The sequence below is a fragment of the Dactylosporangium sp. NPDC005572 genome (assembly GCF_040605515.1).
Taxonomy (GTDB): Bacteria; Actinomycetota; Actinomycetes; order Mycobacteriales; family Micromonosporaceae; genus Dactylosporangium.
The window spans coordinates 55,580-110,534 of sequence record NZ_JBEXCY010000013.1; the positions used below are offsets into that span (position 1 = coordinate 55,580).

At 71.3% G+C, this 54,955-nt stretch carries 60 protein-coding genes (2 of these 60 cut by a window edge); 29 read left to right on the top strand and 31 right to left on the bottom strand.

Annotation, left to right across the window (positions count from 1 at the left end; translation table 11 throughout):
* From ABZS66_RS09920 to ABZS66_RS09935, 4 genes are all read left to right on the top strand, one after another.
* Window positions 1–184: the 3' portion of a helix-turn-helix transcriptional regulator gene (locus ABZS66_RS09920; RefSeq protein WP_354756717.1), read on the top strand. 41 nt of this gene lie to the left of the window's left edge; the window shows 184 of its 225 coding nt (coding positions 42–225); its start codon lies beyond the left edge, outside the window; its stop codon occupies window positions 182–184.
* Between the two features lie 76 nt (window positions 185–260).
* Window positions 261–971 (top strand): DUF4386 domain-containing protein, encoded by a 711-nt coding sequence (locus ABZS66_RS09925; RefSeq protein ID WP_354756718.1) that lies wholly within the window; start codon window positions 261–263, stop codon window positions 969–971.
* A 12-nt stretch (window positions 972–983) separates the two neighbouring features.
* The gene (locus ABZS66_RS09930) at window positions 984–1,577 is read left to right on the top strand and encodes an SMI1/KNR4 family protein (RefSeq protein ID WP_354756780.1); all 594 of its coding nucleotides are present in this window, start codon (window positions 984–986) and stop codon (window positions 1,575–1,577) included.
* 105 nt (window positions 1,578–1,682) lie between these two features.
* Window positions 1,683–2,987, top strand: a complete 1,305-nt coding sequence (locus ABZS66_RS09935; RefSeq protein WP_354756719.1) for a hypothetical protein — start codon at window positions 1,683–1,685, stop codon at window positions 2,985–2,987.
* 62 nt (window positions 2,988–3,049) lie between these two features.
* Here the strand turns inward: ABZS66_RS09935 and ABZS66_RS09940 are convergent, their stop codons facing one another.
* Window positions 3,050–3,178 (bottom strand): hypothetical protein, encoded by a 129-nt coding sequence (locus ABZS66_RS09940; protein ID WP_354756720.1) that lies wholly within the window; start codon window positions 3,176–3,178, stop codon window positions 3,050–3,052.
* Between the two features lie 250 nt (window positions 3,179–3,428).
* Window positions 3,429–3,767, bottom strand: a complete 339-nt coding sequence (locus ABZS66_RS09945) for an Imm51 family immunity protein (RefSeq protein ID WP_354756721.1) — start codon at window positions 3,765–3,767, stop codon at window positions 3,429–3,431.
* Window positions 3,768–3,838: 71 nt separating this feature from the next.
* On the opposite strand from ABZS66_RS09945, the gene ABZS66_RS09950 reads away from it, so the two are divergent.
* On the top strand, window positions 3,839–5,041 hold the full coding sequence (locus tag ABZS66_RS09950; protein WP_354756722.1) for a hypothetical protein: 1,203 nt from the start codon (window positions 3,839–3,841) through the stop codon (window positions 5,039–5,041).
* 52 nt (window positions 5,042–5,093) lie between these two features.
* Here ABZS66_RS09950 and ABZS66_RS09955 read toward each other — a convergent pair whose 3' ends face one another.
* From ABZS66_RS09955 to ABZS66_RS09975, 5 genes are all read right to left on the bottom strand, one after another.
* Window positions 5,094–5,540 (bottom strand): SRPBCC family protein, encoded by a 447-nt coding sequence (locus tag ABZS66_RS09955; protein WP_354756723.1) that lies wholly within the window; start codon window positions 5,538–5,540, stop codon window positions 5,094–5,096.
* A 376-nt stretch (window positions 5,541–5,916) separates the two neighbouring features.
* Window positions 5,917–6,729: an arginase family protein gene (locus ABZS66_RS09960; protein ID WP_354756724.1), complete on the bottom strand. Its 813-nt coding sequence runs from the start codon at window positions 6,727–6,729 to the stop codon at window positions 5,917–5,919.
* Window positions 6,722–7,429, bottom strand: coding sequence for a GntR family transcriptional regulator (locus ABZS66_RS09965; RefSeq protein ID WP_354756725.1), 708 nt, complete (start codon window positions 7,427–7,429; stop codon window positions 6,722–6,724). The genes ABZS66_RS09960 and ABZS66_RS09965 overlap by 8 nt, the downstream gene beginning before the upstream one ends.
* Window positions 7,430–7,605: 176 nt before the next feature.
* Window positions 7,606–8,457 (bottom strand): hypothetical protein, encoded by an 852-nt coding sequence (locus tag ABZS66_RS09970; RefSeq protein WP_354756726.1) that lies wholly within the window; start codon window positions 8,455–8,457, stop codon window positions 7,606–7,608.
* Complete coding sequence (locus ABZS66_RS09975) at window positions 8,454–8,768, bottom strand: PadR family transcriptional regulator (protein ID WP_354756727.1); 315 nt, start codon at window positions 8,766–8,768, stop codon at window positions 8,454–8,456. The genes ABZS66_RS09970 and ABZS66_RS09975 overlap by 4 nt, the downstream gene beginning before the upstream one ends.
* Window positions 8,769–8,920: 152 nt before the next feature.
* Between ABZS66_RS09975 and ABZS66_RS09980 the strand changes: the two genes are divergently transcribed.
* Complete coding sequence (locus ABZS66_RS09980; protein WP_354756728.1) at window positions 8,921–9,496, top strand: hypothetical protein; 576 nt, start codon at window positions 8,921–8,923, stop codon at window positions 9,494–9,496.
* 18 nt (window positions 9,497–9,514) lie between these two features.
* Here the strand turns inward: ABZS66_RS09980 and ABZS66_RS09985 are convergent, their stop codons facing one another.
* The gene (locus ABZS66_RS09985) at window positions 9,515–10,804 is read right to left on the bottom strand and encodes an amidohydrolase family protein (protein WP_354756729.1); all 1,290 of its coding nucleotides are present in this window, start codon (window positions 10,802–10,804) and stop codon (window positions 9,515–9,517) included.
* 215 nt (window positions 10,805–11,019) lie between these two features.
* On the opposite strand from ABZS66_RS09985, the gene ABZS66_RS09990 reads away from it, so the two are divergent.
* The gene (locus ABZS66_RS09990; RefSeq protein ID WP_354756730.1) at window positions 11,020–11,379 is read left to right on the top strand and encodes a YciI family protein; all 360 of its coding nucleotides are present in this window, start codon (window positions 11,020–11,022) and stop codon (window positions 11,377–11,379) included.
* 20 nt (window positions 11,380–11,399) lie between these two features.
* Here ABZS66_RS09990 and ABZS66_RS09995 read toward each other — a convergent pair whose 3' ends face one another.
* Both ABZS66_RS09995 and ABZS66_RS10000 read right to left on the bottom strand, forming a co-directional pair.
* A complete protein-coding gene (locus ABZS66_RS09995; RefSeq protein ID WP_354756731.1) occupies window positions 11,400–12,599 on the bottom strand; it encodes a DUF6596 domain-containing protein in 1,200 nt (399 codons plus the stop codon).
* 92 nt (window positions 12,600–12,691) lie between these two features.
* Window positions 12,692–13,177 (bottom strand): MarR family transcriptional regulator, encoded by a 486-nt coding sequence (locus ABZS66_RS10000; RefSeq protein WP_354756732.1) that lies wholly within the window; start codon window positions 13,175–13,177, stop codon window positions 12,692–12,694.
* A gap of 50 nt (window positions 13,178–13,227) precedes the next feature.
* Between ABZS66_RS10000 and ABZS66_RS10005 the strand changes: the two genes are divergently transcribed.
* Complete coding sequence (locus ABZS66_RS10005) at window positions 13,228–13,668, top strand: SRPBCC family protein (RefSeq protein WP_354756733.1); 441 nt, start codon at window positions 13,228–13,230, stop codon at window positions 13,666–13,668.
* Between the two features lie 82 nt (window positions 13,669–13,750).
* Here ABZS66_RS10005 and ABZS66_RS10010 read toward each other — a convergent pair whose 3' ends face one another.
* A complete protein-coding gene (locus ABZS66_RS10010; protein WP_354756734.1) occupies window positions 13,751–14,314 on the bottom strand; it encodes a hypothetical protein in 564 nt (187 codons plus the stop codon).
* 165 nt (window positions 14,315–14,479) lie between these two features.
* Between ABZS66_RS10010 and soxR the strand changes: the two genes are divergently transcribed.
* Complete coding sequence (soxR, locus tag ABZS66_RS10015) at window positions 14,480–14,962, top strand: redox-sensitive transcriptional activator SoxR (protein ID WP_354756735.1); 483 nt, start codon at window positions 14,480–14,482, stop codon at window positions 14,960–14,962.
* 1 nt (window position 14,963) lies between these two features.
* On the opposite strand, the gene fdxA is transcribed toward soxR, so the two are convergent.
* The 3 genes from fdxA to ABZS66_RS10030 form a co-directional block, all read right to left on the bottom strand.
* Entirely contained in the window at window positions 14,964–15,299 is a 336-nt protein-coding gene (gene fdxA / locus ABZS66_RS10020; protein WP_354756736.1) for a ferredoxin, read from the bottom strand.
* A 68-nt stretch (window positions 15,300–15,367) separates the two neighbouring features.
* Window positions 15,368–16,480 carry a hypothetical protein gene (locus ABZS66_RS10025; protein WP_354756737.1) on the bottom strand — a complete coding sequence of 371 codons (1,113 nt, stop codon included), beginning with the start codon at window positions 16,478–16,480 and terminating at the stop codon, window positions 15,368–15,370.
* Between the two features lie 83 nt (window positions 16,481–16,563).
* Window positions 16,564–17,073, bottom strand: coding sequence for a flavodoxin domain-containing protein (locus ABZS66_RS10030; RefSeq protein WP_354756738.1), 510 nt, complete (start codon window positions 17,071–17,073; stop codon window positions 16,564–16,566).
* Between the two features lie 226 nt (window positions 17,074–17,299).
* Here ABZS66_RS10030 and ABZS66_RS10035 point away from each other — a divergent pair, with 226 nt between their 5' ends.
* Entirely contained in the window at window positions 17,300–17,518 is a 219-nt protein-coding gene (locus ABZS66_RS10035) for a hypothetical protein (RefSeq protein WP_354756739.1), read from the top strand.
* A gap of 22 nt (window positions 17,519–17,540) precedes the next feature.
* Here ABZS66_RS10035 and ABZS66_RS10040 read toward each other — a convergent pair whose 3' ends face one another.
* Entirely contained in the window at window positions 17,541–18,578 is a 1,038-nt protein-coding gene (locus ABZS66_RS10040) for a glycosyl hydrolase family 5 (RefSeq protein WP_354756740.1), read from the bottom strand.
* A gap of 192 nt (window positions 18,579–18,770) precedes the next feature.
* Entirely contained in the window at window positions 18,771–19,553 is a 783-nt protein-coding gene (locus ABZS66_RS10045; protein ID WP_354756741.1) for a TetR/AcrR family transcriptional regulator, read from the bottom strand.
* 84 nt (window positions 19,554–19,637) lie between these two features.
* On the opposite strand from ABZS66_RS10045, the gene ABZS66_RS10050 reads away from it, so the two are divergent.
* The gene (locus ABZS66_RS10050) at window positions 19,638–21,167 is read left to right on the top strand and encodes an MDR family MFS transporter (RefSeq protein WP_354756742.1); all 1,530 of its coding nucleotides are present in this window, start codon (window positions 19,638–19,640) and stop codon (window positions 21,165–21,167) included.
* Window positions 21,160–21,747, top strand: a complete 588-nt coding sequence (locus tag ABZS66_RS10055; RefSeq protein WP_354756743.1) for an NAD(P)H-dependent oxidoreductase — start codon at window positions 21,160–21,162, stop codon at window positions 21,745–21,747. The genes ABZS66_RS10050 and ABZS66_RS10055 overlap by 8 nt, the downstream gene beginning before the upstream one ends.
* Before the next feature lie 20 nt (window positions 21,748–21,767).
* Here the strand turns inward: ABZS66_RS10055 and ABZS66_RS10060 are convergent, their stop codons facing one another.
* The 5 genes from ABZS66_RS10060 to ABZS66_RS10080 all read right to left on the bottom strand — a co-directional run bounded on the left by ABZS66_RS10060 (window position 21,768) and on the right by ABZS66_RS10080 (window position 27,562).
* Window positions 21,768–22,664, bottom strand: a complete 897-nt coding sequence (locus ABZS66_RS10060; RefSeq protein WP_354756744.1) for a dioxygenase — start codon at window positions 22,662–22,664, stop codon at window positions 21,768–21,770.
* A complete protein-coding gene (locus ABZS66_RS10065) occupies window positions 22,661–23,722 on the bottom strand; it encodes a maleylacetate reductase (protein ID WP_354756745.1) in 1,062 nt (353 codons plus the stop codon). Before ABZS66_RS10065 ends, ABZS66_RS10060 begins: the two co-directional genes overlap by 4 nt.
* Entirely contained in the window at window positions 23,719–25,521 is a 1,803-nt protein-coding gene (locus tag ABZS66_RS10070) for an FAD-dependent monooxygenase (RefSeq protein ID WP_354756746.1), read from the bottom strand. Before ABZS66_RS10070 ends, ABZS66_RS10065 begins: the two co-directional genes overlap by 4 nt.
* A gap of 145 nt (window positions 25,522–25,666) precedes the next feature.
* Complete coding sequence (locus tag ABZS66_RS10075) at window positions 25,667–26,635, bottom strand: helix-turn-helix domain-containing protein (RefSeq protein ID WP_354756747.1); 969 nt, start codon at window positions 26,633–26,635, stop codon at window positions 25,667–25,669.
* A gap of 9 nt (window positions 26,636–26,644) precedes the next feature.
* Window positions 26,645–27,562 (bottom strand): LysR family transcriptional regulator, encoded by a 918-nt coding sequence (locus ABZS66_RS10080; RefSeq protein WP_354756748.1) that lies wholly within the window; start codon window positions 27,560–27,562, stop codon window positions 26,645–26,647.
* Between the two features lie 70 nt (window positions 27,563–27,632).
* On the opposite strand from ABZS66_RS10080, the gene ABZS66_RS10085 reads away from it, so the two are divergent.
* Genes ABZS66_RS10085 through ABZS66_RS10095 form a run of 3 tightly spaced genes read left to right on the top strand, consistent with a single transcriptional unit; the run spans window position 27,633 to window position 30,162 of the window.
* On the top strand, window positions 27,633–28,835 hold the full coding sequence (locus ABZS66_RS10085) for a thiolase family protein (RefSeq protein ID WP_354756749.1): 1,203 nt from the start codon (window positions 27,633–27,635) through the stop codon (window positions 28,833–28,835).
* On the top strand, window positions 28,832–29,491 hold the full coding sequence (locus ABZS66_RS10090; protein WP_354756750.1) for a 3-oxoacid CoA-transferase subunit A: 660 nt from the start codon (window positions 28,832–28,834) through the stop codon (window positions 29,489–29,491). Before ABZS66_RS10085 ends, ABZS66_RS10090 begins: the two co-directional genes overlap by 4 nt.
* Window positions 29,488–30,162, top strand: coding sequence for a 3-oxoacid CoA-transferase subunit B (locus ABZS66_RS10095; RefSeq protein WP_354756751.1), 675 nt, complete (start codon window positions 29,488–29,490; stop codon window positions 30,160–30,162). The genes ABZS66_RS10090 and ABZS66_RS10095 overlap by 4 nt, the downstream gene beginning before the upstream one ends.
* On the opposite strand, the gene ABZS66_RS10100 is transcribed toward ABZS66_RS10095, so the two are convergent.
* Window positions 30,131–30,817, bottom strand: a complete 687-nt coding sequence (locus ABZS66_RS10100) for an SDR family NAD(P)-dependent oxidoreductase (RefSeq protein WP_354756752.1) — start codon at window positions 30,815–30,817, stop codon at window positions 30,131–30,133. The genes ABZS66_RS10095 and ABZS66_RS10100 overlap by 32 nt on opposite strands.
* Before the next feature lie 122 nt (window positions 30,818–30,939).
* Here ABZS66_RS10100 and ABZS66_RS10105 point away from each other — a divergent pair, with 122 nt between their 5' ends.
* On the top strand, window positions 30,940–31,548 hold the full coding sequence (locus ABZS66_RS10105; RefSeq protein WP_354756753.1) for a helix-turn-helix domain-containing protein: 609 nt from the start codon (window positions 30,940–30,942) through the stop codon (window positions 31,546–31,548).
* A 55-nt stretch (window positions 31,549–31,603) separates the two neighbouring features.
* The gene (locus ABZS66_RS10110; RefSeq protein WP_354756754.1) at window positions 31,604–32,095 is read left to right on the top strand and encodes a hypothetical protein; all 492 of its coding nucleotides are present in this window, start codon (window positions 31,604–31,606) and stop codon (window positions 32,093–32,095) included.
* Between the two features lie 4 nt (window positions 32,096–32,099).
* Here ABZS66_RS10110 and ABZS66_RS10115 read toward each other — a convergent pair whose 3' ends face one another.
* A complete protein-coding gene (locus ABZS66_RS10115) occupies window positions 32,100–33,284 on the bottom strand; it encodes a helix-turn-helix domain-containing protein (RefSeq protein ID WP_354756755.1) in 1,185 nt (394 codons plus the stop codon).
* A gap of 307 nt (window positions 33,285–33,591) precedes the next feature.
* Between ABZS66_RS10115 and ABZS66_RS10120 the strand changes: the two genes are divergently transcribed.
* A complete protein-coding gene (locus ABZS66_RS10120; RefSeq protein ID WP_354756756.1) occupies window positions 33,592–33,855 on the top strand; it encodes a hypothetical protein in 264 nt (87 codons plus the stop codon).
* A gap of 44 nt (window positions 33,856–33,899) precedes the next feature.
* Here ABZS66_RS10120 and ABZS66_RS10125 read toward each other — a convergent pair whose 3' ends face one another.
* The 3 genes from ABZS66_RS10125 to ABZS66_RS10135 all read right to left on the bottom strand — a co-directional run bounded on the left by ABZS66_RS10125 (window position 33,900) and on the right by ABZS66_RS10135 (window position 38,425).
* The gene (locus ABZS66_RS10125) at window positions 33,900–34,217 is read right to left on the bottom strand and encodes a TraR/DksA family transcriptional regulator (protein ID WP_354756757.1); all 318 of its coding nucleotides are present in this window, start codon (window positions 34,215–34,217) and stop codon (window positions 33,900–33,902) included.
* Window positions 34,218–34,268: 51 nt separating this feature from the next.
* Entirely contained in the window at window positions 34,269–35,111 is an 843-nt protein-coding gene (locus tag ABZS66_RS10130) for a cell shape-determining protein MreB (RefSeq protein WP_354756758.1), read from the bottom strand.
* Between the two features lie 503 nt (window positions 35,112–35,614).
* Entirely contained in the window at window positions 35,615–38,425 is a 2,811-nt protein-coding gene (locus ABZS66_RS10135; protein WP_354756759.1) for a YfhO family protein, read from the bottom strand.
* Window positions 38,426–38,846: 421 nt separating this feature from the next.
* On the opposite strand from ABZS66_RS10135, the gene ABZS66_RS10140 reads away from it, so the two are divergent.
* A complete protein-coding gene (locus ABZS66_RS10140) occupies window positions 38,847–39,665 on the top strand; it encodes an ion transporter (RefSeq protein ID WP_354756760.1) in 819 nt (272 codons plus the stop codon).
* Between the two features lie 64 nt (window positions 39,666–39,729).
* Window positions 39,730–40,392: a tetratricopeptide repeat protein gene (locus tag ABZS66_RS10145; protein WP_354756761.1), complete on the top strand. Its 663-nt coding sequence runs from the start codon at window positions 39,730–39,732 to the stop codon at window positions 40,390–40,392.
* Window positions 40,393–40,467: 75 nt separating this feature from the next.
* Here ABZS66_RS10145 and ABZS66_RS10150 read toward each other — a convergent pair whose 3' ends face one another.
* Window positions 40,468–41,433 (bottom strand): hypothetical protein, encoded by a 966-nt coding sequence (locus ABZS66_RS10150; RefSeq protein ID WP_354756762.1) that lies wholly within the window; start codon window positions 41,431–41,433, stop codon window positions 40,468–40,470.
* Window positions 41,434–41,570: 137 nt separating this feature from the next.
* Here ABZS66_RS10150 and ABZS66_RS10155 point away from each other — a divergent pair, with 137 nt between their 5' ends.
* Window positions 41,571–42,515, top strand: coding sequence for an alpha/beta hydrolase (locus tag ABZS66_RS10155; protein WP_354756763.1), 945 nt, complete (start codon window positions 41,571–41,573; stop codon window positions 42,513–42,515).
* Here ABZS66_RS10155 and ABZS66_RS10160 read toward each other — a convergent pair whose 3' ends face one another.
* The 3 genes from ABZS66_RS10160 to ABZS66_RS10170 form a co-directional block, all read right to left on the bottom strand.
* Entirely contained in the window at window positions 42,516–43,160 is a 645-nt protein-coding gene (locus tag ABZS66_RS10160; RefSeq protein ID WP_354756764.1) for a maleylpyruvate isomerase family mycothiol-dependent enzyme, read from the bottom strand.
* A 37-nt stretch (window positions 43,161–43,197) separates the two neighbouring features.
* On the bottom strand, window positions 43,198–44,778 hold the full coding sequence (locus tag ABZS66_RS10165) for an AMP-binding protein (protein WP_354756765.1): 1,581 nt from the start codon (window positions 44,776–44,778) through the stop codon (window positions 43,198–43,200).
* A gap of 151 nt (window positions 44,779–44,929) precedes the next feature.
* Window positions 44,930–45,712: an SDR family oxidoreductase gene (locus tag ABZS66_RS10170; protein ID WP_354756766.1), complete on the bottom strand. Its 783-nt coding sequence runs from the start codon at window positions 45,710–45,712 to the stop codon at window positions 44,930–44,932.
* An 85-nt stretch (window positions 45,713–45,797) separates the two neighbouring features.
* On the opposite strand from ABZS66_RS10170, the gene ABZS66_RS10175 reads away from it, so the two are divergent.
* Together ABZS66_RS10175 and ABZS66_RS10180 are read left to right on the top strand one after the other, a co-directional pair.
* Complete coding sequence (locus ABZS66_RS10175; RefSeq protein WP_354756767.1) at window positions 45,798–46,682, top strand: helix-turn-helix transcriptional regulator; 885 nt, start codon at window positions 45,798–45,800, stop codon at window positions 46,680–46,682.
* Between the two features lie 7 nt (window positions 46,683–46,689).
* Entirely contained in the window at window positions 46,690–47,703 is a 1,014-nt protein-coding gene (locus ABZS66_RS10180) for a serine/threonine protein phosphatase (protein WP_354756768.1), read from the top strand.
* A gap of 26 nt (window positions 47,704–47,729) precedes the next feature.
* On the opposite strand, the gene ABZS66_RS10185 is transcribed toward ABZS66_RS10180, so the two are convergent.
* Window positions 47,730–48,380, bottom strand: coding sequence for a hypothetical protein (locus ABZS66_RS10185; RefSeq protein WP_354756769.1), 651 nt, complete (start codon window positions 48,378–48,380; stop codon window positions 47,730–47,732).
* A 62-nt stretch (window positions 48,381–48,442) separates the two neighbouring features.
* Between ABZS66_RS10185 and ABZS66_RS10190 the strand changes: the two genes are divergently transcribed.
* The 6 genes from ABZS66_RS10190 to ABZS66_RS10215 all read left to right on the top strand — a co-directional run.
* Window positions 48,443–51,040 carry an AAA family ATPase gene (locus ABZS66_RS10190; RefSeq protein WP_354756770.1) on the top strand — a complete coding sequence of 866 codons (2,598 nt, stop codon included), beginning with the start codon at window positions 48,443–48,445 and terminating at the stop codon, window positions 51,038–51,040.
* A 50-nt stretch (window positions 51,041–51,090) separates the two neighbouring features.
* Window positions 51,091–51,897 carry a class I SAM-dependent methyltransferase gene (locus ABZS66_RS10195; RefSeq protein ID WP_354756771.1) on the top strand — a complete coding sequence of 269 codons (807 nt, stop codon included), beginning with the start codon at window positions 51,091–51,093 and terminating at the stop codon, window positions 51,895–51,897.
* Between the two features lie 12 nt (window positions 51,898–51,909).
* A complete protein-coding gene (locus ABZS66_RS10200) occupies window positions 51,910–52,899 on the top strand; it encodes a carbon-nitrogen hydrolase family protein (protein ID WP_354756772.1) in 990 nt (329 codons plus the stop codon).
* 200 nt (window positions 52,900–53,099) lie between these two features.
* Window positions 53,100–53,420, top strand: coding sequence for a hypothetical protein (locus ABZS66_RS10205; protein ID WP_354756773.1), 321 nt, complete (start codon window positions 53,100–53,102; stop codon window positions 53,418–53,420).
* Window positions 53,421–53,546: 126 nt separating this feature from the next.
* Complete coding sequence (locus tag ABZS66_RS10210) at window positions 53,547–53,930, top strand: hypothetical protein (protein WP_354756774.1); 384 nt, start codon at window positions 53,547–53,549, stop codon at window positions 53,928–53,930.
* A gap of 2 nt (window positions 53,931–53,932) precedes the next feature.
* Window positions 53,933–54,955 carry the 5' portion of a caspase family protein gene (locus ABZS66_RS10215; protein WP_354756775.1) on the top strand. It continues 525 nt past the right edge of the window, so only the first 1,023 of its 1,548 coding nucleotides appear in the window; its start codon is at window positions 53,933–53,935; the stop codon falls past the right edge of the window.

Consider the following 54,955-nt stretch of genomic DNA (forward strand, 5'->3'; position numbering starts at 1 on the left):
GCGCTTCGCCCACGGGGAGATGACCCAGGCGGAGCTGGCCGACCACCTCGGGGTGACCCGCCAGACCATTATCGCGATCGAACAGGGTCGCTACTCGCCGTCGCTGGAGGTGGCCTTCCAGATCGCGCGGGTATTCCGGGTGCGACTCGACGACGTCTTCGGGTACCCCGACATCCACGAGTAGACCCCACAACGTGACACGGCGCGCGAGGCAACCGCCGCGCGGCCCGGTTCCACGCACCCGAAATCAGGGAGGGATCATGCCAACCCACGCGCTGACGCGTACCGCCCGCATGACCGGGCTGTTCTACCTCGGCAATGCCATCACCGGCGTACTCGGGTTCCTCATTGTCCGCCCGCAGCTCTTCGCGGCCGACGACCCCAATGCGACGCTGGCCAACCTGGTTGCGCACGAGTCGCTCGCCCGCGCCGGCGTTGCCTTGGAGCTGGGTATGGTCGTCACCCAGACGCTCGCCGCCGTCTGGTTCCATCGCCTGTTCCGCACCGCGGACCCCGTGGCTGCGAGCGGCATCGCCGCCTTCGGACTGGTCAACGCGATCGTGGGCCTCGTGAGCGCGGCACTGTTGGCCACGGCGGTCGGGGTATCGGTCGACCCGGTCGGTGACGCGGCGGCCAACGTCCAGGTCCTGTATCTGGTCAGCGACAACCTGTGGGGCGTGGGAGCACTGTTCTTCGGCCTGTGGCTCGTCCCCATGGGCTGGTGCGTGCTGCGCTCGGGCTGGATGCCGCGCGTCCTGGGATGGGTGCTCGTCGCCGGCGGTGCCGGGTACGTGCTCAGCGCGTTCATCAGGTACCTCGCCCCCGACGCACAAGTCGTCGCCGAGGCGCTTGCGTATCCGGCGTCCGTGGGCGAGTTCTGGATGGTCGGCTACCTGCTCATCCGGGGCGTGCGCCGGCACGTGCGGGACGAAGCGTCAACCGTTCACCAGCCGACGCCGGTGGCGAGCTGAGGTGTTGCTGTGATGCACAACGGCGTGACCGACGAGGAGATCTTCGAGGCGATCCGACGCCGGGTCGAGCAGGGCCGCCCGACGGATCTGGACCACACGGTTCCACTGCGGGCGCCGGCGTCGGAGGAAGACGTCCGGCGGGCCGAGGCGGTGATCGGATATCCGTTGCCGCCCCTGGTCCGGCGGATCTACCTGGAGCTCGCCGACGGCGGGATCGGCCCATTCGGCGGGATCGAGGGCATCACCGAAGGCGACTCCCCGCTCGTGGAGCAGACGGACGGGCGGGAGGGTCCACATGACGATCCGGACGAACCGCCCGGGCCGCCGCGCGGGGTCGTGTTCTTCTGCGACTTCGGGTGCGCCATGTGTGTGCTGCTGGACTGCCGGCACCCCCAGGGGCAGATGTGGTGGTGGTCCGAGGGCGAACGGCACAAGCTGCACCTGACGCTGCCCGAGTGGTTCGCCTGCTGGCTGGCCGGGCAATCGCACGGCGTGTGGGCACGGGAGGCGCTGTGGCTCGGACCCGAGTCCTGGACCCGCGAACAGGCCGAGGAGCGCCGACTGTGCCAGATCGCCGTGGCACCGGGCCAGCTGCCTCTGTGGTGACGCCACAGGATCGTCCAGGCACTGTGGGCATCGCCGTACCGACGCCCACAGCGCTGTCGGCCATCGCAACGAAAATGTCAGAGGGCGGCGGTAGCGTGCCGGCTCGTGGACGATGATGCATGCGTTCCGTACGGCGTCGTACGGCTGCTCTTGGAGCGTGACCGCCTCGACGTGCTGCGGGCCGAGGCCGCCAAGGGCGACTGGAGATGCGGCGAGGCGCTCGGGAAAGAACTGGTCCGCCGTGGTGAGGTGGACGCTGCACTGGAGGTCTACGGCGGCTTCGTCGGGCCGGATCGTTGGAGCGCCGCGGCCAGTAGGATGATCGCCATCCTGGAGGCCTCCTTGGGTGCGGAGGCGGCGGTCGCGTTCGTGCGGCCTTACGCCGATGCCGGTGACCGGAACGCGGTGCACTACCTGGCTTCCCTGCTCGGCCGGCTCGGCCGGGTCGACGAGGTGCTCACCTTGCTGCGCCCGCGGCTCGGTGAATGGTGGATGGCGCAGGCTCTGGTCGAGGCGACCGCCGGCCAGGGGCGTGACGAGGACGTCGTCGCTGAACTGGAGACGCTGGTGGCCGCCGTGGAGCGGCATCCCGACAAGTGGCGGGCCGAGCCGTGGAACGCGGCAGAGTTGCTGGCGACCGTGCTGGACCGGCAAGGCCGGGTGGACCAGGCGATCGCCCTGTTGCGGAGGGTCCGGCGAACGTCGGTCAACCAGCTTGAATACCTGGCCGACCTGCTAGGCAAAGCGGGTCGGGAGTCCGAGCTGCGAGAACTGGTGGCGGGGGAGGGGCGGGAGCACGCTGCCTACCGCCTGGCGGAGCTGCTGGAGGGGCAGCAGCGGGTGGCGGAGGCGGTGGACACCCTGCGCATCTTCGCCGACGTGGGCAACATCAACGCGGCATCAGCTCTGGCCAGGCTGCTCCACCGGCATGGCCGCATCGACGAGGCCGTCGACGTGCTGTACGCGGCTGTCCGGGCGGAACAGGTCACACACGGGTGCACCACCACCCAGCTGTGGATGTTCCTGATCGAGGAGGGACGTCCCCAGGACGCGCTGGCCTACATCGAGGAGCTGGAGCGCGAGTTCGGCTCCGGTGATCTGTTCCGCGATCGGATCTGGCTGCTCCAGGAGTGCGGGCGAAGCGAGGAGGCCCTCGCCCTGGTGCGGGCGCATCCGGAAGCCGGAGGGGATTCCATGTTGCAGTCGGCGGCCTACATCCTGGGTGACCTGGGCCGGACCGACGAGGCGATCGTGCTGCTCCGGCCGCATGCCACGTCGCATTTCATCGGGGGCATCCTGGCCGAGATGCTGCTTCGCCAGGGTGAGGCCGACGAAGCCATGGCGGTGGTCCACGGACGGGAGCCGGTAGAACTGTGGCCGGACCCGTGGGCGTACGTCTCTACTGATTGATAAAGGTGAACTAATGCGATTGCCTGCCGCCCGAAGATCCTGGCGCAATGCACGTCCGTTGGTCACCACTCTCGGACGTCTTCGACGCCGGCCGCGAGGTGCCGGCGGGCGGTGTTGAAGGTGCGCCCGTGCATGGCCTCGGCGTGGTCGACGATGGCGTCGAGTGCCTCGAAGAGTTCCTCTCGTTCCACGGTCTCGATGAACGTGCCGGTCGTGCCGTCGAGTCGGTTGAAAAGGCCTCGCCGACGTGTCCATGGTGGGTCAGGGGGAGCGGTGCGAGCTCGTCGAGATCGTCCAGCGAGGAGGGTTCAGGTCCGGACCAGTCCAGCTCGAGCAGGCCAGCAGGGCGCCATGCCGGTTGGTTTCCGGCGTCCGCCTATCGGAGCCGTGCGACGCGCACTCGATCTCGACCACAGGGCGTTCCGGTGATCTCGTGAGTGATCAGTCGTCGAACTCGAACCCTGTGGCGGTCGCCAGGTCGACGAGTTGCCGCAGCCGGGTCTCCTCCGTCGCGGCCTTGTGGAGTCGAGCGACCAGGTCCTCCAGCGCGGCCCGGTCGTCGCTGTAGGCGCAGAATGCTCCCGCCTCAGGGTCAGGCGAGAATCGCCCCTTCAGGCTTGGCACCTCGGATGCCACGAGCAGGTCGGCGATGCCTGCCCAGAAGTGGCCGTTCGGCTCGTGACCGAGTTCGCGGATCACCTCGTCGACGCCGGTCGTGCCTGCTTCGAGCCAAAGGCTGTACCTGCCCGACTCCGTCGTCTCAATCTCAATCGGGTCCACCGATCGATCTTGACACATCCGCTCAGCCGTCCTGGCCGCAGGCGTTCGCTGCCAGCCGGTAGGTTGATCATGTGGATCGGGACGTGTTCAATGCGAGGTTCGCCGCGGCGGCTCAGGGCGCGTGGGTCCTCGGGCGGGAGTTCGTTGTCGAGGAACTGCCGTCGCAGCTCAGGTTCCGGGTACGGCTCAACCAGTCGTACGACGGGCACCCACCACAAGCCGGCGAGGTCAGGTATCCGCAGGACAGCGCCCACCGCCGGGCCGCGGCGCTCAACAAGGTGGACGCGGAGACGGTCGTGGCCGAGTTGTGGCGCAACGGCCGCGTGCCCGAGTGGGTCAATCTCTCGGTGGTCGGCGAGACGGGTGCCGCGACCGTGATCGAGGTCGTGTGCTGCGGCCGCTTCACCGACGACGACACGCGGCTCTACCATGCCGGAGAAGGCACGCCGCCGTTCCACGTCCTCAGCCCGGCGCTGCCGCCCCAGCACGACGGCGCACGGTTCAGCATTCACCGCCGCGCCGAGTGCTGGGACCGGTCCGACGCCCTGCACCTGGCGACCGCCGCCGACAACGTCTGGTCGTTCGACCTCAGGACCGACGCGTTCGATGATCACCTGCTCGCCGAACTGCCGCCGATGCGGAACGTCGAGATCTTCGAACACCGCGTCTGTACGCTGGCCGGCAATGGCATGTCGGCGTTCGCCCGCTTCCCGAAGCTGCGGACGCTGCGGCTGCACCTGACCGCCCCCGACGACTTCCGGGTCGACGCCGGCGGCTCGCCGCTGCACGACCTCACCGACCTGACGATCACCAACCTGCCGTCACGTCCCTGGGGGTACGGCACGCTCGCAGCCGTCGCGCCGGCCGTGACCACGATCAATTTCAGCGCCGCGGAAAGCCTGTGGCTGGACGGTACCGCCGGCCCGGCGGTACGGAACATGACCCTCACAGCCGCCAGGCTCGGCGACCCCACGCGGCTGCCGGCCAGTCTCGACCGCCTCGACATCCACCTCACGCGCGGCACCGATCACGAGGTGGCGACGCTGCTCAGCAGCGTGACGAGCGTGCGATCGCTGAGCCTGCGCGGAACCCCGGTGACCGATGCGATCATTCCGCTGCTTGAGCGGTACAACCTCGGCCGGCTCGACCTCGTTGACACAGCAACAACGCCACCGGGACTGGCCCTCTTCCGCGACAACCATCCCGAGATCGAGGTGTACCCCCGCACGCCGCCCCGCCGAGCCGCCGCCGAGCCACCATACGACCAGCTCTGACGTCCGCACACGCCGCTGCCGCACTCCTTCGACGCCGAGGACCAGGTGCGGATCAGTCGCGATGCTCCTGGGCGTACCGGTCCAGGGTGGTGGCATACATTCGGGACACCAGCCGGCCCATGGGGCCGAGATGCAGCAGGAACAGCAGGGGCCGCTGCAGCCCGCGCGCGTTGGTGCTGGTCCACTCGACGTGGAGCCGGCTGCCTCCGTCGGACCCCGGCGTGATCCGTACGAATCCGTCGCCGTCGCCCCCGTAGCTGCTCTCCACGACCGTCCAGCTGATGACCGCGGGGTCCGACCAGTCGTAGCGGGCGACCACCCAGAACGGCGAGCCGGGAGTGCTCTCCCGCGCGACCGCCCACGTGTCGCCCTGCTCGCGCAGCTCGTACTTCTTCGGATCGAGGGTGCGGCTCCAGATCTGCGCCCGGCGCTCGCTGAAGTCCGTGAAGGCCCGGCGCACCTGCTCCGGTGAGGCCTTCGTGTCGACATCGAACCGCATCCCTCCATCGGAGCACACGCGTTCCGGGGCGTCCAGAGACAGGGAGGGAGCGGACCCCGAGCCAGCGGCCCTCCGCCGGACCCTCACGGGACACACCGCCGATCCGGGGTATGGCACCCTCATCGATCATGAACAGGCTTGTCCTCGGTGTCGCGATCGCCGCCCTGCTGGCCGTCGGCGGCTGCGCGCAGGATCCGGCTACCGCCGCGGACCCGACGGCGCAACCGCCAAGGGCACCGCCGACGAGCAGCGCACCGTCGACGCGATGGTGGCCACGGTCCGCGAGGTGCTGGCGATGTGCGCCGAAGCCGACCTCATCCCGAAGTAGCCGGAGCGGCGTTCGGCTCGCGAGGGCGGCCAGCGCCTGGCTGGACGGTCAGCTGTCGCCGGGCTCGTGCCAGGTCAGGCCGGCACCGAGTGCTGCGGTGAGGCGGGTGATTGTCCGGCGGCTGGTGTGGTCGCCGGCGTGCTCGGGGAGCCAGGCGCAGGCGATGTAGGCGGCGGCGATGTCGGCGGTGGCGCAGGCGGCGGCCAGGCATTCCTCGATCTGGGCGAGGGAGGGGCCGGGGCCGGAGGGAAAGCGCGCGCCGGGCAGTTGGGCGCCGTCGATGACGTCGATGTCGAGGTGGAGGTAGACGGGGGCGGGACCGAGCCGGTCGAGGGCAGCGGTGATCGCGGCGGGTTCGGCGGGCACGCGGTGGACGTGACTGGTGGTGAGGGCGTCGCGTTCGGCGGGGTCGAGATCGCGGGCGTCAGCGAGCACGACGCTGGTATCGGGGATGGGTCGCAGGCCGAGCGTGTCGTCGAACAGGCCGGGTGTGCGGCCGGTCAGCATGGCCAGCGCCATGCCGCCGAGGTAGCCGCTGGTCGATATGGCGGGGGTGTTGAAGTCGCCGTGGGCGTCCAGCCACAGCACGGCCAGGTCGCGATGGCGGTGCTGCAGCCCGGCTACCGTCGCGAGGGCGGTGGGGCAGTCGCCGGAGAGCACCAGGGGCCTGGCGGCCCGCGTCACCGCGTCGGTGGCGGCCCGGTGCAGCAGGCCCATGCGGGCGGGGACGGGGCCGGCGGGGAGGTCCGGGCGGACGACCTGGGTCTCCGTGGCGGGGATCGGGAAGGCCGGGATGTACTCGTCGAGGTGCCAGGGCGTGACGATCAGATCCCACGCGCCGTCGGTGCTGTGGTCAGCCACGAGGTGTCCCTCTTTCCTTCCGGCGGGCGAGTAGGTCGAGGAGCCGTTGCAGCTCGGCGGCGCCTGCTTGCAGGTGCGCGGTGAGCTCCGCCCTGGCCTGCTGCGGGCTGCCGTGCAGCGCGTCCAGGAGCTGGCGGTGGTCGTCCGCGGTGCGGCCGAGCTCACGGTGGGAGCGCTCGGACAGCGCCAGCGCGAGGCGCTGCTCCTGCTGGAGCTGTCCGTAGAAGCGGCGCAGCCGGGGACTGCCGGTGGCCGCGACCAGGGTGGCGTGGAAGCGCCGGTCACCGTCGAGCACGGCGGCGGTGTCGCCCTGGCCGAAGGCGCGTTCTATCTGGTCGACCAGGTCGGCGAGGCTCGCGTAGATCGCCGGGTCCCGGTGCCCGGTGAGGGCGTCGACCGCGGCCAGCTCCACGGCGGCGCGGGCAGCGTAGATGTCGGCGACATCCGGCCCGCTGAGGTCGGTTACGACGATGCCGCGGTTCATCTTGTAGCTGACCAGGCCCTCGCTTTCGAGGATCCGCGCGGCCTCGCGGAGGGTACTGCGGGAGATGCCGAGCTCGGCGGCGAGGGCGGCTTCACGCAGCGGCGTGCCCGGCAGCAGCCGGCCGGACAGGATGGCCTGCCGGACGGCGTCGGTGGCCTGCTCGGTGGTGCTCTGCCGCTGGATGCCCGCACCCAGGCCGGTGATCGGGCTCGTCACGCTCGCCGGCCTCCCGGTCGCCCCGCCATGCTGACCGGACGCCTGACGTCACCGCTGCCCAGGACCACCACGCAGCCCCCTCCCTGAAACCGGGCCCGATGCACGCTAGATTGCCATATTGTCCGGCAATCCGGCAATGCGTGACGCCGTGGAGTGGGGGCAGGCACGGGTACGCCTCAGGCCGCTCCCCGCTGCGTGGCGACGGTCGTCCGGCCACCGGTCTGCCTGGTGGTCGCCAGCCCGAGGGCGTAGGCGGTGCAGCTGGTGAGCAGCGCGGGCAGGATCGTCATCGCGTCGGCCACCCGGCCGGTCGGGTCGCCCATCAACCCCGGATCGATGCCGAGCGAGGTCACCGGGTAGGCGGCGACGGCCACGCCCACCGAGCCGAACACCGACAGGCCGTACACGGCGATTGCCAGCTCGCACGCCAGGATGCCACCGAACGCCATCGTGAGCACCGCGCGGCTCCGACGTCCCCGGCGAACCAGTGCGACGGCCACTGTGGACAGTGCTCCGGTCGTCACCCCCCAGGCGCCGACGGCGGCGGCCACGGGCCATCGACCGACATCGGTGACGAGCAGCATCACCGTCAGCGCGCCGACGGTGAGCCCGGCCGGCGCGAGCGCCGAGGTGAACGGCAGCCGCGCGCGTCCCGCCAGCCAGATCGCCCCGGCGGCGACCGGCAGGGCCGCTGCCGCCGGCACGATGCGCGCGGACCCGGCGGTGACCGATGCGCCGGCTGCGGCGGCGACGGCGGCGAACGTCCACGCGCAGAGGGTGTAGAGCATGAGGTAGGCGCCGGCGAAGGCCACCGGTGCGGCGATCAGGCCGGTGGTCGCGTTGACGTGGGGACGCAGCCGCGCGTACGTGAGCGCCTGCACTCGTTCGGCGAGCGCGCAACGAGCCACGTCGGCCAGGTCACGCAGCGGCCGCCGCGAGTGGCTGAGCAGGTCGGCGATCTCCGGGCCGTACCGGTCCCGGACGTGCCGCGGGTACAGCGCGATGACCAGTCGGACCGCGCGGTTCACGACAGGGCCAACCGGCGCAGGCCGGTGCCGGCGACGGCCCGCATGCGCGACAGCTCCGCCTGCAGGGCCGCCCGGCCGCCGGCGGTGAGCTGGTACGGCTTGCGGCGCTCCCGCTCCTGCAGGGCCTCGATGAGCCCCAGTTCCTCGAGGCGGCGGATCGCCCCGTACAGCGTGCCGGGGCCGGGGCGCTCCCCGGTGAGGGCGGCGATGTCGTCCTGCATCGCGTACCCGTGCTTGGGACCCTCGGCAAGGCTGACGAGAACGAGCAACGCCGGCTCCGAGAACCGGCCGAACGCGGTGAGTCCGGACATGCCACCTCCACTACTACGTCGAGCGTAGCATCGCAGGACGTAGTACGGCGCATCGGTGACGCGTGGTCGACCGGCGGACCTCACCACCTTGGGAACCTGGGGCACCGCCGCGCCGTCTCAGCCACGATGGACACGATGACGAGGTGGTGCGCGTGTTGAGACGGGTGGCGGCCGTGGTGCTGGTCGGGTTGCTCGCAGTGCTGGCCGGGCCGGCTCCGTCGGCGTGCGCGTGCTCCTGTGCGCCCTTGACCGAGCAGGAGCACCTCGAGCGGGCCGCGTTCGTGTTCGACGGCGACGTGCGCTCGATCGCCACGCTCGAGCCGGAGGCGCGCGGTGACTTCCCGCTGTCGGTGCGGCTCGTGGTCCGAACCGTGCACAAAGGGGATCTGGTCGGGGCGGGCGGGCACATCCTCGTGGGCAACTCCGGCAACGAGGCGTCCTGCGGCTACACGTTCGAGCCCGGCAAGCGCTACCGGGTCTATGTGACGCAGCAGGGCCCGCGGTACGTCACGAGCCTGTGCGCCGGCAACCAGGAGCTCGGCCCCGCCACGACCGGCGATCCCGCGTGGTTGGAGGAGCCCGCGTCGCCGGCCGTCGGCACCCTGCCGCGCGACGATCGAACCTCGGCGATCACGCTGACGCTGCTCGTGGCGGGCGCGGCCGGGGTTGTCGCGGTCGTGATCGGTGGACTGCGGCGCCGCCGGTCGGCGCGGGCCGGCGGCGGGTGAGCCCAGAGGATCCCACGTTCAGGGGGCCCTCCTCGGGTCGAAGGTGGACCGGCGTTCGCGCACGGCGGCCACGGCCTTGGCGACCTGGGCGTCGAAAGCGTCAAGCTGCTCAGCCTCGGCAGCGCTCGCGACGAAGGCGCGTCGATCGCAGGCTGCGCCCGCGCGCCAGATCCGCTCGATCGCGCGGGTTGCGGTGATGTCCGTCAACGGGTCACCGGACACGAGGACCAGGTCCGCGCGCTGCCCGGCCGCGACGCGTCCCCGGTCGGCGAGGCCGAACACTCGTGCCGGTTCGGTGGTGGCGGCGGCCAGGGCCTGCGCCGGGCTGATGCCGCACCGGACCAGGAGCTCCAGCTCCCGGTGCAGGCTTGCGCCGAACACGGTCCCCGGGTTCGGGGCGTCGGTGCCCGCCAGCAGCGTGACCCCCGCATCGGCCAGTCGCCGCACGTTGTCCTCGGCCCGCGAGTAGGGCGGCATCGCCCGGCCGGGCCATGCGGAGGTACCCGAGGTCAATCGGCGTGACCAGGCTTCCCCGAGCGCCGCAGCGAGCCGCGGGTCCCCCACCACTGCTGCGCCACCCGGTTCACCGAGGGTGTTCTCGATGGTGGCGAGCGTCGGACCGACCGCGATGCCGGCCTCGGCGATGCGTTCGACCAGGGCCTCGTCCAGCTCGGCGTCCGCGGGGACGTGGGCCACCACGTCGACACCGGCGGACACGACCTCCTCGAGACCGGCCGTCGAGCTCACATGACCGACGACGACCAGGCCGCGGGCGTGCGCGGCACTGACCAGTGCCTTGATGGTGTCGGAGTCCAGCGCCGGCCACAGCCCCCCGGTACCAGAGAAGATCTTCAGATAGTCCGAGCCCTCCGCGATCCGTTCCGCGACGAACTGCTCGGCCTGGCCGGCGGCGGTCAACGTCGGGAACGGGGCGTACATCAGCGACGGGTGCCCGCCGGGCGCGGTGGCGCCGACACCCGAGGAACGCACGTCGGCCACGTCCGGACGGAAGCCGGCCTGCTCCTTGGCCCCGGCCACCAGGTCGGGTTTGCTGAACATGTCGAGAACGGTGGTGACGCCGAAGGTCAGCGACTGCGCGAGGGCTCCGGGAACGAGGTGCACGTGCGCGTCGATCAGGCCGGGAAGCACAGTCCCGCCCGCCGCGTCGATCACCTCGTCGCCTTCCTGGGCGGCCGAGGCCACCGAGCACTCGGTGATCAGCCCGTCAGCGAACCGGACCGAGGTCCAGTCCCGCGACATCGTCCCGTCGAACACCTTCGCGTTCACAATCGTTGTTGCCGCGGCCACGACGTCCTCCCTCAAGGATCCCGAACAACCTGTACAGCCGGGCTTCACCCAACGTGATGCCCCAAGGAGGTCCTCGACCTCGCTAGTAGCGAAGCCTGCCGGTCTTACCAGGGCCGATCAACGACGGAAGAAAAAGTTCGGCGGAATCTGTCGAGGACCGGTGCCGGCCGTTCGTCACCCGGACGACGCAGCCCTTGCAGCCATGAGGAGCAACGATGAAGTACGCGATGCTGATCTTCGGCGACGACCGCGAATGGACCGCGCTGTCCCCGGCCGAGGAGCAGGACCTGATGAAGCAGGTCTACGAGTGGTTCGAGCGGTGGCAGCCGACCGGCAAGATCGCCGACGGCGGCGCCGAGCTTCAGCCCCGGGACACGGCCAGGACGGTCCGCGCCGGCGTGAACGGCCAGCCGGTGCTCACCGACGGACCCTACCTGGAGCTCAAGGAGGTCATCGGCGCGATCGTCATATTGGAGTGCGACGACCTCGACGAGGCCGCGCGGATCGCGGCGACCTGGCCACTCGGCGCCGGGATGAGCGCGGTGGAGGTCCGTCCGGTGATGAGCCACGAATAGTGGGGCGGTGGGCGCCGGACTCACAGCCGGCGCCTCAGCTCACCCGCCCGCCGCGACATCAGCTCCCGTTCGGCCGGGTTCGTCGCCAGTTCCAGAGCGCGCTCCGCCGCCGTCAGCGCCTCGGCCGGCCGGTCGAGCGTGGCCAGCAGGTCGGCCCGGGCGGCGTGCCACAGGTGGTACCCGGCAAGCCGCTCCACGAGCGCGTCGACCTCGCCCAGGGCCGGCGCCGGACCCACCGCGAACCGGGTGGCGACCGCCCGGTTCAGCAGTACCACGGGCGACGGGTCCAGCGCGTACAGCCGGTCGTACAGCGCCCGCACGTCAGCCCAGTTCGTGGCCTCGTACGAGGCGGCCAAGGCGTGCAGCGCGGCGATGCCGGCCCGCAGCTGGTACGGCCCGGGCCGGCCCTGGCGCACCGCCTCCCGCAGCCGCAGCGCCGCGCGTTCGATCGCCGCCCTGTCCCACAGCCGCCGGTCCTGCTGTTCGAGCAGCACGATGCGGCCCCACGAGTCGAACCGCGCGGCGGCCCGGGCCTGGTGCAGCTCCAGAAGCGCGGCCAGGCCGGCGGCCTCCGGTTCGCGGGGCAGCAACGCGGCAAGCTGGCACGCCAGCTCGCCCCCCTCGCGGGCCAGCTCGCGCCGCTGGGCGGAGCGGCCACTGGACAGGTACCCCTCGTTGAACACCAGGTAGACCACCGCGAGCACGGCCGGCAGCCGGTCGGCGTACTCATGCGGTGGTGGCACCTCGAACCGGATGCCGCGCTCCCGTAGCTGGCGCTTGGCCCGGGAGAGCCGCTGCGCCATCGTGGGCAGCGGTACCAGAAACGCGGCGGCGATCTCGGCCGTGCTCAGGCCACTGGCGGCATACAGCGTCAGCGCGACCCGGGCCGGCTCGGCGAGGTCCGGGTGGCAGCACGCGAAGACCATGGCCAGGCGATCGTCCACGCCCACCTCCGGCGGCGGTTCCGCAGCCAGCTGTGCCAGCTTCTGACGCCCGACGGCGTCGCGGCGCAGCCGGTCCAGCGCCTTACGCCAGCCCGTGGTGACCAACCAGCCGGTGGGACTGTCCGGCACACCCTCCTCGGGCCAGCGCTTGAACGCCTCGGCCAGCGCGTCCGACAGCGCCTCTTCGGCCCGGTCAAGGTCGCCGAGCCGCCGGCTGAGCGCACCGAGCATGCCGGCTGCGTCCGTCCGCCAGATCCGGTCCAACAGTTCTGCCACGTCGTCCACCGCACCAGCGTGCATGACCCGCCCGACCGAGGCATCCCCTTCGCGTCGCGCGAACTCCAGGTGCGCCTTCATCTGCCGGCGGGCTACTCGAAGCGGCGCAGTAGCTTGCGTGCGATGGTGTCGAGGTGGCGGCGTTCGGTGGGGGTCAGGTCGGACAGGAGTTCGGTCTCGTTGGCCACGTGGGCGGTGGTGACCTCGTCGGTGAGGCGTCGTCCTTCGTCGGTGAGCGTCACGTACATGCTGCGCCGGTCCTCACGGTTGGCCACCCGCTGGACGAGGCCGAGCTCTTCGAGGCGGTCGAGCCGGCTGGTCATGCCGGCGCGGGACAGCATCAGGGAGTCCGCCAGCGTGGACGGGGTGAGGGGCCCGCCGCCGCGGCGGAGGGTGGCGAGGACGTCGTACTCGCCGCGTTGCAGGCCGAACCGGATGAACGTCTCGTCGACGGCGCGGCCGAGGTGCGTGAACAGGCGGCCGAGCCGGCCGAACGTCTCCATTGCGGACAGGTCCAGGTCGGGCCGCTCGCGCCGCCATTGGGCGATCAGCAGGTCTACACCGTCGGACGTCGTCATGCCGACATACTATTCACGATCAGATAGTTCGCCGCCGTACTATTCGACGCATGACTACTTTGCCTCTTACTACCGAGATAGCGATCGCCCGGCCCGCCGAGCCGGTGTGGGCGTACATCGCCGACTACGCCAACGATCCGAAGTGGCGCGATGGGGTCCGGTCGATGATCCCGACGCCGAGCGGGCTGGTGAAGATGGGCACGACGACGGACGAGGTTCTGCGGGCCGCCGGCCGCACGTACCGCAACCTGGGCCTCGTCACCGACGTCACCAGCCTGTCGTTCCGGTGGCGCACCACCGACGGTGTCGACGCCGACGGCTCCCGCACGGTCATCCCGACCGGCGCCACCAGCTGCCTGGTCCAGCTCACCCTCAACGTCCGCCTGCGCGGCGCCCAACGCCTCGCCGCGCCGATGTTCCGCGCGATGCTGCAACGCACCCTCACCACCGACGGCGAACGCCTCAAGTCGGTCATGGAGAAAGCAACCTGAACACCGCGACGCCGTCTCAGCAGGCCACCCCTCGCAGGAGCCGGCTGGGACGACCCCCAGGAACACGACGGCAGCGACGGCCCTACAGCTTGCCGGTGATGGACGTTGCCAGCGCCTGAAGTCGTTCCTGGGTCAACGGTACCGCCGGTGCGCCGGATGACCCGCTCAGGCTGATGCTGTACAACGTGCCGGTCGACCGCTTCGCCGCCCTCAGCACTCCGTCTGTGCCATCGACGGAGTACTCGACCTGATTGCTCAATGCCATGACGATGAGCGGATCCACGGGTCCGAACGACCCCTGGTGGACGCCGAGGTCCAGCCGCAGGCGCAATGCCGGTTCGGATTGCATCAGGCAGCTGTACGTCGTGACGCTGTCGGTCTGCACCCGCGGCTGTTCCACGAGTGCCGGCGCCGGCGAGCCGAACAACGCGACGAGCCCGCGCGCGTCGACATAGCTGCAGGCCGAGCGCACCGCCGCGGGCTTCGATGACGGAGAGGCGTTGTCGTCCACGCGGAGGTTGGCGTAGCACGCCACGCCGAGCACGAGCGGCACCAGCACGACGAGGAGTCTCTGCCACCCGGGTCGCGCCGCGTTGCGCTCGCGCTGCGCCGCAAGCCGTTCCGAAAACAGCTCTTTGTCGAACACAATCCCTCACGCCATTCGATGAGCCCCGACCGATCAAGATCACTATGTAGGCGATGATCCACGTCGTCAACGGCCGTCCAGGTCGACGCGCTGCGGTGGCTGCGGCGGCATCCCGCGGCGCAGCCGTCTTGATCTCAACCTAGGTTGAGGTTCTACGGTCCACGGGTGTCATCGGAGCCGATCGCGCACCCGAAAGACCTGCTCACCGTCGGTGAGGTCACCGCTCGCACCGGGGTGGCACCGTCCGCTCTGCGGTTCTACGAGGCCGAAGGGCTCATCACGGCCGAGCGCAGTCGCGGCAATCAGCGGTTGTACCGGCGGCACATGCTGCGGCGCATCTCGCTCATCCTTGCGGCCAGGCGGCTCGGCATCCCGCTCGTCGACGTCGCGGAGATCTTCACCACCCTGCCCGCCGACGAAGCGCCGAGCCACCGGGACTGGGTGCGGGTGTCGCGGTTGTGGAAGCGCCAGCTCGAGGACCGGCGGCGGTACATCATGAATCTCGAGCGTCAGCTCACCGCCTGCATCGGGTGCGGCTGCCTCTCGATGCGATCGTGTGACCTGCTCAACCCGGACGACCGGCTTCGTACCCGCGGCGTGGGACCGGTCCGTCTCGACGAGTCGAGCGGGCGGGACGATCCGGCGTAGTTCAAGCCAGGGCGCCGTCGTGCAGCTGCGGTGGCAGGGCCGCCACGACCGCGTGGTCGCCTGGGACGGGTCCGAGCCTCGTGGCCCCTCCGGGAGTGCCGATCGCGGTGAAGAACTCGGCGTTGACGGTGGTGTACACGCTGAACTCGGCGGGGAGGTCGTCCTCGTAGTAGATGGCCTCGACCGGGCAGACCGGCTCGCAGGCGCCGCAGTCGACGCACTCGTCGGGTTGGATGTAGAGCATCCGGTCGCCCTCGTAGATGCAGTCGACCGGGCATTCTTCGACGCACGCCTTGTCCATCAGGTCCACGCACGGCAACGCGATCACGTAGGTCATGCCGCGGAGACTAGGAGCTCAACCGCACTTGAGCGCAAGCCCGAATCCGGACCGTTTCGGCGACCCGGTCACAGGGTGTACAGCAACCGGCCGGTCAGCGGGTCCTGGCCGTAGCGCAGGCACAGCTCCGCCAGCACGTCCTCGTGCGTCACGGCCACGTTCATGACCGTGTCGTTGCCGGCGTAGTAGACGACGATCGTGCCGTCGGCCTCGCGGACCAGGCCGCAGGAGAAGACCACGTTCGGCACGTGGACGTAGTCGGTGTCCGGGACCCGGCAGTCGGCGCGCGACGGGAACAGGATCGGGATGCTGGACATGCGCACCACGCTCGGGTCGTCGAGATCGTGGAGGGCGACGCCGAGCACGTACGGGTTGCCGTCCATCGTCGTGCGCACGCCGTGGAAGATGTTGAGCCAGCCGTGCGGTGTACGCACCGGCGGCGCGCCCGGGCCGATCTTGTCGGAGAAGGCGCTCGGTCCGGCGCCCGTGCGCATCACCGGCTCGTCGGCGACCTCCCACGGCCCGGTCCGGAAGTCGTCCGTGTATCCGATCCTGACCTGCGTGTACACGCCGCCGGTGTCGCCCGGGCTGACGTCGTTGGGCCGGAAGAGCCCGACGTACCGCCCGCCGATCCGCTCCGGGAACACGACCACGTTGCGCATGTCGCGGTCGAGTATCGGGCCGTGCCTGGTGAACGTGGTGAGGTCGTCGGTGAGGGCGAGCGACACGCGTACCCGATTGCGGATCCCGGCGTGGTAGGCGCTGTACGTGACCGCGAACGTGTCCTCGACGGGGTTGATCCGGGCGTCCTCGACGCCGCCGGACTCGACCTCGACGAGGTGCTGCCAGTCGACGCCGTCGACGCGCTGGTCCCGCTCGGTCGCCGGCGACAGCACCGGCCGGGGGTGCACCGTCCAGTCCGTGACGCCGTCGGCGCTGGTGGCGAGGCCGAGCACGCTGATCCCGCAGCGCAGGTGCGACCGGAACAGCAGCGCGGTCCGGTCCGCGAGCGTCGCCGCGCCCGCGTTGTGCACGGTGACCACCTGGAGGTGCGGCTCGCGCCAGACCGCGTTGACCTGCCTGGCGGTGAGGATCGGATTGGCCGGGTGCCGCAGGACCGGCCGGTCGAGCGTGACCGTCCCGGTCGTCGCGTCGCCGAAGCGTACGTCGCGCGTCGTCACAGCAGTGACGGTCGCACACGTGCGGCGGTCCCGGGTCACCATTCGAGGGCGACCTGATCGGGACGCCATCGATGGTCTCGGGGCTAAGCAGGTTCGGTCCGCCTCCCGGGTTCGCCGGCCGCCGGGGTCGGCGGTTGGTCATCGGTCGCCTGCAGGGTCGCCGCGATCTGGTGGGCCCAGCCGCGGACCTCGCCGGGATCGGGCTCGAGCGCGTGCTGGGACCAGCCGGTCGCCGGGGCGGTGGCGGCCGCGAACGGCCGGTGGTCGCGGGGCGTCAGCGCGTCCTCGACCGCGCCGAGCTCGATCGGGTCGTGCGGGACGGAGGGATCGTCGTAGCTGTTGGAGTACAACCAGACGGGCATTTCGCGCAGCCCCTCCTGCTGGGCCAGCGCGAATCGTGAGGCCGGGCGCAGCCATTGCCCGAACCTGGCGGTACTGCCGATGATGACGGCGTCGTAGCCGCCGACGGACACCGCCGTCCCGAGCTTCCGGATGGTGCTGTCCAGGCCGTGTTCGGCGAGGGTGTCGCCGATCAGCTGAGCGGTGTCCTCGGCGGCGCCGTCGTCGTCGGCGTACGTGACCAGAACGCGCATGGGAAACCTCTCCTCGCCGTGCTCGGCCCCGAGCGGGCCGGGGCAGGTCGTCCGCATATGGACGCTAGTCGTGCCGGACGGTTCCACCACGGTCGTTGGGCCCGGACAGCGCGGGACGTCTGACCCCGACCGGCCGGCTGGGCGCCGCCGGGAGGAAGCAGCGGCAATCCGCTCACGGTCCCAGGACGAATACGGGGTGTCAGTCCCATCAAGAAAGGACGTCCCGATGCGCCGACTCATCATCCTGCTCGCTGTCCCCGCCCTCGCCCTGAGCTTCTTCTTCGCACCGTCGGGCACCCGGGAGGCGAAGGCCCTGGACCCCGGCTTCGGCATGCAGATCTACTGCAGCCTGTGGGTGTATCGCCTCCTCCAGGCCGAGGCCGCCAATGACTGGGTGACCTACGAGCAGCTCTGGGCCCAGTCCAGTCAGTACTGCAGCGACTGATCCCACCTCCACGGCAGGCGCGTCAGCGGGGCTGAGGTCCGCGTCCCCGGCGGGTCCACAGCCAGCCGCCGGCCAGGAGCAGCACCACGACGACCGTGCCGAGCACCAACCACAGGATCGCTCCGGAGTGCCGGTCGCCTGAGGTCGGCTCGGTCGCCGGAGCGGGGGAGGCGGCAGCCGGGGTCGGACCGGCCGGTGCGGCGGAGCTCAGGCTCGCGGACGGTGCGGCGCTGGTGGGTGCGGGCACCGCGGAGCGCGACGGTGCGGACGAACGCGACGGTGCGGGGGAGCCGTGCGGTGTCCGCACCCCAGCGGTGACGGCGGCGCTGAACGCCGAGACCGCCAGGCCGGTGCCGCCGACCCAGGGCTCGAAGCCGGCCTGGATGCTGGTGAGGTACCACGCGGTGGTGACCTTGCTGCGTGTCCTGACGTCGTCGACGAAGTCCATGACGTCGAAGCTCCACCTGGTCATCGGCGACCGGGCGACGTACGACACGACGTCGCTCGAGCCGTTGAAGCCGGACCAGACGTCCCAGGAGCGGCCCCCGACGGTCGCGGACCCGACCCGGGAACCGACGGGGTGGATCGGGCCGCGCTTGGCGAACCAGATCATGAGCTCCTGCTTGTTGGTGCCGTGCGTGTTCGGGGCCGGGTCGAGCCAGACGTCGTAGGACACGTTGTAGATGCCGCTGTCCGGGTACGCGAAGGTGGCGCTGCTGGTCGCGCTGCGGATTCCGGAGAGCCGCAGCGGCAGGTTGGTGCCGGGCGAGCAGCTGTCGTAGTGGCAGCCGAGGTACATCGCCGTATATGCGGCCGGCGCGCCGTTGGTCTTCTTCTGATGGTCCGCCGTGATCGCGAACCCGGTGCTCGTCACGTTGATGCACTGGGGGGTGTCGGCGCCCCAGCGGTTGTTCATGACGACGTAGCGGTTCTGGACGGTGGTCGAGCCGTACCTGTCGCAGATCTGGGTGTTCGCCTGCGCGGTGCCGCCACCGACGGCGGCGAGCGAGGCGGCGAGCATCAGGCCGGCGGCCGTCAGCAGGCGGAATGGGCGATTCATGGGGCTCCTCGGTACCGGGCGCGCCGTGGGAGCGCTCCCGAGCGAGGAGGTTATGGCACGTTAGGGCCGGTGATACGGGAAAGATGCGATTTCGTTGCATTGCCGGCGCCGTCAGGACCGCGCGGTCTGGCAGCGCCCGCCGTGAGGACGAAACTGTCCGCAATCCGGTCGGAGTGATGCTCACGCCCAGGGTCAGCACGCACCCGGTGTGGTGGGGTGGCCGGCGTCGGCTGCCCGTGGGGTGGGCGGGTCGGGCAGGGCGGCGGCGATGGCGTTGAGGACATGGTCGAGTCCGTACTGGAAGCGCTCGCCGGGCTGCTGGTGCGACAGCCTGCCCTCACGGATGTTGCGGGTGAACATCGGGTACCTGCCGGATGCGACCACCTGGCTGACGTACGGTCCGACGTACTCGGCCATCCACTGACTGCGGTCCATGCCGGTGTGCCGCGCCTGCTCCAGCCAGCCGATCTCGTCGCGGACGGCGCTGTCGACGTAGTTGCCCACCATGCTGTTCAGCGTTGTCATCGCGTCGATGTGCAGTCCGAACCCGTCGAGGGCGCTGAGGGCGAAGTCGTAGACGCGCAGTGAGTTCGGGCCGAGGGTGGGGCGCCGGGCAAGGGTCACCTGCCAGGGGTGGCGCAGCCCGACAGTGCGGGTCTGGTGTGCCACCAGGGACAGGTCGGCGCGCCAGTCGCCGCTGGGCCGGTCGGGCAGTTCGATCTCGCCGGCGACGGCGTCGACCATGAGGTCGATGAGGTCGTCGCGTTTGGGCACGTACCGGTACAGCGACATCGCACCGGTGCCCAACTCCTGGCCGATGCGGCGCATCGTGGCGGCGTCGAGGCCGTCGGCGTCGGCGATGCGGATGGCGGTCGCGGTGATCTGCGCCCGGCTGTAGCCGGGACGCCGGCCGGGTCCGGACCTCTGCACCTGCTCCGGCCGCATCCAGATGCTGACGTTGCTGGTGTCCGACACGTCACACCACCCTCTCTTGCGTACATCGTACTCGAATGGCTAGCGTTCGATTTCGGGTACGCCGTACGCGATTGGAGTGGGAACGTGAGCCGAAGTCTGTACATAGGTGTGATCGGGGTGATCCTCGGCATGATCACGGCCCCGCTCGACGGGATGATGCTCGGGCCCGCGTTGCCGGTCATCGTCGGTGACCTCGGCGGGGCGCAGGACTTCTCCTGGGTGATGACCGCCTACCTGGTCCCGATGGCCGCCGCGACGCCGATCTGGGGCAAGCTCGGCGACCTGTTCGGGCGCAAGCCGGCCTACCTGTCGGCGATCGCGGTGTTCCTCGCCGGCTCGGCGCTGGCCGGGACGTCCCAGGAGATGTGGCAGCTCATCGCCTTCCGGGTGCTCCAGGGCCTGGGCGGCGGCGGCCTCATGGTCGGCGCCCTGGCACTCATCGCCGAGCTCGTGCCGCCCCGGCAGAGCGCCAGGCTGATGGGCCTGTTCGGCGTGATCATGCCGGCCGCCCTGATCGCCGGCCCCCTCCTCGGCGGCGTGTTCACCGAACAGCTGACCTGGCGGTGGGCCTTCTACATCAACCTGCCGATCGGCGCCGTCGCCGTGCTGCTCGTCGCGACCAGGATCCACCTGGAACCACGCCGGATCGCCGCACGCATCGACGCCGCGGGGGCACTGCTGCTGACCGCCGTCCTGGTGGCACTGAGCCTGCTGTCGAGCTGGGCCGGCACCAGGTACAGCTGGATCTCGGCACCGGTCCTCGGGCTGGCCGGGACCGCGGTGGTGGCGTTGGTGATCTTCCTGCGGGTGGAGCGGCGCGCTGCCGAGCCCATCGTGCCGCTGCGGCTGTTCGCCGACCGCAGCTTCACGCTGGCCCAGATCCTGCGCCTGACGGCCGGCGCCGCGATGATGGTCTTCGCGGCCTTCCTGCCCCTGTACATGCAGCTGGCCAAGGGCGCCTCGCCGACCGCGAGCGGCCTGCTGATCCTGCCCGCGATGCTCGGCATGGTCGCGGCCTCGGTCGGCAGCGGCCAGCTCATCTCCCGCACCGGCCGCTACCGCGGACTGGCGGTCCTCGGCGGCGCGACGCTGACCGCCGGCATGCTCGCGCTGCTCACCCTCGAGCCGGACACCAACCTGGCCCTCGCCTCGGCGCTCACCCTGCTCGGCGGGGCCGGGGTTGGCCTGATCATGCAGAGCACCACGATCATCACGATCAACAGCGCGCCGCCCCGCGACATGGGCGCGGCCAGCGGCTCGGTCACGCTCTGGCACACCATGGGCGCCTCGCTGGGCGCCGCCGTGCTCGGTGCCCTGTACACCAGCCGGTTGACGGACACCCTCGTCGACCGCCTCGGCGTCGAGCAGGCCGGCCTGACCCTCTCCGGCGGCGAGTTGACCGCCGGCGCCGTCCGACGGCTGCCCCGCGTCGCACAGGACGCGATCCGCGTGGGCGTCGCCGACGGCGTGCACGGCATGGCCGCCGCCGGCGCGGCCCTCGGCGTCGTCGCGTTGGTGCTGGCCTGGCTCATCCGCGAGACCGCCCTGCGCGACCGCGCCACCCCGAAGCCCACCGATGCCGAGTCCACCACGCTCGAGGAGCGCCATGTCTGAGTACGACCTGCAACTCGCCGTCATCATCGGCAGCGTCCGCGACGGACGGTTCGGCCCGACCGTCGCCAACTGGTTCGTCGGCGAGGCCGAAGGCCGCGGCGACGTCCAGGTCGATCTGGTCGACCTGGCCGACGTGCAGATCGGATCAGCCGCCCCAACGATGTCGCCCCCGGCCCACGTGCTGCAGGCGCTCAGCGGCCTGACCCGGCGCCTGGACGCCGCCGACGCCTTCGTCGTGGTCACCCCGGAGTACAACCACAGCTACCCGGGCGCACTGAAGAACGTCATCGACTGGCACAACGCCCAGTTCCACGCCAAGCCGGTGGGATTCGTGTCCTACGGCGGGCTCTCGGGCGGCCTGCGGGCCGTGGAACATCTGCGCCTCGTCTTCGCCGAGCTGCATGCCGTCACCACCCGGGACACGGTCAGCTTCCACGGCGCCTGGGAGCAGTTCGACGGCGACGGCCGGCCCAAGGACCCGCACGGCCCCGCCACCGCCGCGAAGACCCTGCTCGACCAGCTCACGTGGTGGGCGCGGGCACTCAGGGACGCCAAGACCACCACCCCGTACCGGGCCTGATCGAGATCCGCGCCAACGGTTCAGTCGGGTGCGGGTGCGAGCACGATGTCGAAGCGGACGCGTGACCACGGCCGGCCGTCGAGGTCACGGCCGTCCGGGGTCGGCGTCCCGGTGGGCTGTTCGGTGAAGTCCATGACGAGCGAGTCCTTCACCCCGAACACGCTGTCCCGGTCGAGCAGCTCGTCGCCGCGCACGAAGATGTGGGTGACCAGGGTGCGCAGGCCGTCGGCGGTGACCATGAAGTGCAGGTGCGAGGCGCGCATCGGGGAGCGGCCGGTCGCGGCGAGCATCGCGCCGACCGGGCCGTCGTGGGGGATCGGGTACGGCGTGGGGGTGACGGCCCAGAAGCGGAAGTCGCCGTCGTCGCCGCTGAACAGGTGCCCGCGGCCGGCGGTGCGGTCGTCGCCGTACTGGACGTCGTAGAACCCGTCCTCGTCGGCCTCCCACACCTCGATCCGGGCGCCGGGGACCGGGTTGCCGCCGGTGTCGCGGACGGTGCCCTCGACCCAGCACGGCTGGCCGGGGGCGCCGGCGGCGATGTCGCCGCCGAGCTCGACGTGCGGGGCGTCCTCGACGAAGAACGGCCCGAACACGGTCGCCTCGGTCGCGTTCGCGTATGCCTGGTTGTTGATCGCGATGGTCTGCATGGAGGCGCCCAGGGTGTCGGAGAGCAGGATGAACTCCTGGCGCCGCTCGTCGGTGATGTGGCCGACGGCGGTGAGGAAGTCGATGCCCTGCTTCCACTCCTGCTCGGTGAGGCGCACCTCGCGGACGAACGCGTGCAGGTGGGTCACCAGCGACCGCATGATCTGCTGGAGCCGGGCGTCGGGCGTGGCGTCGAACGAGTCCAGTACCCGCTCGACCAGCTCGTCCTCCCGGGCGCGCTGCTCCTGCGAGACGTCGGTGTCGGTGGTCATCGGGGTTCGGCTCCTTCCCAGGCATCGTGCAGGAGGCGCTGCAGGTCGTCGGCGGTGACGGCAGCGGGGTTGGTGTCAGGTACGGCGGGCAGGATCGCATCGACCGCCGCCGGAATCTGCGCCTCGTGGAGTCCGTAGTCCCGCAGCGCCCGGGGCGCGTCGAGGCGCCGGCGCAGCGCCTGGAGGCCCTCGATGGCGGTGTCGCTGCCGAAGGCCCGCGCGATGCGGTCGGCGGCGGCGGGGGCGGCCGGCCCGTTGAGCGCGAGGACGTAGGGCAGGACGACGGCGTGGGTCGGGGCGTGCGGCAGGTTGTACATGCCGCCCAGGACGTGGCAGATCTTGTGGTGCAGGCCGGACCCGGCAGAGGCGAACGCGACCGCCGCCAGGTACGCGCCGTAGAGGGTCTCCTCCCGGCCGGGCAGCCCTTCGGGGTCGTCGACGACCTGGGGGAGGCCGGACGCGAGCGCGCGGATGCCCTCGGCGGCCAGCGCCGCGTCGATCGGGTCGGTGCGGGGCGCCCACATGGAGTCCACGCAGTGCGCCAACGCGTTCAAGCCGGATGCGACGCTCAGGCCGACCGGAAGGGAGCGGGTCAGGGCCGGGTCGTAGACGACGGCGTGCGGCAGCACCCGCGGGTCCACGCCGGTGGTCTTGCGGGCGCCCTCGGTCAGCCCCCACACGTTGGTCGCCTCCGAGCCGGCGTACGTGGTCGGCACCGCGATGATCGGTACGCCGGCGGTGAGCGCGATCGCCTTGGCGAGGCCGGTGGTGGAGCCACCGCCGACGCTGACGATCGCGTCGACGTCGTGCTCGGCGGCGGCCGCCCGGGCGCGCTCGGCGACGGGGACCGGGACGTGCATCACGACCTCGTCGTGGACCAGGACGACGGGGAGTCCGGCGCTGATCCGTTCGGCGAGGGCCGATTCGCCGGGCGCGGCGATCACCATCACCCGGGCGGCGCCCAGGCGCTCGACCTCCTGCGCCACCGCGCGGGCTGCGCCGCCGGAGGCGAACCGGACGCGCTGGCCGAGCGTCTCGTGGTCGAACTGCAGGCTCATGCGCGGCTGCCCGGGCCGAGGATCTGGGTCAGCGCGTCGCGCAGTGCCGACTCGGGGTCCGCCGGCAGCGCGGCAGCGCGCCATCCGATGTGCTTGTCGGGGCGCACCAGCAGGGCGCCGCTCTCGTCGATCTCGCGCAGCCTGGACCAGTCGTAGTAGAGGTCGGTGACCTCACGGCCGGGGCCGATGACGACGGTGGCCAGGTCGATGCCGAGGGCGCGGGAGACCTTCTCGGCGGCGTTCTCCCAGGCCTCGCCGGCGATGCCGGTGATGAGGGCGAAGCGGGTGTACGGCGCGAGGTCCATCATGGCGAGCTTATGCCTGTTGTCGCCGACCCAGGCGTGCGGCAGGTGCGAACCGGGCACCGTCGACGCCTGGTAGTACAGGTCCGGGTCGCGGGTGGGTTCGGGCCGGGCAGTGCCGTCGGGGACGACCGCGCTGGACTCGTAGAACTGGCCGAGCTCGACGCCGTGGGCGTTGAACTCGTAGTTCTTCAGCTCCATCGCCTTGACCAGGGCGGCGCGCTTGGCGGCCCCCTCGGGGGTGTTGGCCTTGCGCTCCTCGATCTGGTGGACCATCTCCGCCTCGGTCCTGGCCTCGGTGACGCCGAGCGCGACGAACAGGTCGACGAACTCGCGGCTGGACTTGTTGGCGCGTTTCACGATGCGTTCGGCGACCGGCGCGCGCTCGGTGGAGTAGGTGTCCAGCAGCGAGGGGGACGCCTGGCCCTGCAGTACCGCGGCGAGCTTCCACGCCAGGTTGTAGGAGTCCTGAATGGAGGTGTTGGAGCCCAGCCCGTTGCTCGGTGGGTGCCGGTGGACGGCGTCGCCGGCGCAGAACACCCGCCCGGACTGCAGGTGGGTGGCGTACATCTCGTTGTTGCCCCACAGCGACGTGCCCGTGATCTCCACGTCGAGGTCGGGCATGCCGAGCAGGTTACGCACGATCTGGGTCGCGGCGGCCTCGTCGACGACGGGAGGCTCGTCGTTGATGTCGTAGCCCCACACGATCAGCCACTCGTTCCACGGGCGGACCATGCGGACCAGGCCGGCGCCGATGCCGCCGACGTTGGAGCCGGGTTGGATGACCCAGTACAGCACCGAGGGCCGGTGGTTGCAGTACGCGCTGATGTCGGCCTTGAAGGTGATGTTCATGGAGCCGGCGATGTCCATGGCACCCTCGTAGGGCAGCCCGAGGTCCGCGGCGACCTTCGACCGCGCGCCGTCGGCGCCGATGAGGTACTTCGCGCGAATCGTGTACTGCGGGCCGGTGAGCCGGTCCAGGACCTGGACGTCGACGCCGTCGGCGTCCTGGGTGTGGGAGAGGTACTCGGTGGAGAACCGGGACTGCGTCCCGCGCATCGTCGCGTGCCTGACCAGGATCGGCTCGAGGTAGGTCTGCGGGATGTCGACGGTCAGGCACGGCGAGGCGAGCTGGTAGTCGGCCTCACGCGCGGCGCTGGTGCCCCAGGTGTGGATCCGGCCGATCTCCTCACCGGCGATCGAGGTGCAGAACACGGTGTCACCGACGAGGTGGTGCGGGGTGGCGTCGGCGAGTACCTGGTCCTCGATCCCCATGTCCCGGAAGATCTCCATGGCCCGCTGGTTGGTGATGTGCGCCCGCGGGGTGTTCGCCGTCCACCGGTACTTGGTGATCATGATGTTGGGGACGCCCAGGGTCGACAGGAACAGCGCGGCCGCCGACCCGGCCGGTCCCGATCCGACGATCAGCACGTCGGTCTCGACCGCCGCGGACGTCGGCAGTTCGGTCTCCCCCTGGCCGTCGTTGAACACGGGCATCGGTACACCCTCCTCGGGCCGGACGCGCGCCGGCGCTCAGCGAGCCAGTGTCAGCAGTCGCCACCGTGGCGTCGACATGTGACGCTCATCTCGGCGGGAACCCGAAGCGATGGCCGATCCGCGCAAGCTGTAGGTCAGTCCGGTGTCAGTCCAGTGGGAGGAGCCGGGAGATCAGGGCCCGCCGACGGACGTCGGTGGCGCGCTCCTCGAAGCGGGACCTGAAGGCGTTCGAGAAGTGGGCGGCGGACGTGAACCCGCAGCACCGGGCGACGTCGGCGATCGTCATCGTGGCGGCCGTCGGCTTCCGCAGCAGGTTCCGCGCGGCCTCCAGGCGGCGGCCCAGGACGTATTTGGGCACGGTCGTGCCGGCTTCGGCGAAGACCCGGGAGAGGTGGCGCGGGCTGATGCCGACGGCCGCGGCAACCTGCGGTGCGCTCAGGGCCGGGTTGGCCAGATGCCGGTCGATGTAGGTCTGCGCGGCGGCGCGGTGCGCGGTGGACAGGGCGTCGCGGTCCGCGCCGGTGAGCGCGGCGACCAGTTCCAGCAGGGCCGCCTCGTCGGCCGGGCGCGGGTCGTCGGATCTGGCCGCGGCGCCGACCTCGCGGGCGAGCGCGTGGGCGACGGGGTTGGCACCGGCGGCGAAGTTCACCACCGTCGGGCGCTCGACGTGGTCGATGCCGGTGACGTCGGCGAACACCGTGCGCGGGATCTTCAGGACGAGCTCCTCGAGCCCGTGGGAGAACCCGCGCATGAACGGCCGGTCGGCGTCGTACATCAGCATCTCGCCGGGCTGGACGGTTCGGACCCCGTCGTCGTGGTAGAAGAACGCCTCGCCGACCAGGCTGAAGAACAGTGCCACGGACTCGGCGGGCCGGTGCCTGATCAGCGTCTCGTCACGCTCGACGACGTGGGAGTTGCCGCGCACCCGGGCGAGGTGGATCCGCTCCAGCTGCACGTTGATCTCGGTGGCCTCCAGCACGGCCGCGGTGAGGGTGCGGCAGCGCAGGCCGATGAGCGCCCTGGCGTTGTGGCTCTCCCACAGCTCGACGCGCTGACGTTCGGGCAATCCCACGGTGGAGAACGCCACGGGCACCGCAGGCGTGATCTCCGCCATGGCCGCATTCTAGTGCCGCGTCGGGCGCGAAGCGGATCCGCGCAGCTCAGCCGTCCGGGCGACGATCTCGGCGACCCGGCGGACGGCGGGGGACCGCTCGCCCGCCCGGGTCGCCAGGCCGAGGTCGACGGTCGGTGCGCCGTCGAGTGCCACATAGGAGACGCCGCCCAGGGCGAGGCTGCGGACCGGCTCGGGCACCAGCGCGACGCCGAGGCCGGCCGCCACGAAGACCACCAGGGTGGCGGTCTCGCCGACCTCCATGACCGAGGTGGGGCGAAAGCCCGCGGCGGCGCAGGCGGCGAGCACATGCTCGTGCATCGACGAGCGGTGGCCCGAGAAGTGCATGACGAACGGCTCATCCGCCAGGCGCGCGAGGTCGATGCTGGGCCGTCCGGCGAGCGGGTGCCGATCCGGCAGTACCGCCACCAGGGGCTCACGGCGCAGCGTGCGCACCTCGACCCCGCGCCGGTCCACCCCGTCGGGCCGCAGCACCACGAGGTCGTAGGTGCCGTCGAGCAGCCCGGCCACCAGGGCCGGGCTGAGCAGTTCCCCGTGCAGGTCGAGCTGGACCTCCGGGAGTGCGCTGCGCACCTCGCGTGCGGCCAGGGGCAGCAGGTCGTACGTCGAGGTACCGATGAAGCCCGCCGACACCCGCCCGGCGTGGCCGGAGGCGACCAGCGCCATGTCGCTCGACGCCCGGTCGGCCGACGTGAGGACGGCCCGGGCGTGGTCGGCGAAGCGGCGACCGGCCTCGGTCAGCTCCACCCGGCGGGTGGTGCGGTCGACGAGCGCGACGCCGAGCTCCCGCTCAAGCTGCTTGATCTGCTGGGACAGTGCCGGTTGGGCAATGTGCAACCTGGCCGCGGCCCGACCGAAGTGCTGCTCCTCGGCGAGCGCGGCGAACGAGCGCAGCTGCCGCAGTTCCATGCAACCAGGTTATCAATTGTGCAAGATTCAGTATTGGATTGAATGAACAGCCCGTCGTACGTTTGGGGGCATGCGTTCCGCCTACCTTTATGCCGCGGCCCGCACGCCGTTCGGCCGCTTGGACGGTGCCCTCGCCGAGGTCCGCCCCGACGATCTCGCCACGGTCGCGCTGCGGGGCGTGCTGGACAAGACCCCCGACCTCGACCCGGCGGCGATCGGGGACGTCGTCTGGGGCTGCGCCAACCAGGCCGGCGAGGACAACCGCAACGTCGGCCGGATGGCCGTGCTGCTGGCGGGTCTGCCGGTCTCGGTGCCGGCGACGACGGTCAACCGGCTCTGCGGCTCCTCGCTCGACGCGGCGATGATCGGATCGCGGACGATCGAGGCCGGCGACGCCGACGTCGTCGTGGTCGGCGGTGCCGAGTCGATGACCCGGGCGCCGTGGGTGCTGCCCAAACCGTCGCGTGCGTTCCCAGCCGGGAACATCACGGCGGTGTCGACCACGCTGGGCTGGCGGCTGGTCAACGAGAACATGCCGCCGGAGTGGACGGTCTCGCTCGGCGAGGCCAACGAGCTGCTCGCCGAGCGGTTCGGCATCTCGCGGGAGCGGCAGGACGAGTTCGCCGCCCGCTCGCACAACCTGGCCGACGCCGCCTGGGCGGCAGGCTTCTACGACGACCTGGTGGTGCCGGTGCCCGGCGTCGACCTGCCCCGCGACGAGGGCATCCGCCCCGGGTCGTCGGCCCGGAAGCTGGCCGGGCTGAAGCCGTCGTTCCGCCCCGCCGAGGCCGGCGGCACCATCACCGCCGGCAACGCCTCGCCGCTCAACGACGGCGCGTCGGCCGTGCTCCTCGGCTCCGAGGCCGCCGCGGACCGGATCGGGCGGGCTCCGCTCGCCCGCGTCGCCGGTCGCGGCGTGTCGGCGGTCGAACCGCCGATGTTCGGCTACGCCCCCGTCGAGGCGGCCGGCCAGGCGCTGGCCCGGGCCGGCATCACCTGGGCCGACATCGCCGCGGTCGAGCTCAACGAGGCATTCGCCGTCCAGTCGGTCGCGTGCGTCGACGCGTGGCTCGCCCACGGGCTGGCCGACCCCGGGATCGTCAACGCCAAGGGCGGCGCCATCGCCATCGGCCACCCGCTCGGCGCCTCGGGCGGCCGCATCCTCGCCACCCTGGCCGCGCGCCTGCAGGAGTCCGGCGACCGGTACGGCGTCGCGGCGATCTGCATCGGCGTCGGCCAGGCGCTCGCCGTGGTGCTGGAGAACGTGTCATGAGGACCACGATCTGCGACACCACGGCCCAGGCGGTCGCCGGGATCCAGGACGGATCGACGGTCCTGGTCGGCGGCTTCGGCATGGCCGGGATGCCGGTGCAGCTCATCGACGCGCTCATCGAGCAGGGCGCCACGGACCTCACGGTGGTGTCCAACAACGCCGGCAACGGCGACACCGGCCTCGCGGCGCTGCTGGCGAACGGCCGGGTCCGGAAGATCGTCTGCTCGTTCCCGCGCCAGTCCGACTCGTGGGTCTTCGACGGCCTGTACCGCCAGGGGCGCATCGAGCTCGAGGTCGTGCCGCAGGGCACGATCGCGGAGCGCATGCGTGCGGCGGGAGCCGGCATCGGGGCGTTCTTCTCGCCCACCGGCGTCGGCACACCGCTGGCCGAGGGCAAGGAGACCCGGCAGATCGACGGCCGGACCTACGTCCTCGAGCATCCGATCAAGGGCGATGTCGCGCTCATCGGTGCGCACCGCGCGGACCGGATGGGCAACCTGGTGTACCGCAAGACCGCCCGCAACTTCGGTCCGGTGATGGCGACCGCGGCCACGCTGGTGGTGGCCCAGGTACGTGAGGTGGTCGAGACCGGCGAGCTCGACCCCGAAGCAGTCGTGACGCCGAGCATCTACGTCGACCGGGTGGTGGCGGTATGAGCCTGGACAAGCACCAGATGGCGGCGCTGGTCGCCAGGGACATCCCGCCCGGCGCCTACGTCAACCTCGGCATCGGCCAGCCCACACTCGTCGCCGACCACCTCCCGGCCGACTCGGGCGTCGTGCTGCACACCGAGAACGGCATGCTCAACATGGGACCCGCGGCCACCGCGGACGAGATCGACCTCGACCTCACCAACGCCGGCAAGACCCCCGTGACCGAGCTGCCCGGGGCGGCGTACTTCCACCACGCCGACTCCTTCGCGATGATGCGCGGCGGCCACCTCGACGTCTGCGTGCTCGGCGCCTTCCAGGTCTCAGCCACCGGCGACCTCGCCAACTGGCACACCGGAGATCCGGACGCGATCCCGGCCGTCGGTGGTGCGATGGACCTCGCCATCGGCGCCAAGAGCGTCTACGTGATGATGACCCTCTTCGCCCGGGACGGGACACCGAAGCTGGTGCCGCAGTGCACCTACCCGCTCACCGGCGTCGGGTGCGTCGACCGCGTCTACACCGACCTCGCCACGTTCCTCATCACCGGCGACGGCGTCGTCGTACGCGAGACGTTCGGGATCTCCTTCGACGAGCTGAGCGAGAAGCTCGCAGCGCCCCTCCTGCGCGCACCCGCAGCGCTGCCTACCAGCCCAGGTCCCCGAACTCGTCCGTGAAGGTGCCGGTCGGTCCGTCCGTGCCGAGCGTGGCCAGGCGCACGACCGTCCTGGCGCTTTCCGTCACCGGTCGTCCGACTCCGAAGGCGGCGGTCATGTCGGTGGCGGTGGTACCGGGCTCGAGTGCGTTGAACTTGATGCCCGGCTGGGACTTGGCGTACTGGACCGTGAGCATGGTGGCTGCCGACTTGGACGCCGCGTAGAGCGCCAGCGGCATGTTGAACTCCGGCCGGTCGGGATTGTTCACCGCCCAGAACGAGCCGAGGCTGCTCGAAAGGGTGACCACCGTGGGGTTCGACGACTTTCGCAGCAGTGGCAGTGCCGCCTCCGTCACCCGGACGATGCCCACCGCGTTGGTGTCGAACACGCGGAGGGCGGTTGGTCCGTCGATGACGCCGGCCCCGAGGATGCCCGCGTTGTTCACCAGGACGTCGAGCCGCCCCTCGGCCGAGTCGATGGCTGCCAGCGCCCCGTTCACCAACGCGTCATCGGTCACGTCGAGCTGCACGAATCGTGCGCCCAGCGCCGCCGCGGCCTGCTCACCGCGTTCGACGTCGCGTGCGCCGACGTAGACGACGTGGCCCAGTTCAAGCAGCTGTCGGGCGGTCTCGAAACCGATGCCCTTGTTCCCGCCGGTGATCAGCGTGACGGTCATGTGTCTCCTCCAGGTACGCGGCGCCATTTTGTACTGATCGGTTGCGACGTCACCGTAGCAGGTTTTGTACTGATCGGTCGGTGAGCCGGATCACGATTTGTACCGAGCGGTAGGCTGGACCCATGCGCAGTGAGACACCCGCCGTCGGACGACCGCGGGCCTTCGACGAGGCGACGGTCCTCGACCGGGCCACCGAGGTGTTCTGGCGACACGGCTACGAGGGCGCGTCGCTCAGCGCCCTCACCAGCGCGATGGGTATCAACCGGCCGAGCCTGTACGCCACGTTCGGCAGCAAGGAGCAGCTGTTCCAGCGCGCCTTCGCCCGATACCACGAGCACCAGGTGGCCACCGCCCGCGCCGCACTCGAGCAACCCACCGCGTACGCCGCCATCGAAGCGTTCCTGCGCTCCAGCGCCGACGGCCTCACCGCCGGTGATCACCCCGCGGGCTGCCTGTCCATCCAGGGAGGCCTGGCCTGCTCACCGGAGAACAGCCGCATCTCCGGGATCCTGGCCGCCGGCCGGGCCGCCACCGAGTCCGCCGTCGAGGCACGACTGTCCCGCGCGGCGCAGGAGGGAGACCTCCCGGCCGGCATGGACGTCCGGGCGCTGGCCCGATTCGTGATGGCGCTCAGCGAGGGCCACGCCGTCCACGCCGCGGCCGGCGCGAGCCGCGAGGATCTCCAGGCCTCCGTCGACATCGCCCTGCGAGCCGTCGCGCTGCACTCCTGAGCCCAGGCAACCGCGCCGCTTCGCGATCTTCACGTGGTTTAAGATCTTCGATGACATGCGAACGCACCGAATTGCCTGGGGTATCGCCGGCGCGGCGGTAGTGGTGCAGTATGTGTTGCTGTCGGTCTATCTTACCCGAGCCGCGGATGCGCCCAGCTTCTTCGACCTCTACGACACGATTGTCGCCTGGCGGGCGCCGTTGCAGGTGGCCGGTTATGCGGTCTGGTTCACGGTCGTGGCGGCTGCCGGCTTCACCGTGGTCCGCGTTGTGCGCGCCGGCGGTCCGCGCAGTCGGTCGCTGCTGGTGCTGTGGTCGGCCGGGTTCGCAACCACAGTCGCCATCGGTGTTCGGCACGGCATTGTGGCCCCGTCGGGCGGTGCCGGCATGACGATGCTGCCGGGCGGTGCGGCACCCGGGACTGAGCAGGCACTGCAGATGGCCCGAGGTGTCGTACCTCCGCAGGTGCCGGTCCAGGGCGTTGCTGCATTGCTGTTGATGGGTTTCGTCGTCGCGATGGGTATCGCGATAGTCCCTTCGAAGCAGTAAGCGGTTAGCCGCTGCTCGGGAGCGCTTCGGTCGGCCAGTTGAGGATCTTGGCACCCAGCACCGCGGCCTGCAGGGTGAAGCGGTGCGCGGGGTCGCCCGCGTCGTAGCCGGTCAAGGTCCTGATCCGGTGCAGCCGGTAGGTCACCGTGCGGACTGATACGTGCAGCCGTTTGGCGGCTTCAGTGGCAACCCCGCCGGTGGCGAAGTAGGCGTCCAACGTCTCCAGCAGCGGTTCGGCGCCGCCGCGGGCCTGTGCCAGCGGGGTGAGCACCGCGGAGATGAGGTCGACGATGGCGGGCAGGTCGCGCAGGAGCACCCGGTAGACCAGGAGGTCGTGTGCGGTGATGACGGTCTTGTCGGTGCGCAACCGTCTGGCCATCGTCAATGCTTCGCGGGCCTCTTCGTAGGAGCGTGCGATGCCGTACAGGCCGGGGTGTGGGCGACCGACCGCGACCCGCCACGGTCGTCCATGTCGGAGGCGGTTGAGCTCGTCGTGCATCAGCTGTCCGAGGCCGCTGTCCCGGCCGACGGGTGTGGTCCGGCCGGCCGCGGCGGTGTCGGTGGCCTCAGCCGGGGCGAGGACGACGAGCAGGCCCTCCTTGGTCGCGACCAGGACGTCGCGGTCGCCGAGGCGGTCGAAGACGACCGCCTCCAGAGCGCTGATCGCCGCGCCTGCGTCCGGCAACCGCCGGCTCGGCGAAGCCAGGGCCACCTGGTGCACGCGGGCGAGGTCGAGCCCGAACGGCTCGGCTCGCTCGACGAGACTGCCGAGATCCGAGTCCCCGCGCAGGAGGTCGTCGATCAGCTCCCGGCGCAGCGTCTCCTCCCGGCGCACCAGATCCCGTCGTGCGGTCGCGTAGCCCTCAGCGAGCGTGGCGACCGCGTCGTCGACGACGTGCAGCACGGCCGCCGCGGCCGCCCGGACGACCTCGCTGTCCTGGGAACGCACCACATTGGGCAGGTCGTGCCACAGCCGCCGCGCCGACGACAGGTACAGCTGCACCACCCGTCCGGCCGAGATGCCCTGTTCGGCGGCCTGCCGGCCGAGCTGGCCGACCGCGTCGAGCTCGGCACGCTTCGGGCGGCGTCCGGTGACGGCAGCATCGGCCAGCAGTGGCAGGTAGTCGCCGAGGAGTTGCTCCGGAACACCGCCGGCGTCCTGCGCGGCAGCGGCTGCGACCTCGGCCAACCACGCCTGCTGTGCGGGCGGCGGTGCGGGCAATGCGGCACGTCGCCGCCGGCCGCTGTCGCCCACGCCGTGCTCACCCCTCACCCGCATGTACTCCTGGAGCCTCCACGGTGATCGCCTCGGCAGCCGACCGAGCGGCCCTCTTGATTGCCGGTCATCGGCAGTCTAGACCGGCTGGGCCGTGCGCCGTGGCGCTGTGTGCAGCGGAGATGCCCACGGTGCGGCCGGCCGAGGCGGGGACCGGCCGGCGTGGGTGCCGGCCGGCGTCGCATTCGGGGCAACTGGTCGCTGCCGGCTGCCGTACCAGGTGGTCGATCGCAATGTCGTTCGTGCATCGCGTGCAGACGCCGTATCGGCCCTGTTCGAGAGCGTCCAGGGCGAGCTCGATGTCGTCGAGCCGGCGGCGGGTGACAGCAGCCAGCGTGGACGTGTCGAGGTCACCCGGATCGCCAGGTTCCCGTGGCGGTATGGCGAGAAGACGAAGCTGCGTGTGGTACCGGCCGCGATGCTCTTCCAGCACGAGGCGCAGGACGTCAAGCTCTCGCCGCCTGCCGAGGCTGTACACGGTTGATCTCCCTCTTGCTGTGGTGCGTGCCGTTGCCCGACCGGGGCCGCTCACTGGTTGCGGGCCTGGCAGGGTACGCAGAACCGGGCATGTGGCAGGATCTCCAGCCGGGCGCTGGGAATCGGGCCGGTGCAGCGCTCGCAGCGCCCGTAGCTGCCCGCGGTCACGCGTGCCAGCGCGGCAGTGATCTCCTCGATCGCATGACGGGCCGCCTTGGTGCGTGCGGCGAGGGTGTCCGGATCCTCGCCGGTGCTGCCCGGGTCGGCCGCGGTCGCGGCGAGCATTGCGAGTTCCTCGGAGTGGTGGCGGAGCTGTGCCTCGAGCGACTGCCGCAGCGTCTCGGTGGTCGGGTCGGTGCCGATGCTCATCGGTTCTCCCATCAGGCTGTCGGAACGGGACGGGGGCCAGGCGTTCGTCGGTCAGGGACGGCGGGCGTCGTGACGCAGCACGGAGAGGGCCGCCAGCCCCGCGCCGCGCACGGCGGCCACGTGCGGTGCGGCGGGACTGCGCACCGAGGTGCCGGCCGCACCGGCGATTCGGGCGGCCAGCCGCGGACGGGCCGCGCCCCCGCCGACGAGGAGCAGGCCGCCGCGTACCGCCGCGGCGATCGCCTGACGGTGGCCGGCCTGGCGGCGTACCTGGCCGATGAGGTCGGTGACGGCGGCGATGATCGCCGCATCGGGGTCGGTGCCGCCATCGTCGTCGTGCAATCCGACGTCATGCCGTCGAGCGGCGACGATCACTCCGCCCGAGAGTACGGCGATCTCGGTCAGGCGTGCGCCCACATCAGCGATCAGCAACGGGCCGGCCGCTGCGCCGGAACCCATCGCGGCGGCGCGCACGGTGTCAACGATGAGCAGCCGTGCCGGCTCGAGCACGCTCGTCAGTACCTCGCGCAAGGCCAGTTCGGCCTGTGCGTTGCTGCCGACCGGCCGGCAAGCCACCACCACGACGCCGGTGGGTAGCGGTTGTTGCCGGTCACGGAGAAGCCCGGACAGCACCGCGCGCACCGCCTCCGCGTCGATGATCCGGCCGCGGACGACCGCGGCGGACCGTTCCGCGGCGGCCGGCGTCGGGTTGGTGGCGCGCAACCTGCCGTGGCCGGACAACCAGATTCGGGTACTGGCGCTGCCGACATCGACCCCGACCGCTGCGGGCCCGAGCGGCCTGGCGCAGCCGTCGGGAAGGTTCATCCCGGCCCGGCGCCGACGGGCGTCCCGGCGCGCCAGGGCAGCAGTGTTGTCAGTCGGTGCGGTGAACACTGGTGATCCTCTCGAGTAACCCGACGCCGTACACGGCGGTGCGGAGGTGCGCTGATTCCCGGATCGGGCACGGCGACAGCGGACCGAACGGTCGAGCGGTCAGCCGGGTCGCCCGGCGGTACCGGTTGCTGCGTGCTGCGTCGGCCGCAACCTCGGCCCGACGGTCAACAGCCGATGGTCGACAGGCCGTTGCGGCCGGGCGGCGACAAGGGTCGGCGCATACGCCGTTCGCCGACGGCACCTGGCGAGGCTGATCCGATCCGGGGCGAACTGCTCTGCACCGGGCAGGCCGCGACGGGCATGGCACACCACGTGCCGTGGAACGCGCCAGTCGTCATCGTCACCACCCCTGCGATACGCGCCGAACGGAATCTCCAGGATCGACGGCCGGGCCCTCGATGCGCACCGCCTCCGGTCGGCAAGCTCAGGTCGGCCGGATTGCCGACCACCGGCAATCCAGCGCCGACCCGGTGTCGACGGCTGCGGTGGCCCTGTGGGCGTCCTCAGCCACCGTCGGAGCCTTCCGGCGGGGCTGTCTCCGAGCGCCGGCGCCAGGGCCGTACGCCGATCGACACCGCGACGAGCAGCACCGCGGTCGTCGCGCTCAACCAGCCGCCGAGCTCGCCGTGCGGGGCGGCGAAGGTCAGCGCGACACGGTGGTCACCGGCGGGCACGGGGACAGCGACGACGCCGTGGTCGGCGGGCAGCAGGGGAACGGGCCGTCCGTCGACGGTCGCGGTCCACCCGGTCTGGTCGGCGTCCGCGACAACGAGATAGCCGCTGGTCTCAGCCGATACGGCGACGTCGATGACGTCGGTGTCGTCGGCGTCGATCCGCAGTTCGGCGTCGCCGCCGCCGGACGGGGCAGCCGGTCCGGACAGCAGCACGGTTCGCGCGTCCACCGCACCGGCTGCGAGCATCTCCAGGCGGCGGTCCGGGGATGGTTCGACGACCGCACTGCCGGCCCAGCGGATTCGCGGCAAGGCGCGGTGACGTTCGTAGATGACGGTCGAGCCGGCGTACGCCAGCCGCAGCCCGTCGTCGTCGGCGGCGACGGTCGGGACGGTGACCGACCCGGCGTCGGACTGCACCTGGACGGCGGCTGTGCCGCTGAGGGTCAGGGTGACCGCTGCCGGCCCGTCGAGTTCGAACTCTGCGACCGGCAGCAGCCAGGGCTGTCCCGCGGTCAGCTCGGGGACCGGGTAGCTGGTGTCGGCGACGGCCGCTCCCGCGCCGTCGCGGACCGTGATCCGCAGGCGAGCGTCGGGCGGACCCGAGAAGGTGTCGGCCGGGATGATGCCGATGCCGCGAATGCTGCCGGACAGCGTGGCGGCGACGGTGACCGGTCGGTCGGGTTCGAGGGTCGTCGTGCTGTCCGCGAGGGGCTGCGCGGCGGGAGATCCGAAGATCGTGGCCGACGGCGCGGTGACGAAGTATCTGACTCCGAGGCGGTCCAGGATCGTGCTGGTCGCTTGGGCGACGTCGGCGTCGAATATGACGTAGGTCGGCGACGGCACGGCGGTTCCCGGTGCGGCGCCGAGCAGTTCGGCGAACGACCGCTGCAGGAACGCGTGGCCGTTGAGGGAGCGCAGGCGGTACGCGGTGCCGGTGCCCATGATGAGCGCGTCGCCGGCCGCGGCGAACCGCTCGTGGCCCAGGCCGTCGGCGAGGTACCGGTGGGTGTCGGTGACCGGGTAGAACGTGGCCCGCGACGACTGGGGCCAGTACTGGTGCACGAACCACCCGGCCTGGCCGCCGATCTGCAGGAGCAGCGCGCCGGCGGCTATCGGCGCGGCCGCTCGACGCCACCGTGACGAGCTCACTCGACGTCCGGGACGGGCCCACCGGGTGACAGCGACGCACAGGACGGCGCAGCCGATCAGCACCCCGCCGGCGAGGACGGCCCGCTCGTAGCCGCCGACCGCGGCATGCGCGGCGGCGATCTGCCGGCCCCGCCAGACCAGGGCGACCGCCCCGGCCACGACGAGCAGCCACACCGCCGCAGGTACCAGCCACCAGCGGCGGTGCTCGGCCGCCCGTGAACGGCTCGTCAACAGCAGCTCGAATCCGACCGCGCCGAGCGCGGCGAGCAGGAAACCGAGGACGCTGCGGGCCCGGCCGATGAAGTTGCCCGAGAACACGCCACCGACACCCGGCGCGTGCTGTGCCATCGCCAGCAGCGGCCCACCGGCGAAGATCAACACACCCCAGAGCAGGATGCCGCCGACGAGGAAGGCCCACACGCCCGGGGGAAGGCCGACCCGGCCCGATCGGGCCAGTCCGATCGCCGTTACGGCAAGGACGAGCGTCGCGGCACCCGTGTAGCACAGCGACTCGACGATGTTCGTACCGAGCAGGAACGGCTGCCGGTTCGGATCGGCTGTGCCGAGCGCGAACGGGGCCACCGCGGTGACGAGGCCGGTGGGGTCGAGATGCTGGCCCGGGGTCTGTGCACGGCCCTCGATGTACCAGGACCGGTAGAACCCGACGAACGGCAGCAGCTGGAACGCGGCGAGCCCGAACCCGGCCAGGACGCCGCCGGCGGTGCCCGCGAGCCGCACTGCCGCGGTGCGCAGCCATGCCGAGTGCTGCGCCGCCACGCGGGCCAGCGTGTAGCCCCCGGCGGTGAGCAGCGTGTATCCGGTCACCGCAGGGAAGCCACCCAGCAGCATCGCCGCAACCGGTACCGCGATCAGCGCCGCGTCACGTGCCCGGCGCAACTGCAGGAACCGCTCGACGGTCCAGAACGTCGCCGGGATGAACGCGGCCACCTGGGTCTGCGGGAAGTCGAGCCAGACGAGCATGAATGCGCTGGTGGCGAACATCAGTCCACCACCGAGCGCCGCGGGCCGGCTCAGCTGCCACCGGCGCAGCAGCAGGAAGCCGCCGCCGACCGCGCACGCGATTTCGAGCAGTTCCTCGTACGCCGGTGCCAGCCACGTCGGCAGCAGGTAGTACGGCAACGACAGCGGCGAGAACAATGCGTTGTTCGGTACCGCCGCGAGGGGTGTCCCGCCCGCCTCGTACGGGTTCCAGCCGGCGATCTCGCCCCGGTCGAGTGCGTCCTTGAACAGCATGCCGCTCGGCAGTTGGGCGGTGTAGATGTCGTCGAGCCAGGTGTTGTCGACCCGCTCGCGCGCTATCCCGGCCGCCGCGTACGGGCTGCCCGCGATCATCTCGTCCGTCGGCGCCAGCACCGTTCGCCCGCTGAGCGGGCCGGCCAGCCCCCACAACGCGAACAAGGCCACCGCCAACACGGCGACGACGGACAGCGAGCGCCCGGGTGCGCCGGCGGTGGTGGGGTGCGCTGACATGGTGAGGCTCCCGCCCGCGGCGGCCTTGTTCATCGGCCTTCGCCCGCACATCGAGGAGGAAGCCGCTTACCTGCGGCGATGACCCGGGCGTCTCGTGTGGTTCGGGTGGCTCCGGCCGGGGCGAGGAGGTGTCGCCCGCAGGATCCGGGGGAGCGGGGCCTGGCACCGGCGCACCGGCGCCACTTCTGGCCGGTCGGCGGCGAACGCCTCGACCTCGCCCTGGGATGCAGGTTGTTCGGGCACGCCCTGCAGCGTTCTCCGCGAGTGTGGCGGACGTACCGCGCTTCTGTGGCGATCACATGACGAAATCCGCGGACGCCGCGCCGTTCGCTTGCCGATCGACGGCGTCCAGCGGTGAGATCTTCTGGTGATCGATATGGCGCGGGTTGTGAGATGGTGTTCCGCTGTAACGCAGTCGCGGGTGTTCGAGGTGGCGATCGTGCTGCTGATCGGGGCCAACGCGCTCGTCCTCGCCGTCGAGACCTATCCACATCCCGGCACGGTCGGCGCGCTGCTGGACGAGCTGGAATGGGGCTTCCGCATCGCGTTCGTCACCGAGATCGCGATCCGCATCCTCGCCCACGGCCGCCGGCCCCAGGACTTCTTCAAGCAGGGCTGGAACGTCTTTGACTTCATCGTGATCGCGGCCGCGTTCGTGCCAGGCCTCCACGGCGACTCGGCCGCACTGCGGGTGATCCGCATCGCGCGGGTGGTCCGCCTGGTCCGCTTCTCGCCCGGCCTCCGCACGATCGTGACCGCGTTGCTGCGCAGCCTCCCCGGCGTCGGTGGCTTCCTCGCCCTGGCCCTGGTCACGCTCTACGTGTACGGGATGGCCGGGTGGCTGATCTTCGGCGAGGCCTATCCGCAGGAGTACGGGACCATCGGCCGTGCCGTGCTGACCCTGTTCGTGCTGCTGTCGCTGGAGACCCTGCCGGAGCTGATCGAGCAGGGGCTGGAGCTGTCACCCTGGACGCTCGTCTACTACATGAGCTTCGTCCTGCTGACCGCGAACCTGCTGATGAACATCCTCATCGCCGTCATCGTCAACTCGATGGAAGAGGCCCGCCGCCTCGAGATGACCGACGGCCTGTCGCCGGACTACGACGCCAACGGCGACGGCGTCCCCGACGAGATCGACCGCATCGCCATCAGCCAACGCCTCGACGACCTGCGCACGCTCCTGCAGGAGCTGGAACGAGACCTTCGCATCGATCGCGGGACCGGGGATCGCACAAGCTGATGACAGGTTGTCCCGACTAGACTGCCGGATCTAGCAGGTAGTAGCGATGTCAACGGGGGCGGCGATGCGTACCGACGATCGGATCGAACGGGCCAGAGAAGTCTATGAGCGGGCAGTGTTCGGTGGCGACACCAGCGCGCTGGTCGACGCCGAACAGGGATTGGACGCGGTCGAGGCCGATGTGGCGTTGGCGCGTGGGCTGATGCTGCATGCGCGGGTTCAGAGTGCGACCGTCGACGCCGGGTCGTTGCCCGCCGAGGATCCCGCTGAACTGCCGCTGTTTGAGCGTGCGCTTGCGTTGTACCGGGCACTGGGGGATACGCGCGGCGAGGCCGAGGCATTGTTCTGGATCGGTTGTCTCCACCAGTTCATCCGGCGTGACAACGAGACCGCGGTTCCGTACCTCGAGCGGTCCTGCCGGCTGGCGGCGCAGACCGGCGACACGGCGACCCGGTCCGAGGCGCTGCGGCACCTGGGCATCGCGGCGCACGCCGCCGGCCGGCTGGACGAGGCGCGGGAGCGGCTGGAGGAGTCGTCCCGGCTGCGCCGGGAGGTCGGGGCGCTGCCGGGCCTGGCCTCCAACATGATCGGGCTGGCCTACATCGCCACCGCCCAGGACCGTCGCGCGGACGCGTTCGCAACGCTCGACGAGGCGGATGCCATCGCACGCGCGCAGGGTGCGCACGCCATCGTGCGGCACATCGAGCAGGCGAGAACGCAGATCTGACGTGCGGCCACGGCGTCGATCGTCACCGTCCGTACGCACTCCGGCCGGCACAGACTCACGGGCTGTGCGACCAGTTCAGTCCTCCTCCCGTTCGATCGCCTCCAGCAACATCTGGGCGGATTCATCGTTCCAACGGCCGCCCGGGTCGGCGGCGATGCGCACCTCGGCCAGGAACGCCGCCTTCTCGGCCGCGGTGCGCTCACCCGGGCGGTAGTAGACGGCCGAGAGCGCCTCCAGGATCAACATGTAGCACCGGTGATCGTCGGCGGTGCGCGCCATCGTCAGCAGTTGCTCCCACGCGCCGGGCAGCATCAGTGCGCAGAGTTCGGCGGGATCGCCGAGATGGTAGTAGGCGAAAGGGCGGTCGACCCTGAGCGCGGCCTGGATCAGGCTCTCCAGGACCGCTGGAGTGGTGCGGCTCATCCAGCCCAGGACCGCGGCCGACCGTCTGATGTCCTCGGCGTCGCCGTTGCGCAACTGGGCGAGGGCTGCGGCGAACGCGTCCTCGTCAGGGCGCAGAGCATCGCACACGCCGCACGCGCACAGCTCCAGGGCGGCCTCGTAGGCCGCCCGCTCGTCCACGGAGAGCTCCTCGATCGGGAGCCACCGGTCGTCGGCGTAGAGGCCGTCGGAGTCGATCTGCCAGACGACGCCACGCAGCACGACGAACCGGTCACCGGCCGGCGCGGCCTCGCCCCGCTCGGGCTGCTCCTGCGTGATGGTGACACCGGACTGGCGGGCCGCCCCCCGCACGTAGGGCCATTGGACGGCGACGGCGAGCCCGAACCAGTGCAGCCACGCGTTCGCCGACCGGTGGCAGACACCGGTCAGGTCGGGAAACCACCAGTTCGCGGTCGTGGCCCCGGCATCCTGCGGGTTGCCGGCCGGGTCGGCGTGCTCCAGGTAGGAGTGCACGTCGGCGTACTGCGGCCCGACCGTGTAGTTGTGCACGAAGTTCTGGACAAGGTTCCAGGTCGACTCCCGGAACGCATCGACGTTCCCGTCGCCGCTGACGCGAAGTGCATAGCCGACTGCTCCCATGGACGGCCACGGTAGCGATCTTGCGCAACCGTGGGGGAGGACGGGGCAGCACGGAGCGGCGCAGCGCCATACGATCATGCTGCGGCTCAGTCGGGAGGCTGACGATCGGGCCGTGAACGAACGGGGGAAATGCGTCGATGCCGATCGATCCGCAAGTCCAGCAGATACGCGCCGGCAGGGAGCGCGGCAGGGTTGCCCCGCTGTACTCGATGAGCGTGGAGGCGGCCCGGGCCGCCGACCTGGCCTCGATCCGCGCTGCCGACGGTGACCCGGAGAAGGTGCACGAGGTCGTCGAGCACTGGCTGCCCGCACCGGGCGGGAAGGTGCTGCTGCGGGTCTACCGGCCCAGCGCCGAGCCGTCGCTGCCGGTGCTGATGTATTTCTTCGGCGGTGGCTGGGTCCTCGGCACCGTCGACACGGCCGACGGCATCGCCCGCAGCCTGGCCAACGCGGCCGGTTGCATCGTCGCGGTCGCCGACTACCGGCTCGCGCCCGAGCACCCGTTCCCGGCGGCGATCGAGGACTGCTGGGCCGCCGCCGAGTGGGTGGTCGACAACGCGGCGGCGATCGGCGCCGATCCGGGCCGCGTCGCGGTGGGCGGCGACGGCGCGGGCGGCAACCTGGCCGCCGCGCTGACCCTGATGGCTCAGGAGGCCGGCGGCCCGCGGTTGGCCGGGCAGTTGCTGGTCTGCCCCAGCACGGACCTGTCCGATGCGACCGCCGCGGACGAGTCGATGCGTACCAGCGACGACCCGTACCTGTTCAACCGGCACTCGGTCGCGTGGTACCGCTCGCAGTACCTGCCCGACCCCGACGACGCCTACAACCCGCTCGCCTCGCCGCTGCAGGCCGAGCGCCTGGCCGGGCTGCCGCCCGCGCTGGTCATCACCGCCGAGTACGATCCCTGGCGCGATCAGGGTGAGCGCTACGCGGCGCGGCTGGCCCGGGACGGGGTCCCGGTCGCCGTCACCCGCTACGAGGGCATGATCCACGGCTTCTTCGCGATGTCCGCCGCCCTGGACGGGGGCAAGGTCGCGCTGGCCCAGGCGGCGAAGCAGCTGCGAGTCTGGTTCCAGGGCTGATCACCCGGCCGGCTGGCCCCCGGCGCGCTCGCGCAGCAGGGCCACCCCGTCGCCGGTCAGGTCGTCGCAGTACGCGCCGCGGCCGGTCATCGCCATCGTCAGGGCCAGTGTCGGCCCGCTCACCAGGGGGCCGGCGCCGGTCGCGAACCTGCCGTCGGTCGCCTCCAGCCGCAGCCCGCGGATGCGGCCCCTGGCCAGCACGACCTGGTCGCTGCCGCAGTAGTAGCCGGCGAGCTGGGTGAGCGTCTCGATCGGGTAGGCGCGCACGATGCCGAGCGGGCGGCGGATGTCCTCGCCGTGCACGATCGTCTCGCCGAGCATCGCCGGCAGCGGCAGCCACGGCATCGTCCGGCTCGGGACGACACCGCGGAACCGGCGCAGGGTCTCGTCGGCGTCCGCGCCGAGCTGCTCGTCGAGGCGCATCCGGACCTGCCGGTCGAAGTCGAACCGGCAGCGGACGACGCCCGCCAGCCATCGCCACCCGTTGAGGCTCGCCCCCGCGGTGAGGTGGGCGAGCACCTCGCGCACGGTCAGCCCGGCGCACAGGGACGGGGTTGCGAACCGCTCGGCGCTGACGTCGGCGAGGTCGTCGGCCAGCGCCGCCCGCTCGGCGAAGATGCGGGCCCAGGTCGTGTCGTCGCTCATGCCTGGTACGACTACCCGCAGGCGCCGGAATCGTCGCTCAGGACCGCGCGCGTTCGCGCTGACGGAGCTCGCGGCGCAGGATCTTGCCGGAGGCCGCCTTCGGGATCGCGTCGATGAGCTCCACGCGGCGGACCTTCTTGTACGGGGCGACCAGTCCGGCCACGTAGTCCATCACCGCCTCCGCGGTGAGCGTCGCGCCTGGCATCGGCACCACGAACGCCTTCGGGATCTCGGTGTTGTCGTCGTCGTACACGCCGATGACGGCCGCGTCGGCGATGTCCGGGTGGCCCAGCAGCAGGGCCTCCAGCTCGGCCGGGGCGACCTGGTAGCCCTTGTACTTGATGAGCTCCTTGACCCGGTCGACGATGAACCAGTTGCCGTCGGCGTCGACGCGGGCGATGTCGCCGGTGTGCAGCCAGCCGTCGGCGTCGATCATCGCGTCGGTGTCGTCGGGGCGCCCGAAGTACCCCAGCATCACCTGCGGCCCGCGGATCCACAGCTCGCCGGCCTCACCGGCAGCCGCGTCGGCGCCGCCGGCCACGTCGACGAGGCGCGCCTGCGTCGACGGGAACAGGCTGCCCACGCAGGCCGGCGGCTCGTCGGCGGCCCCGTCGACGTGGATGTGCGAGCCGGGCGACAACTCCGTCATCCCGTACGCCTGGCCGATCTCCACCCCGAGCCGCTCGGCCACGGCGGCCTGCAACGCGGCGTCGAGCGGGGCCGCGGCGCAGATGATCCGCTTGAGGTGCGACAGGTCGAGGTGGCCGACCTTGGGGTGCTTGGCGAGCACCAGCATGACCGGCGGCGCGAGGTAGGCGTGCGTGATCCGGTCGCGTTCGAGGCTCGTGAGGAACGCGTCGAGGTCGAAGCGCGGGTGCACGTAGACGGTGGCGCCGCGCATGAGGGCGTTGTTCAGCAGCACCGCCATGCCGTAGATGTGGAAGAACGGCAGGATGGCGATGATGCGGTCGCCCTCGTCGATGCGGTGCAGCCCGGCGATCTGCTCCAGGTTCGTGCTGATGTTGCGGTGGGAGAGCATGACGCCCTTGGGGACGCCCGTGGTACCGCTGGAGTACGGCAGCACGGCGACGCCCGTGGCCGGGTCGACGGCGGGCGCCGGCGCCGCCCCGTCGCGCAGCAGGCCGAGCACCGAGCGGTGCCCGTCGGCCTCGTCGCAGACGAGCACCTCGATCGCCGTGCCGGTCTCGGCCCGCACCCGCTCGGCCGCGTCCCGCGCCGCCGGGAGCACCGCCGACACCGTCACCAGCAGCCGCGCCCTGGAGTCGACGAGTTGCTTGGCGATCTCCGGCGCGGTCGCGAGCGGCGACAGCGTTGTGACGGTGCCGCCGGCGCGGGTGGTGGCGTAGAAGACGACCGGGAACAGCACCGTGTTCGGCGAGTGCAGGGCGACGACGTCACCGGCGCCGATGCCCTCGGCCGCCAGCCCGGCGGCGAGCCGCTCGACGAGCACGGCCAGCTCCCCGTAGGTGATCGTGCGCCCGGAGACCGCGTCGACCAGCGCGGGCAGCGCCCCTCGTTCGGCGGCCCGGCCGAGCACCCGGTCGTGGATGAGCTCGTCGACCACAGCCACGTCCGGATACCTGCTGCTGTAGATCATTGCCGACCTCCCGCGCCGGTGTGTTGCCGGACAGCATGATCGGCCGGGCTGGCGCGGTCAAGACGGGGGGCGACTGAACCCTCACCCATCGTGGAGGCCCAAGGTGGATGGGCCGTCCACGTCGGGCCGGCGCGCCGAGAGGCGTCAGCATTCAGGCGCCGGTGCCGCCGTCGACCGGCACGATCGCGCCGGTCACCATCGAGGCACGGTCGCTGAGCAGCCACGCCGCCGCCTCGGCCACCTCCCGGGGCTCGGCCATGCGGCCGAGTGGGGTCGCAGCGGTGATGCGCTCGATGATGCCCGGCGACACCGCCTCCCAGGCGTCGATCATCTCCGTGGCGGTGCCCCCGGGGGTGATGCCGTTCACCCGGATGCCCTGACGGCCCCAGCTCACGGCCGCGGTCTCGGTGATGCTGTTGAGGGCGCGCTTCATGGCGCCGTACGCGGGGAGGGCGGGGTTCGCGCGGCGGCTGCCGATGCTCGAGGTGTTGACGATGGCCCCGCCACCGTTGCGTCGCATGAGTGCGGCCTCGGCGGTCATGGCGGTCCAGTGCGCGCGGAAGTTCACGGCGAACTGCTCGTCGATGTCCTCGTCGCTCGTGGTGTCGAGCGGGCCGGGCCGTTGGATCGCCGCGCCGTTGTTGAAGGCGCCGTCGAGCCGTCCGTGCAGCTCGTCGACGCGGTCGACCGCCGCGCGGATGCTCGCACGGTCGGCGAGGTCCAGGGTGACGGCGTCGGCGACGCCGCCGTCGGCGCGGATCTCGGTGACGATGCGGTCGAGGGCGTCCGTACTGCGGGCGGCGAGGACGACGGCGGCACCCTCGGCGGCGAAGAGCCGGGCCGCCGCCGCCCCGATGCCGCGGCTGGCGCCGGTGATGAACACGACCTTGCCGGTGAGCAGGCCGATGGGTGCGATGTCGATGTCGTTCGTCATGACGACAGTGTCAGGCGGCCTCCGGACCGGATGCAGGCACAAGCGGTACCAGGATCCGCCGCCGCGCAGCGTGCAGACTTGGGATATGAACAGGCAGGAGCTCGGGGCGTTCCTCCGTAGCCGTCGCGAACGGCTCCGGCCGGAGGACGTCGGCCTGCCCTCCGGGCCGCGACGCCGGACACCGGGTCTGCGCCGCGAGGAGGCCGCGGTCCTCGCGCACATCTCCACGGAGTACTACGTGCGGCTCGAGCAGGGCAGGGCACCGCGACCGTCGGGTGAGGTGCTCGCCGGGATCGCCGGCGCGCTGCGGCTCACCGACGCCGAGTCCGACCACCTCCACGTCCTCGCGGGTACCGCGCCGACCCGCACCCGGCTGCACCGGCGCGACGTCCGCCCGAGCATCCTCGCGCTGCTCGAGCGGCTCCCGCAGACGGGCGCTCTGGTCATGTCCGCCGTGTTCGAGGTGCTCGCGTGGAACGACCTCGCGGCCGCGCTCATGGAGGACTTCGCCGCGCTCGCCCCGAAGGACCGCAACCTCGCGCGCCGGGCATTCCTCGGGCCGGCGCGACCCGACCGGACGCTGTACGGCATCTCCGACGCCACCGAGTTCCGGCACCACGTCGTCACGGAACTGCGGGCTACCGTCGCCCGCTACCCGGCGGATCCCGCGGTGACCGGCCTCGTCGACGAACTGCGCAACGCCAGCCCCGACTTCGTCCGGCTCTGGGAGCGGCACGACGTGCAGGCCGCGCCGATGCTCACGAAGACCTTCCGCCACCCGGTCGTCGGGGAGATCACCGTCGACTGCGACACGCTCACGCTCACGGACCGTGACCAGCACCTCGTGCTCTACAGCGCGCCGCCGGGATCCCCGGACGCCGACGCTCTGGCCCTGCTGAACGTACTCGGCGCCGAGGCTGGTGACTATCTGCGCCAGCGCCGAGAGCTGACCCGGAGCCCACTGGCATGATGGCGCCATGCTCACCGCCAGACGTTCCCGCCACGACCAGGTCTCGGCCTGGCTCGCCGCCCGTGACGACGGCGAACTGGCGGCGTTGCTGCACGCCGCACCCGTCGGTGCGGTGGGTGTGGGCGGAGGATCCGCGATGCTCGACGTCGACGGCATGCCGGTGTTCGCCAAGCGAATCCCGATCACCGACCGTGAGCTGGCGCATCCGCACAGCACGGCGAACCTGTTCGACCTGCCGGCCTACTGCCAGTACGGCATGTTCCGCATCGGCGGCCCCGGCTTCGGCGCCTGGCGCGAGCTGGCCGCGAACATGATCGTCACCGAGGGGATCCTGGCCGGTGAGACAGCATCGTTTCCGCTGCTGTACCACTGGCGGGTGCTCCCCGGCCGCCCAGCCATCGCGTCCGAGCACCTCGACATCGGCGCCGCCGTCGCCCAGTTCGGCGGCGCCCCGGCCGTGCGGATCCGCCTCGAGGAACTGGCCAGTGCGGCCTCCAGTCTCGTGCTGTTCCTCGAGTACGTCCCGTATCCGCTGCTCGACTGGCTGAACGAAGACCCGGTCGGCCGGGCCGAGACGGTCGAGCGGCAGCTGTTCGACGTCGTGGCGTTCCTGCGCAACCACGAGCTGCTGCACATGGACGGGCACTTCGGCAATATGCGTGCCGACGATGACCGGATGTACCTCGCCGATTTCGGCCTGGCCACGTCCCCCCGCTTCGACCTGTCCGCCGCCGAGCGCGCCTTTGTCGCCCACCACGTCGGCCACGATGCCGACTACGCGGCGATGCGGCTGGTCAACTGGCTGGTCACCGCGGTGTGCGGGGTGCCGATGCCGGCAACCGGCGGCCCCGTTGCCCGCAACGAGTACGTGCGCCGGTGCGCGGCCGGCGACATCCCGCAGGACGTGCCGGCGAGCGTGGCCGGAATCCTGGCCCGGCACGCCCCCGCCGCGGCACGGATGAACGACTTCTGCTGGCGGCTGTTCGACGGCGACATCCACGCGCGGTATCCCGGCCCGTAGCGTGGGCTCGACCGCGATCTTGGCGGTTAGCGGCCGAGCGCGTCGGTCGTCCTCGTCATGACGACCCGTCCGGACGCGTCGGTACCTTCGAATCGCACCGTGCCCAGACTTCGGTCGGCTGCGGAGAGCGTCAAGGCGAAGAACGCGGCCGGGGCGCCGGTGTCGGTGGTGATCGTCAGCACCTTCGCGGTCGCTGTCGGGCCGGCGCTGCTGGCCGCGGTGACCGAAGTGACCTCCAGCGGGACGTTGCCGAGGAGCCACAGATAGCCGTTCGAAGATACCGTCGCCGCGGCGACGAGGCCGGTCACGTCGGGAAAGCCGGGCGACTCGCCAACGTGTGCACAGAACGAGTCGTTGACGACCGGGCGGTGCACGTTCACGCCGCACACCTGTCCTCCCGCCGAGAACCAGACAACGGTCCAGGACCGTCGCGATGGTTGCATGCCAGGCTGGGACGACGGATCAGCCAGCACAACGAGGTCCCCGATCGGCGGATTCGAGCCATACGTCGGGCTCCTGGCCGCGGCGGCGAAGGGCTCGACCAATGACCTCGCGCCAGTCGTCAACTGATGTTGTACCAAGGAGGCGATCACGCCACCGACAACGACAGCCACCAATGCCAACCCGACCCAGGCCCGGCGGCCGCCCATCTTCGAGCGCAGCGAAGACGGGGTCATGACCCGATGGTATCCGCCGCTGTCAGGGTCAGGTGACTGTCGGTGCGGTACGGTCGACATCTGTGGATCTGCTCGAACGCGCCGCCGCACTGGACGAGCTCGACGCCGGACTGACCGGGCTCTCGTCGCGTGGTGGCGTCGTCCTGCTCGCCGGTGAGGCGGGCATCGGCAAGTCGGCGCTGGTCAAGCAGTTCCGCCGGCTGCGGTCGGCGCAGGCCGACTTCCTCACGGGCGCGTGCGACCCGCTGCTGACGCCACGGGCCCTCGGCCCGGTGTACGACATCGCCCGCGAGGCCGGCGGCCGGCTGGGCGAATCGCTGGCATCGGGTCGACGCGAGACGATCTTCGCGGCGTTCCTCGGCCACCTGACGACGGCGGCGCGACGGCAGGTCGTGGTCGTGGAGGACGCGCACTGGGCCGACGAGGCCACGCTCGACCTCCTGGTGTTTCTGGGGCGGCGGATGGAGCACACACCGGCGTTGCTGCTCGTGACCTACCGCGACGACGAGCTGGGCGCCGACCATCCGCTGCTCACCGTGATCGGTCGCCTGCCGGCGGACGCGGTACGGCGGATCCGGTTGGATCCCCTGTCCGAGGCCGCGGTGGCGGAGATGGCCCGGCGGGTCGGGCGTCCCGACGCCGGCCTGCGGGCACTCACCGGCGGCAATCCGCTGCTGCTCACCGAGGTGTTGGCTGCTGCGGACGCCGAGGTGCCGCACACCGTCCGGGACCTCGTACTGGCCCGGTTGGCGGGACTGCCGCGACCGGCCCGGGAGGCCGTGCAGCTGGTCTCCGTCGTACCGAACCGGGTCGAGCCGTGGCTGCTGGAGACGGCGGGCGGCGAGGCAGGGGTGGCGTCCGGTCTCCTGGTGATGGACTCCGAACGGATCGGGTTCCGCCATGAGCTCCTGCGGCGGGCCGTGGAGGGATCGCTGTCGGTGCTGGAGCGTCGCCGGCTGAACCGGCAGGTCCTGGCCGCGCTGGCCGGCAGTGGCGAACCGGTTGACGTTGCCCGGCTGGCCCATCACGCCCGCGAGGCCGGCGACGTCGACGCCGTCCTGCGATACGCACCGGAGGCCGCCCGGCAGGCCGCGGCGGTGGCGGCCCACCGGGAGGCCGTCGCCCACTACCGGGCGGCCCTCGCCCACGCGGATCGGCTCCCGGCACCGGCCCGCGCCGACCTGTTCGAGGGATACTCGGTCGAGGCGTACCTGTCGGGGCTCGCTGACGTCGCGGTCGCGGCGCGCCGGTCCGCGGTGACCCTGCGGGAGGCGGCCGGCGACCGGGAACGAGTCGGCGAAGGGCTGCGTTGGCTGTCCCGCCTGCACTGGTGGGCAGGCAACCGGCGGGACGCCGAGTCGGCCGCGGCCCGCGCCATCACCGTGCTGGAGGCCCTGCCGGCCGGCCGCCAGCTCGCCCTGGCGTACAGCAACCAGTCACAACTGGACATGCTGGCCGGTCGAAGCGAGCCGGCCATGCACTGGGCCGGACAGGCGCTGACGCTGGCCCGTGAGCTCAACGACGTCGAGGCGTCGACCCACGCGCTGACGAACATCGGCTCGGCCCGGCTGCAGGGGGACGACCCGGACGGCCGGGTCGAGCTGGAAGAGGCTTTCCAGATGGCTGTCGCGGCCGGCCTCGAGGACCACGCGGCCCGGGCGATCGGGAACCTCGCGACGATCGGCGCGGAAGTGCGCCACCTCGACCGGGCCCGGCAGGATCTCGATCGGGCACTCGCGTTCGTCCAGCAACACGAACTTGCCGGCTGGGTCCAGCACGTGCTCGGGCACCGGGCCCGCTTCCGCCTGGATCTGGGCGACTGGGCCGGCGCGGAGCAGGACGCTCGGGCGGCACTCACCGAGCGGGTGTCCGGCGGCGGCCGGGTCGTCGACGCCCTGGTGCCGCTGGGCCTGATGCAGGCCCGGCGTGGAGATCCCGCGGCCGCGGCCACGCTGCAGGAGGCCACCGAGCGCGCCTTCGCCACGAGCGAGCTGCAGTGGATCGCGCCGGTGGCGGCGGCCCGGGCCGAGCATGCCTGGCTCAACGGGGACGACGGCCGCGCCGTCGAGGAGGTCGCGGCCGTGTACCCCAGAGCAGAGCAGGCGCGGCACCCGTGGTTCGGCGGCGAACTCGCCCTCTGGTCGCGAATGGCCGGCGGGCCGCCACTCGCCCCGGCCTTGATGGCGGCGCCGCACCGCCTCCTGCTGGCCGGGGACTGGCGGGGCGCCGCCGAGGCATGGCAGGCGCTCGGCTGGCCCTACCACCAGGCCCTCGCGCTGATGTCCGGCGACGACGACGATGCCCGCATGCAGGCGCTGGCCCTGCTGGACCGCCTGGGCGCGCGCCAGACCGCCCTGCGGCTGCGCCGCGAACTGCGCCGCCGGGGCACGCTGCGCATCCCCGCCGGGCCGACCCGGGCCACGGCCGCCAACCCGGCCGGCCTCAGCAACCGTCAGGTCGAGGTACTCCGACTGCTGGTCGAGGGTCTGACCGATGCAGAGATCGCGGCCCGGCTCTGCCTCTCGCCCAAGACCGTCGGGCATCACGTCTCGGCGCTGTTGAGCAAACTCGGGGCCGGCACCCGCCACCAGGCCGCGGCGGCGGCCCGCAGACTCGGCGTGACACCCGCGGGAACTGGGGAGCCGAAACCCGGGAATTAGGGAACCGCTCCCGATCCGCCGGCACCGGTCGCCTCCATAACGTTCAGCCCATGGACATCGCCACCATCAAACAACGCCAGCAGGTCGCCTGGGCGTCCGGCGACTACGCCGCCGTCGGCGCCCGATTCCCACTCACGGCCGAACTGCTCTGCGAGGCGGCCGACCTACGGGCCGGCGAACGGGTGCTCGACGTGGCCTGCGGCAGCGGCAACGCGGCGCTGGCGGCCGCCCGCCGGTTCTGCCAGGTCACCGGGGTCGACTACGTACCGTCGCTGCTCGACCGTGCACGCCGGCGGGCCGAGGCGGAGGGACTGCACGCGACGTTCCAGGAGGCGGACGCCGAGGAGCTGCCCTTCCCCGACGGCTCCTTCGATGCGGTCCTGTCGACCTGCGGCGCGATGTTCGCCCCCGACCAGGAGCAGACGGCCCGCGAACTTCTCCGGGTCTGCCGACCCGGCGGTCGCATCGCGATGGTGAACTGGACCCCCGACAGCTACGTCGGTGCGCTCTTCCGGGCGATCGGCCGCCACCTCCCCGCACCGCCGGGGATCCGGCCACCGGTCGAGTGGGGCAGCGAGGCGCGCCTGCGCGAGCTGTTCGGCCCCCACGTCACCATCTCCGCGCCCCGGCGGTCCTTCCACTGGCGCTTCCTGTCGGCCGAGCACCAGGCCGAGTTCTTCGCCACGTGCTACGGCCCCACCCACCGGGCCCTCGCCACGCTCAACGCCGAGAGTGCGGCGCAGCTCAGGCGCGAGATGGTGGAGACGGTCAAGGAGTTCGACGTCTCCGACGACGCGACGCTGGTGCTCCGGATGGACTACCTCGAGGCCGTCATCCGCACGCCGAGCGCACGGTAGAGGGGCGCACCGGTGGGAAACTCGCGCGTGAAGGTGGCCGCGGTCCAGGCCGCCCCGGTCTTTCTGGACCTCGCGGCAAGCCTCGACAAGGCGGTCGGCCTCATCGCCGAGGCAGCCGGACAGGGGGCGCAGCTCGTGGCCTTCCCGGAGGCGTTCCTGCCCGCGTGGCCGGCCTGGGTCGACGAGGTGCTGCCCGGCGAGGACGCCGCATGGTACGTGCGCCTGCTCGAGCAGTCGGTGGTCGTCCCCGGACCGGTCACCGAGCGTCTCGGCCGGGCCGCCCGGGACGCCGGCGTGCACCTCGTCATCGGGATCAACGAACGGGAGGAGCACGGTGGCACGGTCTACAACACCACCGTCTACTTCGGACCCGACGGCCGCCTCCTCGGCAGGCATCGCAAGCTCGTACCAACCCACGCGGAACGACTGGTGTGGGGGATGGGTGACGGCTCGGACCTGCAGGTGCACCAAACGGCGATCGGCCGGATCGGCGGACTGATCTGCTGGGAGAACTACATGCCGCTGGCCCGCTTCGCGGTCTACGCCCAGGGCGTCGAGGTCTGGGTCGCGCCGACCCTCGCCACCCACGAGCCCTGGGTGGCGACGATGCGACACATCGCCCGGGAGGGCGGCTGCCACGTCATCGGCGTCGCCCCGGCGGCGCGCTTCTCCGAGGTGCCCGCCGGGGTCCCCGATCGCGAGCGGCTGTGGCGAGGCGCGGAGCCGCGAGGCGACTGGATGCTCGACGGCTACTCGGTGATCGTGGACCCCAACGGAACCGTGCTCGCGGGCCCCCTCGTCCGCGAGGAAGGCATCCTCTACGCGGATCTGGACCTGGACTCCGCAAGGGCGCGCCGACGACTCTTCGACCCGGTCGGGCACTACAACCGTCCGGACGTCTTCCGGCTCGTCGTGGACGACCGACCGAAGCCGCACGTACTGTCCCTCGCACGACCGGGCTCCGGAGATGACGTCGAGGCGGTTGGACCGGAAGTTCCGTAGCCGGCCCGTGTGAACAGCAAGCCACGTCCCTGGCAGCGTTGTGCGCTACCAGGGACGAGACCTAGATAGGCGGCGTCTGGAAGCCTTCCTCAAGCCCTGGAAGCGCCACAACGTCGGCTTCGTCCGGTCGGTGTGCGGATTTGGTCGATGAGCGTGCACTACGGTGGACACCCGCCGGCCGATGAGCGGAGGGTCACTCCTTGCTGGACGAGCTCTTGCGTACCGTGGCCGGGCTCTATGAGGAGCACCGGCAGGCCGCTTTTCCGCGCCGGCTGGTAGTCGCCGATGCGAATGGTGTCGAGATGGTGAGCCTCTGTTCCAACGTCTCGGGTTGTGTCAGCACGTGGCTGGGGAACGGGGGCCGTATCGACGACTGGCGGTGGGACGTTCTCGCGGATTGCGAGCAGAAGCTCAACCGCGCGATTCCAGCCCTGGACGGCTACGAGGCGTCCTACTACCAGCGTCTGCTGGATATGGCGGTCCTGATCCTGGAGAATCCCGAGGACATGCAGCCCGAATGACGGCGTCGCACCGGCACGGGCGTGCACGAGGGTCCGCGGTACCGGTGACGTCGTGGAATTTTGCCCTCATCGTTTGGACGAATCCCCGATGGTTTCCGTGACCGCGGTCCACCTAGCTTTACCGGCATGGCGGAGAGTGACGCTGGGGGTACGGAAATCGGCCTGACCATCGTGGTGGTGGACGATCCGGCCGGTGACGAACTCGCCGATCTGCACGACTGGTTGCGTCAGGACGTCCGCGGCGTCCGGATGGCCCCGGTGGAGCGCCCCCCGATCGAAGGGCAGATGAGCGGCGGGGTGGTGGCGGCGCTGGAGACGGCGGTGCTGTCGAAAGAGCTGCTGGGCATGGTGGTGACGGGCATCGGCGGTTGGCTGTCGGCGCGGGCCACGACGCGGCGCACGAAGATCCGGGTGAAGCGCGGCGACGTCGAGGTGGAGATCGATTCGGCCAATGTCGAGCAGGCGGATCAGATCGCCCGTCGGTTGGGTCGTGAGCTGGGCGGCGTGTAGTGGTGCGACTGCCGGATCCGGTGCGGTCCCGGGTCGTACTGGTCGGCGTCGCCAAGTACTCCGCGGGGCTCCGTGATCTGCCGGCGGTGAGCCGCAACGTGGCGGACCTGCAACAGGTCCTGGTCAGCGCCGGCGGTACCGGCGTGCGCGAGGCGAACTGCGTCGCGGTGCTCGACGCGCGGAGTGCGGCTGAGGTGATGGTGCCGCTGCACGCGGCGGCGGAGCAGGCCGTCGACGTGCTGATGGTGTACTTCGCCGGGCACGGGCTGCTGATGGGCGGCCAGCGCGAGCTGCACCTGGCGTTGTCCACGACCGTGCCCGGGCAGTCGTGGACGGCGATCCCGTACACACAGGTCGCGGACGTCCTGCGGGCCAGCGATGCGGCCGTGAAGGTGGTGGTGCTCGACTGCTGCTACAGCGGCCGGGCGAAGGCGGTTCCGCTGTCCGAGGAAGCCGGCTCGGTCGAGCAGGTCGAAATCGACGGCGTGTACGTGATGACGTCCAGTCCGGGCACCCGCGAGTCGTTCGCGCCGCCGGACGGGCGGCATACGGTGTTCACCGGGGCCATGCTGGAGGTGCTCGCCGACGGCATGCGCGAATTCAGCGGGCTGCTGTCGATTGCCGAACTGTTCGCCCAGGTGCGGCGGCGAGTGAAGGCGGCCGGGTTCCCGGAGCCGCAGCAGTACAACACGAACACCGCCGCCAACCTGGCGCTGGTGCGAGGCGGGCCTCCGTCGACCGGTCGATTCCGAGCTTCCGCGGCGGTTCCCACGACCGCACCCACGCCACCATTTTCGGTTCGAACGATCTTGGGCGTGAAGCGCTGGATCGCCCAGCTGTCCCGGGTGTTTCCTATCGAGGCGCATCGCCGGAGCCGACCGACGCCGTCTGGGCGGACGCGCAACGTCGTGACGGCCTCCGCCCGGAGCGTTGTGACGATGACGCCGTCGCCGGTGGACCCTCCGGGGCCGGCCGGTGGTTCGTTCGGCCGAACGCGCCGGTGGGCGGCGTGGTCGATCGCGTTG

Coding starts and splice junctions, on each gene's coding strand:
- ABZS66_RS09925 (WP_354756718.1), top strand. CDS start 261: ATGCCAACCCACGCGCTGACGCGTACCGCCCGCATGACCGGGCTGTTC.
- ABZS66_RS09930 (WP_354756780.1), top strand. CDS start 984: ATGCACAACGGCGTGACCGACGAGGAGATCTTCGAGGCGATCCGACGC.
- ABZS66_RS09955 (WP_354756723.1), bottom strand. CDS start 5,540: ATGCGGTTCGATGTCGACACGAAGGCCTCACCGGAGCAGGTGCGCCGG.
- ABZS66_RS09975 (WP_354756727.1), bottom strand. CDS start 8,768: ATGTCCGGACTCACCGCGTTCGGCCGGTTCTCGGAGCCGGCGTTGCTC.
- ABZS66_RS09990 (WP_354756730.1), top strand. CDS start 11,020: ATGAAGTACGCGATGCTGATCTTCGGCGACGACCGCGAATGGACCGCG.
- ABZS66_RS10000 (WP_354756732.1), bottom strand. CDS start 13,177: ATGACGACGTCCGACGGTGTAGACCTGCTGATCGCCCAATGGCGGCGC.
- ABZS66_RS10005 (WP_354756733.1), top strand. CDS start 13,228: ATGACTACTTTGCCTCTTACTACCGAGATAGCGATCGCCCGGCCCGCC.
- fdxA (WP_354756736.1), bottom strand. CDS start 15,299: ATGACCTACGTGATCGCGTTGCCGTGCGTGGACCTGATGGACAAGGCG.
- ABZS66_RS10030 (WP_354756738.1), bottom strand. CDS start 17,073: ATGCGCGTTCTGGTCACGTACGCCGACGACGACGGCGCCGCCGAGGAC.
- ABZS66_RS10035 (WP_354756739.1), top strand. CDS start 17,300: ATGCGCCGACTCATCATCCTGCTCGCTGTCCCCGCCCTCGCCCTGAGC.
- ABZS66_RS10040 (WP_354756740.1), bottom strand. CDS start 18,578: ATGAATCGCCCATTCCGCCTGCTGACGGCCGCCGGCCTGATGCTCGCC.
- ABZS66_RS10055 (WP_354756743.1), top strand. CDS start 21,160: ATGTCTGAGTACGACCTGCAACTCGCCGTCATCATCGGCAGCGTCCGC.
- ABZS66_RS10060 (WP_354756744.1), bottom strand. CDS start 22,664: ATGACCACCGACACCGACGTCTCGCAGGAGCAGCGCGCCCGGGAGGAC.
- ABZS66_RS10065 (WP_354756745.1), bottom strand. CDS start 23,722: ATGAGCCTGCAGTTCGACCACGAGACGCTCGGCCAGCGCGTCCGGTTC.
- ABZS66_RS10070 (WP_354756746.1), bottom strand. CDS start 25,521: ATGCCCGTGTTCAACGACGGCCAGGGGGAGACCGAACTGCCGACGTCC.
- ABZS66_RS10075 (WP_354756747.1), bottom strand. CDS start 26,635: ATGGCGGAGATCACGCCTGCGGTGCCCGTGGCGTTCTCCACCGTGGGA.
- ABZS66_RS10080 (WP_354756748.1), bottom strand. CDS start 27,562: ATGGAACTGCGGCAGCTGCGCTCGTTCGCCGCGCTCGCCGAGGAGCAG.
- ABZS66_RS10085 (WP_354756749.1), top strand. CDS start 27,633: ATGCGTTCCGCCTACCTTTATGCCGCGGCCCGCACGCCGTTCGGCCGC.
- ABZS66_RS10090 (WP_354756750.1), top strand. CDS start 28,832: ATGAGGACCACGATCTGCGACACCACGGCCCAGGCGGTCGCCGGGATC.
- ABZS66_RS10095 (WP_354756751.1), top strand. CDS start 29,488: ATGAGCCTGGACAAGCACCAGATGGCGGCGCTGGTCGCCAGGGACATC.
- ABZS66_RS10100 (WP_354756752.1), bottom strand. CDS start 30,817: ATGACCGTCACGCTGATCACCGGCGGGAACAAGGGCATCGGTTTCGAG.
- ABZS66_RS10105 (WP_354756753.1), top strand. CDS start 30,940: ATGCGCAGTGAGACACCCGCCGTCGGACGACCGCGGGCCTTCGACGAG.
- ABZS66_RS10110 (WP_354756754.1), top strand. CDS start 31,604: ATGCGAACGCACCGAATTGCCTGGGGTATCGCCGGCGCGGCGGTAGTG.
- ABZS66_RS10125 (WP_354756757.1), bottom strand. CDS start 34,217: ATGAGCATCGGCACCGACCCGACCACCGAGACGCTGCGGCAGTCGCTC.
- ABZS66_RS10135 (WP_354756759.1), bottom strand. CDS start 38,425: ATGTCAGCGCACCCCACCACCGCCGGCGCACCCGGGCGCTCGCTGTCC.
- ABZS66_RS10145 (WP_354756761.1), top strand. CDS start 39,730: ATGCGTACCGACGATCGGATCGAACGGGCCAGAGAAGTCTATGAGCGG.
- ABZS66_RS10150 (WP_354756762.1), bottom strand. CDS start 41,433: ATGGGAGCAGTCGGCTATGCACTTCGCGTCAGCGGCGACGGGAACGTC.
- ABZS66_RS10155 (WP_354756763.1), top strand. CDS start 41,571: ATGCCGATCGATCCGCAAGTCCAGCAGATACGCGCCGGCAGGGAGCGC.
- ABZS66_RS10160 (WP_354756764.1), bottom strand. CDS start 43,160: ATGAGCGACGACACGACCTGGGCCCGCATCTTCGCCGAGCGGGCGGCG.
- ABZS66_RS10165 (WP_354756765.1), bottom strand. CDS start 44,778: ATGATCTACAGCAGCAGGTATCCGGACGTGGCTGTGGTCGACGAGCTC.
- ABZS66_RS10170 (WP_354756766.1), bottom strand. CDS start 45,712: ATGACGAACGACATCGACATCGCACCCATCGGCCTGCTCACCGGCAAG.
- ABZS66_RS10175 (WP_354756767.1), top strand. CDS start 45,798: ATGAACAGGCAGGAGCTCGGGGCGTTCCTCCGTAGCCGTCGCGAACGG.
- ABZS66_RS10180 (WP_354756768.1), top strand. CDS start 46,690: ATGCTCACCGCCAGACGTTCCCGCCACGACCAGGTCTCGGCCTGGCTC.
- ABZS66_RS10185 (WP_354756769.1), bottom strand. CDS start 48,380: ATGACCCCGTCTTCGCTGCGCTCGAAGATGGGCGGCCGCCGGGCCTGG.
- ABZS66_RS10195 (WP_354756771.1), top strand. CDS start 51,091: ATGGACATCGCCACCATCAAACAACGCCAGCAGGTCGCCTGGGCGTCC.
- ABZS66_RS10210 (WP_354756774.1), top strand. CDS start 53,547: ATGGCGGAGAGTGACGCTGGGGGTACGGAAATCGGCCTGACCATCGTG.